The sequence below is a fragment of the Ruminococcus sp. 1001713B170207_170306_F1 genome (assembly GCF_015668065.1).
Taxonomy (GTDB): domain Bacteria; phylum Bacillota; class Clostridia; order Lachnospirales; family Lachnospiraceae; genus Blautia_A; species Blautia_A faecis.
Genome location: NZ_JADPEX010000010.1, coordinates 1 through 57,671, shown reverse-complemented (window position 1 = coordinate 57,671; position 57,671 = coordinate 1). Strand labels below are relative to the sequence as shown.

Sequence of the window (57,671 nt, the reverse complement as noted above, 5' to 3'; positions counted from 1 at the left end):
AGCATTTTTGTGATAATCCTGAGATGTCTTTGTGAGGGATTCTATTTTCTTCTTTTCTTTTCTCTGCAGATCTACTTTTTCTTTCATTTTGCCAATAACTTCTCTGAGCTCCATAGCAGTTACCGGCTTCAGCATGTATTCGCTTACATTATACTGAATTGCTTTCTTTGCATATTCAAATTCCCCGAAGCCACTGAAGATCACAATTACGATCTCCGGGTAATTATCATGCAGAAAATGGCTCAGTTCCATTCCATCCATATACGGCATCAAAATATCTGTGAGAACAATATCTACCGGATGGCTCTTCACAAAATCTGCTGCCTGCTTTCCGTTTTCGCAGTCTCCTACAAGCTGGCAATCCATGGACTTCCAGTCAATATTCTCCTTTATGGCGTCACGTACCAGGATCTCATCATCTACAAGTAAAATTCGATACATAGTTTTCGCTTTCCCTTTCTATACACAGCATGTACCTCATCGGCTCCCCCCCCGATGCCTGTTTGCACATGGTATTCTATTAATTTCAGCTAAATATTATATTATCACATACCATAAAATCATGCAAACTAAACAAACAATTCCAGAGTTTGTTTGGTGTGTGTTACTATTACTGTTTACTGGTAACAAAAAAGCTGCAAAGTTATAAGAATTATAAACCCTGCAGCTTTTCTGCTGTGTAAGATATTTAAAGAAGCTTTGAAATTATAACCATTATTTTACAATCACTCCATCCTCATCCCAGAGATCGTGCCAGTCCTTTGCACCTTCCCACAGGAATACATGGCCTTTGATCAGACGGTTATTCTTATCAAGGGAACGGATGGTTTCCATCTCTTCTTCTGTCAGAGGATCTTCCGTGACACATTTCAGGTTCATGGTGTAATTCTTCTCTTTCAAAGAGAATGGAATTGGGGAAGCACCTCTCTGTACAGCCCATTTAATGCAGATAACTGCTGGATGTACACCATGTGCCGCTGCAATTGCTTTCAGCTCTGGCAGTTCAATATCCGCAATATCTTCTGGCATTTTATCACGTTCCGGACGTTCAGGAGAACCAATTGGGCAGAATCCTACCACTTCAATACCATGCGCTCTGCAATAATCAAACAGCTCCGGCTGCTGGAAGCATGGATGAAGCTCCATCTCGATCGCAGCTGGTTTAATTCTGCAAAGTGGAAGTACTGCCTCCAGTTTCGGGATTGTCATATTAGACATACCGATATGTTTCGTCAGACCCATATCTACCAGGCGCTCCATCTGGCGCCAGGTTTTCATAAAGCGCTCTACTGTAAACGGTTTGGAATCAGGATTTCTGGAATCCACATCACAATGTGGTGCATGATAGTTCGGGAATGGCCAGTGAACATAATACATATCCAGATAGTCAAGCTTCAGATCCTTTAAGGTCTTCGCACAGGCAATCAGTACATCTCCGTCACCATGCATATCGTTCCATACTTTGGAGGCAATAAAAAGTTCTTCTCTTTTTACAATACCTTCTGCAAATGCATCTGCGAAAATCTTTCCGATCATATCTTCATTTCCGTAACATGCAGCACAATCAAAAGAACGGTAACCTACGCGAAGTGCACCTGCAACAGAAGCAGAAACTGCGTCTGCATCTGCATGGTCACTTCCAAAAGTACCCATTCCAACAGCTGGCATCTTAGCGCCAGTATAAAGTGTTCTCTGCGGAACAATTGCCGGATCAATCATTGTCATTTTCTTATCCTCCTTAACATTTCTTTTGCACTATGGCTTTCAATTACAACGCAATTTACTTTCGCTTAATATCTTTTACTACATTTTCTTATAATTTAGTAACCTCAATCTGTGGAAGCAGTTTTTCCATATCTTCCATCACAAAAAATCCAGTCTCCTCGCGCATGGCTGCTGCCGCTGAAATAGCACTTGCCAGTTTCATTGTCTCAGGAAGTGAAAGTCTCCTGGATAAACCCAGTGCGAATCCTGCGATCATAGAATCTCCACACCCAACTGTGTTCACTGCATTTATTCTCGGAACCAGTGCACGGAAAATTCCTTCATTACCTACTGCAAGAGAACCGTCAGCTCCCAGGGAAACAGCTACGATTTCCACACCTTTTGCATGAATCTCTTTCGCCGCATCTATAATATCCTGAATATTATCACATTTCTTGCCTGTGAGCATACGGATTTCATCAATATTGGGCTTGATCATAGTAGGTGCTGCTTCAATTCCCATTTCAAGAAGTTTGCCACTGGTATCCAGAATAACCGGAATTCCTGCCTCTTTTACAATCTTTATAAGTCGCTGATAAGCAGTTCCATCAAGTCCTTTCGGAACACTTCCTGACATTGCAACTACTTTCGCTTCTTTTACAAGATTACAGAATTTTTCCTCAAATCCGGCAAAATCCTCTTCTGTAAGGGTAAACCCAGGTTCCAGAAATTCTGTCTGAACTTTATTAACTTCATCCCAGATATTAATACAGGATCTGCTTTCTGCAGCTACATGATAAAAAGCACTTTTAATACCAAACGGTTTCAATGCATTCTCAATATAAGCTCCTGCATAACCACCTACAAAACCTGTGGCAGTCACCTCTGCTCCGTAAATTGAAGCCGGCTTGGATACATTCAGACCTTTTCCACCAGGAACATAAGTACATTCCTTTACACGATTCACTTCTCCAGTCTTAAAGTTATTTACCACATACCGCTTATCAATGGCTGCATTTAATGTTACTGTCAGTATCATATGCTCAATCCTCATTCATCAGAAGAATCTTCCCCTTTACAAGACCAGGTGTCTTATAGAGCTGGAATGCTTCCTGAGCCTGACTCATTGGCATTTTGCGATAAATAAATCCCGGATCAAATTTCAGCTGACCGGTTGCAAAATAATGAGCTGTAAGATCCCACTCTTTGCCTGGGAACGGGGAACTATAGGACATCCAGGAGCCTGTAAGTTTAAATTCTTTACGATTCATATTCTCCCACTGCTTTGGTGTAAATGTAAGATCTGCATGAGGTGTTCCAATGAAGCATACGTGTGCCTTATTCGCAGCAAGTTCAAATGCCATATGCATAGTGGGAACCTGTCCGGCTGTTTCAAACACATATTCATAGCCCTTACCACCGGTAATTGCCATAGCCTCTTCCATATAATTCTCTTTGGTTGTATTGATAACTGCATCTGCGCCCATTCTCATGGCAAGATCCAGGCGTTCCTCACTAATATCAAATACGACAACCTTCTTGGAACCAAAGATCTTTGCCCACTGCATTGTGAATATGCCAATTGTTCCACATCCTAAAATTGCTACGCAGCGACCGCCCTGATAATCATTCTGAAGGAGTCCATGAAGAGCAACTGTGGATGGCTCGAACATTGCACCCTGTTCATAGGAAATAGACGGATCAAAAGGAATCGCATTCTGCTCTGGAATTACTACATAATCCGCATTACTTCCCTGCTGCCTGGAACCGATAAAACTGTAATGCTTACATAAGGAGAAGTTTCCATTCTGACAATCATCACACTTCATGCACGGAAGAAGCGGAGCCCCGGAAACGCGGTCGCCAACTTTCACCTTAGTGACCCCTTCGCCAACTTCTACTACATCACCAGAAAACTCATGTCCAAGAACGATAGGATAAAAATGAACACCATGATTCAATACTCGCGGAACATCAGAGCCACAAATGCCGGAAGCTTTTACTTTAATCTTTACCCAGCCTGGTTTTGCCTGCGGTTCTTCGATTTCCTGGTACTGTACATCCTCGTTTGCAACTACAACTGCTGCTTTCATCTTGAAATACCTCCTTACTTCCGTACCATCATAGCTTTCAGAGATTCATATAAATCCCTATATGTACGGTATGTCTTATTATAAACTTCTTTATTCTCAGGATTGGGCTCATGGCGTCTTGTCTCTTTCACTGTCATGGAAACCGCTTCCTCGTAATCTTTATAAAATCCAACTCCTACGCCAGCCAGGATTGCAGCACCTAATGTGGTTGCTGTATCGGAAGCAGGGACCACCACTGCCTTGCCTGTCACATCAGCCTTAATCTGAGTCCAGAGAAGGGAATTGGCTGAACCTCCCATAGCACGAAGAACTTCTGCTTTAGCACCTGCTGCTTCAGCCACCTCCAGATTATGGCGCAGGGAAAATGCTACGCCCTCCATACAGGCTCTTACTATGTGTCCCTTGGTCTTAGCAAAATCAAGTCCATAGAAAACGCCTTTGGCGTATGGATTCCAGACAGGGGATCTCTCCCCGGACATATATGGAAGGAACACAACGCCTTCACTTCCGGCTGGTACTGCCTCGGCAATTTCATTCAGTTGTTCCAGAGAGGATTTCCCGGTATCCGCCTTGCGGCTCCTCTCATAAGCTGCAAATTCTCTCTCAAACCAGCGCATGACACCGCCGCCTCCGGTAGTTCCTCCCTGAAGAAGCCACTTGCCTGGCACTACGTGATATCCTAAGATCAGACTTGGATCTGCTTTGTATGTATCTGTGCAGATGCTCATGCCACCAGCCTGTCCACCCTGCTCCTGGGTCTCCCCCGGATGGATCACACCTGCACCAAGTGTCCCACAGGCTGCATCCAGACCGCCGGCCACTACAGGAGTTCCGACAGTCAGTCCACTCTGGGCTGCCGCCTCTTCCGTCACAGTTCCCACTACCTTATCGCACGCAACAATCTCCGGAAGAAAATCCACAGGAATTCCCAGTTTCTCACACATCACTTCATCCCAGGTACCAGTACGCATATCAAAGCAATGCAGGCCATATCCCTGTGAAAGATCCTGTGTGATGGCACCAGTCAGTCTGTAAGCAATAAAGCTGTTTGATTGAAGGATCTTGTAAATCTTATTATATACTTCAGGCATATTCTCCTTATACCAGAGAATCTTCGCTGTGGTATAAGAAGGCTGAAGAGAATTACCTGCAACATTGAAAATATTCTCACTGCCGATTTCATTATTGAGTCTGTCGCAGATTTCCTGGGCTCTTGTATCCATCCAGATAGGTGTATCTGTCAGAACATTTCCCTCATGGTCAATGGCAATAGCCGACCAGCTCTGCCCATCAATTCCCACTCCGGCAATCTGCTCTCCTGAAATATTACCTGTCTCCAGGCATTCGCAAATAGCGCCGCAAACCGCATGCCACCATTCATCCGGCTTCTGCTGCGCCCATCCCTCATGAGGATAATAAACAGGGTAATCCCCATTGGCGGAAGCCATCACCTTTCCGTTCTTGTTAAATATGGCAACCTTGCACGCGCTGGTTCCAATATCAATTCCTAATAAATAGTCTTTGCTCATCCTTGTCTCCTTATGGATTTCCCCATAAAAATATCAGTCTGAAGTTTCCGTACAATATGGTCAGGAAGCTCATCTCTTCCTTCAAGCCGTTCCAGCATGATCTGTGCTGTTTCCCTTGCAATTTTCTCTGTGGGCTGTGAAACAATGGTAAGTGCAGGTCTGCATGCACGGGCAAAAGGCAGATTGTCAAATCCCACCAGGGAAATCTCCTCTGGCATGGATACCCCCATCTCGTTAAGCCCGATCACTGCCCCCATAGTCATCTCATAGTTCGTCACAAAAACAGCTGTCATATCCGGATTCTCTTTCACCAGCTCTTCTACTGCCTGAACCCCTCCCTGGATCGTGTAATCACCATGACAGATCAGCTTTTCATCAACCGCAATTCCATGAGCCTTAAGTGCTTTCATATATCCTAACATACGCTGTCTGGCAGTGAATACCTCATCCGGTCCACCGATCAGACCAATCTTCTGATGCTGTTCTTCTACCAGCATGCCAACAGCCTTCTCAGCTGCATTTACATTATCCACCAGCACACAGTCGCAGGATATTCCCTGGATCATACGGTCGATAAGCACAATGGGTTTACCTGTTTTCTGAAATTCATTCAGATGGGCTCCAGTCATATCTACCGGCATATTGATAATTCCATCCACACGTTTCCGGGTAAGGAAATCCACTGCTTCTTTTTCAAGCTTCTTATCTGTTCTGCAGTCACAGACAATCGCTGCATATCCATGGCTTCGGAGGATATCCTCCATTCCACTGATGATTTCTGCGCAGAAAACATTGTTCAGCTCTGGAATCACAACCCCCACTGTCTTGGTCGCATTGGTCTTCAGACCGCGGGCAACTTCATTTACTTCGTAATGTAATTCTTCGATGGCTTCTTCGATCTTGATACGGTTCTTCTCTCTTACATTCCCCCCATTGAAATAAGAGGAAATCGTTGCCAGACCAAGTCCTGTCCGTCTGGCAATATCTTTCATCGTCGCTGCCATAAATCAGCCTCTTACTCAGCCTTTCCGTCACAGCCGCAAACTTTCATACGGGCCATTACAAGCTCTTTCACAGCTGCAATTCCAGCCTTGCCATATGCCTTAGGATCAAATACCTTCTCATCCTCAAGTGTCTCTCTGACAGCCTTGGAGTATGCTGCACGAAGCTCGGTGGCAAAATTAACCTTACAGATTCCTCTCTTTACGCAATCCATAACATCCTCATCGCTAAGGCCGGAAGCGCCATGAAGAACCAGAGGAATATCTACAACTTCACGAATTTCACTTAAACGCTCCTTATCAAGAACAGGAGTTCCCACATAGAAGCCATGTGCTGTGCCGATTGCTACCGCAAGAGAAGTAACGCCGGTGCGCTCTACAAATTCTCTGGCTTCCTGTGGATCGGTATTGGTATCTGCAACTGCAACCAGGTCGTCTTCCTTACCACCTACCTTACCAAGTTCTGCCTCGCATGGGATTCCCATAGAAGCTGCTACGTCAGCCACCTTCTTGCTCACCTCAATGTTTCCTTCATAATCCAGCTTAGAACCGTCAATCATCACGGAAGTATATCCAGCCTTCAGAGCCTTCATGGCGAGATCAAAGCTACTGCCGTGGTCAAGGTGCAGGCAAACCGGAACGGAAGCCTTTGCAGCTTCTGCTGCAACGATTGCCTGATAGGTCTCAAGAGTGCCATATTTAATAGTAGATGGAGTAGTCTGGATCATAACAGGTGCTTTCAACTCCTCAGCTGCCTGAATGATCGCTTTCACCATCTCCATATTCTCTGCATTAAATGCACCCACTGCGTAACCGCCCTGCTGAGCTTTCAACAACATTTCCTTAGATGTAACAAGTGGCATATTCTCCTCCTTCTGCCTGCTGATACAGGCCGTGAATCTTCTGTTTTCAAGAAACCGAAACGTTTCTGTTTTAGTTCATATTAACTCTTTTCCAAATTTCTGTCAACAGTAAATATTTCATCTTTTTGCGTAAAATTTTACCTTGAAAAATCCAGCAAAGAAAGGTAACTTATAGAGTAGAATACTTTCGGAACCGGTATCAGTTTTTATAGATTACTGTGCCAGATTTCTGAGAAAGAACGAAGGGAGAATATATTATGTTAAAAGGAATTCCAGAAATACTTTCACCACAGCTTTTAAAAGTTTTATGCGAGATGGGACACAGCGACCGCATCGTTATCGCGGACGGCAACTTCCCAGTAGAATCAATGGGTAAAGATGCAATTGTTGTTCGCTGCGACGGACATGGAGTTCCAGAACTTCTGGACGCTATCCTTACTGTTATCCCTCTTGATTCTTATGTAGAGAAACCAGTTACCCTGATGGAAGTTATGCCTGGCGATCCGGTAAAAACTCCAATCTGGGATACATACAAAGAGATTGTTTCCAAACATGATGAACGTGGCGCCGAGGCAGTTGGAAATATCGAGCGTTTCGCATTTTATGAAGAGGCAAAGAAAGCATATTGTATTATCGCTACAGGTGAGAAAGCTGTTTACGCAAACGTTATGCTTCAGAAAGGTGTTGTTATCAACAAATAATTTTTTATTTCAGCTAAAAAGCTCCGTCGGATTCCCGGCGGAGCTTTTATTATTCATGTTTATTATGATTCACTATTTTTTCCTTTTTTCTTAAGGAGCCAGATTACCACTGCGATGCCAATGATAATAACTACAACCAGAATCCAGATAACAGAATTCATTCCTTTATCTGTGCTCTCCACATTTTCGCTGGACGCTTCCTGTTCTGCACTTTCTGAAGGAGCAGTTGTTACTGCTGCCTCTTCTGTAGGCGCAATAGTCTCACTTGGCTCCGGGATAGGCGTACTTGTCTCAGTCGGCTCCGGGGCAGGCGTGCTTGTCTCAGTCGGCTCCGGGGCAGGCGTGCTCGTCTCAGTCGGCTCCGGGGTAGGCGTACTTGTCTCAGTTGGCTCCGGGGCAGGCGTACTTGTCTCAGTCGGTTCTGAAGCTGCAGTTGCTTTCTTAGTAGGTTCTGGTACAGGAGTACTCGTCTCGGTTGGCTTCGGAGTAGGAGTACTTGTCTTCTCAGGCTTCGGGGTAGGAGTGCCTGTTAGCTCTGCCTCCGCATCACCGATATCTTTGCCTTCGGTACCTGCTTTTCCAACTTCAGAAGTATTCTCTCCAGCCTGAACAGATTGGGAACCGTCTTCCGCTTCTTTCTCAGTTTCAGGAACAAGTTCTACTGTACTCTCTTCCGTATTGGTGGCTTCTGCAATATTTACCCAGCCAGAAACATCACCAGCCTCTGTGTGTCCCCAGATACCATCTTTACCAGTATCTACTTCTGTATCAATATATAACTTCTCACCATTCGCTATATTACAGCCTCCGGAAACTGTGCCGTACTTTTTTCCAGGTCCTTTATACAGGCAAACGGAACCGTCTTCCTTAGCATTGACTGTAATACTGTAATTCGCATCCTTGCTTCCGTATAAAACAAGCTCTGATGCCACTGCCTCGGCAAGAGTAGCCGGCTTCAGATAATTCTCTTCCAGGAAACCAAACATGCCATGAAGCTGAGCATATACCCATACCTTTCCAGCTTCATCTGTGGTCTCTCCTTCTACATGGATCGCAGTTCCATTAGGAATCAGCTCATCATTCAGCTTCGGGCTGGAAGCATCTGCCTCTGAATACATGTCAACACCGCCATCAGGCGATTCTACAATCATATAGTAATCTGTTTTATAATCAACCTGCTGTGTCTTTCCTGCATCTGCAAAAACTCCCACAGTCATGCAAAAAGTAAGAAGCACAGCCAGCAACATTCCCAGCTTTTTCTTCATATATATCCTCTTTTCCCTCTTGTATACATTTTTCGTTACTGTTTACTGATAACATTCCGCGAGGTATTTTGTGAACGGAATGAGCAGTAACCATTTTTCTGCTTTTCATTGTAACACACCAGGAAAAACTTGCAACCATTTTTCTCATATTTTCCCATTATTTTACAGCAACAGTTACTATTCACCGGTAATGTTCCGCGAGGTGTTTTTATAAACAATTTCACAGAAAAATCGGGAATCCGGGCGTGAAATCATGCGAATGTATGTCCGATAAAGAGCCCCAGACAATAAAAGAGCGAGACAAAAGTCCCGCTCTCTCAGCTTTCCTTCATTGTCCTGGGGGAGTGAAAGAAAGCAGTTAAATTATAAAAAGCTAATTATTTATAAAGAGGTCCATAGTTCTTGCAAGCTCTGAAATCTGCACCTTCTTTATCCATTCCAAATGCATTCCAAGCTGCCGGACGATAGATATCTTTCTCCGGAACGTTATGCATGGATACCGGGATACGAAGCATAGAGCACATTGTGATCAGGTCAGCTCCGATATGTCCGTAGGAGATAGCACCGTGGTTAGCTCCCCAGTTGTTCATTACATCATAAGCTGTCTTGAACGGTCCCTCTTTGCCATCGCATCTTGGAGCAAACCATGTACATGGCCATGTGTAGTCTGTACGTTTCCAAAGTTTGTCAGATACTTCTGCTGGAAGAGCAACTGTCCATCCTTCAGCAATCTGCAGAACCGGTCCAAGTCCTTTAACAAGGTTCAAACGGATCATTGTTGCAGGCATCTGAGCTTTTGTTTCATAACGGCTGGAGTATCCGCCTCCACGGAAGTATCCGTTGTCAGCCATACACCATTCAGTGTTTTCCATGATAGCTTTCTGGTCTTCTTCTGTGATATCCCACCACTGTTTCATAACAGCATTGCCGTTTTCATCTTTAGCTTCGCCGTTAGCGTCAAGGCAAGCAGCACCGGAGTTGATCAGGTGAAGGAATCCGCCAGCTTCTTTAGCTACGCCTTCAAGGTCATATCCTGTAGCTTTCTTAACAGCCTCTGGGCTCCAGTATGTACGAACATCAGCGAAGATCTGAGCTCTGTTTGTAAGAAGTTTCATGAACATCATTCCAAGTCCGTTGAGAACGTCATTCTCTGTAGCGAGGATGTATGGCTCACGAGCTCCGTTCCAGTCGAAGGATGTGTTCAGCATAGCTTCTGCAAAGTCACCGTTTGGATAGAAATCTGTCCACTGTCTCTGTCCCTGGAAACCAGCTGCCAGAGCGTTGTGTCCGATTGCTTCCTCGGAGAATGCAGGATCAAGGTTATCGCAGCCGTTCATCAGCTCTTTGATGATAACTGCCATTTTAACTACGAACTCAAACTGCTCTTCTTTCTTCTCTGGGGAGAACTGCAGTTCTTCAGGGTTCTTGTCCCAACCAATCTTACAGGTCTCTTTCGCCCATTTGAGAGCTTTCTCAAATTCTGCGTGATCGTAGATGCCTTCTGTCATACGACGGATGATTTCTACCTCATCAACGGATTCAACACGCATTCCAAGATAGGATTCGATGAAATCGGAATCAATGATAGATCCGCCGATACCCATTGTAACGGAACCGATCTGCAGATAGGATTTGCCTCTCATGGAAGCAGCTGCAACTGCTGCACGTCCGAATCTGAGTAATTTCTCTTCAACGTCTGCCGGGATAGATGTGTCATCAGCTTCCTGAACATCATGTCCATAGATACCGAATGCCGGAAGACCTTTCTGTGCATGTGTAGCAAGAACGGATGCAAGGTAAACTGCTCCTGGTCTTTCTGTTCCGTTGAAGCCCCATACAGCTTTGATTGTCTGAGGATCCATATCCATTGTCTCTGCGCCATAGCACCAGCACGGTGTAACAGTAAGTGTGATGTCTACGCCTTCTTTACGGAATTTGTCAGCACATGCAGCACTTTCACCTACACGTCCGATTGTTGTATCAGCGATAACAACTTTAACAGGCTCACCGTTGGAATATCTCAGGTTTTCTTCAAAAAGTTTCGCAGCGGATTTAGCCATATTCATTGTCTGCTCTTCAAGAGATCCTCTGACATCGAGTGCTCCTCTACGTCCGTCGATTGTTGGTCTGATACCGATAACCGGATAGCTGCCTACTAATCTGCTCTTTGCCATGATTCATTACCTCCATAATAAATATATTCTTTTTTAAGAGGTTTCACTAAAAAACCTCCCTGTTTCCTATAGTTCATAGTATACAATTGCCAAACCGTAATTACTTGTGATATAATGGCAAAAAATAGTACAATATTCACTTTTTTGATCATTTTGTAAAAAATCCATCAAATTAACTTAAGGAGGAATTTATTTTGCAGGATCTGGACCATAATGAAGACCGTTTAAGGGGAACATATGATTTTCCTTTTGAATTTCATCATATTGATCAGGCTCATCCGCGCTATGTAATGTCCTATCACTGGCATGTAGAATATGAAATCATTCGTATTCTTGAGGGCTCTCTCACTGTCACTTTAGACGAAAAAAGTTTCATTGCAACAGCTGGAGACATCATTTTTGTACATAGTGGAATTCTTCACAGTGGAATTCCTGATAATTGTCTTTATCAGTGCATTGTTTTCGACGGAAATGTTTTCCTCAAAAATAATTCTGTTTGTGCAGGATATATGCAGAAGATTATTCATCAGGAAATTCTGATCTATCATCATTTTACACCAAAGCATATAGAAATCTGCAATACAATAAACAGTCTTTTTGATTCTCTTTGGAAAAGAGAACCTGGCTACGAGCTCACTGTAATTGGACAATTTTACCACTTTTTCGGCATTATTTTTAGTAATCATTACTATCTTGAAAGTATAACACGCGCAAGACGTGATTATAAGAGAATTTTACAGCTGAAACAGGTACTTGATTTCATTGAGCACAACTATACGGGGGCTCTGACACTAAAACAGCTTTCGGCCTCCGTATCCATGTCACCCAAATACTTTTGCCGTTTTTTCTCCGAAATGACCCATCAGACTCCCATGGATTATCTGAACAGGCAGCGCATTGAGAGAGCCTGCTATGAAATCTCCACAACCGATGATTCTATTACAGATATTGCATATCGAAATGGATTTAATGATCTGAGCTATTTTATACGTACATTTAAAAAATACAAAGGAACTACACCAGGAAAATATAAGAAAAGCTGATTAGGAGGGCGAGCATTGGCCGGATGCCCGCCCACAAAAAAAGAATTGACTTCTTTTTCTCTTATTTCTCAGATATGCTAAAGATGTGATTTTTTTCGTCGTAAGAAAAACGACAGAGAATCATTCCTGTATTTTTTACAGGCTACGTTGACGCATTTTATGCGTTTTCTTTTGCTGTTAAGACTCGAAAAAAGCCATAGCTTATTCTTGTTTTCGCTATATATGCCATTTTTCCAGAATGGTCTCTTATTCCAGGACCCTTATGTAGCAGGTTTTCAAGTAACCGGATGATGGAATTGCTGCTGATCAGGCAGATTAGCCCATGGCAGAAAACTGTCCGCACATACTGCTGCAGAACGCCGCAGAAAATCAGAAATTGTTTTTCTCTTTCGTTTCTTTTATTCTAACAAAAGCCGGTTGCCATTACAACGAAATTCGGTCGTAAAATTCTCACATAATTCGACACTTAAATGATAAATTTTATCTGTAACTGAAGTTTTCTTTTTTCTGAAACGTGCTATAATATTTTCAATTAGAAGCAACTAACATAAGTATGACGAAAGGAAGCTGTTGAATCATGGGAAGATGTTATCATTTATCAAAAACTGTTACGGAAGACCTGGCAAATGAAATCATAAAAGAACTGACAGAGCGAGGCGATGTGAAACACGCCAGAATCTCCGCTGACGGACGTTATCTTCATGTGGATACTATTGACGGAGAATTTTCCGTGGTAATGTATTCAGCAGTAAATATCTGCAGCCGTATTGCAAACTGCGAGCTGTCCTTTGTGAAATTTGATTACACAGCTTAGAGCGTGTTTGAAAACATACCGCCAGGACATTTATGGCAAATCTATTAAAAAAGGGAGATTAAATTATGCAGCAGATTACATTAAAAATAGACGGAATGATGTGTGGAATGTGTGAATCCCACATTAACGAAAGTATTCGTAATAACTTTTCTGTAAAAAAAGTCACCTCGTCCCATACAAAAGGAGAGACGGTTATCCTTACAGAAAATGATCTTGATGAAGCAAAACTGAAAGAGACTATTGATAAAACGGGTTATAAACTGCTTTCTGTCTCAAAAGCTCCATACGAAAAAAAGAAAGGCTTTTTCTCTTTCCTAAAGAAATAGCCTTTCCCTGTCATAATCCTTGTACTATATTCCAACTACAATATTTCCGGTAATACGGACAATGCATATTCTGCCAGGCTGTGATCTTCCTCTCCTGTGCCTCCGCTTATACCAAGACCTCCGATAATCGTATCTCCGGATTTCAGCGGCACGCCGCCTCCGAAAATCACGATTTTTCCACCATCCATCTTATCTACGCCATAAAAGGTTCCGCCCGGCTGAGCCAGTTTAGATAATTCCATGGTGGACATCTTCACCGCAACAGAAGTATAAGCTTTTTTCAAAGCGACATCAAAGCTTACCAGAAATGCTCCGTCCATTACATGAACGGCAATTGGATTTCCTTCCGGACCACAAACTGCAATCACCGCTTTCTTACCGCGGCGAAGGGCTTCCTGTTCGATTTTCCCGATCAGTTTCTTCGCTCCATCCAGTGTAATCTTATTCTGCATACCCATGCGGCGCAGTACTGCCTGAATTACAGCTTCGTCTACAGAATCAGAGGTACCAGATATGAGAGAATTTTCAACTTTCGTATCCACGCTCACACTTCCTCCTGCCACTTTCTCAGTTCCACTTGCATGTAGTTCCGTATTTTCAGAAGATGCGTCAGTTTCTACAAGCTTTGACGTTCCCGTCTTCTGACCTGCTGCCTCCGCTTCTTCATAGCGTGCAAGCACATACAGATAGTCTGCCAGACGGTTCATATATTTCTTGCTTCCTGTGTCAGAACCAAACTTTACACTTACAGCGGCAAGATCACGCTCCGCTCTTCTGGCCACAGCCCGAGTTACATCAATCTCTGCAGACAGACGGCAGGTACCTGGCAAAGAAGACTCTTTGGGTAAATTAAACAATTCCTCCAGACGATCAATTTCCTCTTCCAGAAGCTCTGTCTTATCATCATTTATCTTATAATCTCTGTTATAGGGATCAGCCACTCCATCAGCGATTTTCATCAGGTTTTCCTGGATTTTTTCCAGAAAACGAAGGATTTCTCCGTCTTCGATCATTGTTTTTAAAACACCGATATGACTGGAAAGTTCATCTATAGTTCCTTCAAGCTGAATTCTGTCATCAGATTTAGAAACATTTTTCGTATGGACAAGATTAGTAGTTCCCTTGTCACCATTTTTCGTATAAATACTCATATGGCTCTCCCCTAACATTTCACCTGTCCGGCAAAATAAAATTTGTTTTGCACTAACACACTGAATATCTGACAATATCATCTTTTATATAAATAATAAACATTGATCCACATTATCTTACATTCACTATATTAGTTATAAACAGACTTTGGACAAATCATCACTGATTCTGTCCAAAGCCTCTTATATTCATTAAAATGACCACAATTTCTTGTAGATCTTCACAATATCTTCCTTTTTAGGAACTCTTGGATTCGCCGTTGTGCAGGCGTCTGCAAGAGCAAGGTCTGCCATCTTGTCAATTGCACCAAAATATTCATCTGGTGAAATTGTTCCGATTTCCTGAATGGTAAGCGGAATATTCATCTCTTTTTGCATAAACTGAATCCAGTTTACAAGAGATCTTACAGACATAACTTTATTATAATTGCTAAGTCCAAGAATATGGGCAATATTTGCATATCTCTTTACAGCTGGAAGATATTCTTTTTGGCTCTTACTGTGCTTATTAATGTTCGCATTAAATTCCACAATGTGTGGAAGCAACATAGCATTGGCACGTCCATGCGGAATATGGAAAATAGCACCAAGCTGATGAGCCATACTATGTGTAATTCCAAGTCCGGCTGTATTAAAAGAAAGTCCGGCAAGACAGGAAGCTACATGCATTTTCTGACGGGCATGCATATCATTACCATCAAGGTACGCTCTTAACAGGAAGACTCCGCAGATTTCAATTGACTTTTCTGCAAGAGCAGATGAAAATTCATTGTGATTGATACTTACATATGACTCAATCGCATGAGTCAGCACATCCATACCTGTATCTGCTGTGATGGAAGGCGGAACACTCTTTACAAGTTCTGCGTCCAGAATTGCCTCATCAGCTGTAAGGCTTTCTGAGATAAGCGGATACTTCACATGATTGTCTGTATCATTTACAACTGCAAAAGAAGTAACTTCAGATCCGGTACCACTGGTAGTAGGAATTGCAATAAGACCTACCTTTCCGTAGTTATTGATTTTCAAGGCAAACTCACGGATTGCCTTGGATGAGTCAATTGCAGAGCCACCTCCGACAGCTACTACAACCTCCGGCTGATACTCCAGGAACTTCTTTACACCTTCTGCGATTTTTCCTACCGGTGCATCCGGCACAACATCACTGAATACTTCAAACTCCTTGCCACCGCGTCTCAATGGGTCTGTGATCAGCTCGATCATTTTCCCTTTTGCGATGAATGGATCTGTGATCACCAGAACTTTTTTGTATGGCAGTTCTGCCAGTCTATCCAGGGCATTGTCACCAAAATGGATGACTGTTTTCATTTCAAAAGTTTTCATAATTCAATGCTCCTTTATTGCAGCTTTCTTTTGTAAGCAGAAAGCTTCTATCGGACAGATTCCGGATATCTGCACTCCACGCCCTCTTCTTTAAAAAGCTTCAGCCATTTTTCAGAAGGCTTCGCATCTGTCACGACGATATCAACATCCCGCAATCTTCCGGCAACGGAAAATGCGGTCTGGTCAAATTTCGTATTATCCACAACCAGGATCTTCCTGCGTCCTGAATCCAGCATTGCTCTCTTTGCTGTTCCAAAAGCTTCCTGTGATTCCATTACTCCCCAGTTCTCATCAAGAGCCTTACAGGAAAAAATAACGGTATCTACAAAATAAGAGCGAATGACTTCTTCTGTCCGGGATCCAAGGAAAGCCAGATAGCCTTCCTTCATCATCCCACCTGTGGAAATAATATTCCATCCTGACACATCTGCCAGTTCCAGAAGGATCTCCATGGAATTGGTGATCACAGTCAGACGCTCCTTCTCTTTTAATGCCTTTGCCACAAACACTGCAGTAGTGCTGGCGTCCAGAAGCAGATGTTCCCCGTCATGCACAAGAGAGGCTACAATTTCCGCCATCTTCTGTTTCCCAACTACATTCTGATTCTTGCGCACATTAAAAGGGAGATCAATGCTCACATCTTCATTGATCACAGCTCCGCCATAGCTTTTAATGGCAAGCCCTTCCTTCTCCAGCTTGTCCAGATCCCGTCGGATGGTTTCCTCAGAGACTCCGTATAACTGGCTCAGTTCACTTACTACTACGCGCTTCTCATTCTGTAATTTCTCAAGGATCAGATTCCGTCTCTCTAACGCAAGCATGTTCAGGTCCCCTCCGCGTTCATTTTATTGGTCAGACCAGAATTACAGAAGGCTGTCGATCATTCTCTTATCCGGATGTGCAATAACAGAGGAATCCAGATACATGCCTTTTTCAGCAACAAGCTCTTTCGCTCTGTCGATTGATGCGGATACAGCAGAAACCTCACCAGTGATCATCATGTAAGATTTTCCGCACATACCTTTTGCAATACGAAGCTCGATAAGATCTACAATTGCAGTCTTTGCAGCCTGATCTGCAGCCTCAATAATGGAAGCTGCATCATATGTTTCAAGAATTCCCAGCGCACTGATCTCCTCAACCTGAGTAGTTCCATAAATAGCCGGGAAAAGAGACTCGTGCGGATTACCCAGTACAAAACTGTCAATGCACTTGTCCTCATATGTTGTTACAGCTGTATCTACGGCAGCTTTTACCGCACTGAGATCACCGGTAATAATTGCAATATATTTACCCGGACACACGGTCTGCGCCTCAACGATTTCTACATCAGATGTCTTAACCATTGCATCTGCTGCAGTAACGCCGGTAGCTGTAGTTTTGAATTCAATCATTCCGATTGCTTTACTCATTTTCTGCACGTCCTTTCTAATTCTTTGCAACTACGATCCAGCGGTCTGTCACCTCGGTAACTTTACCGGAGATGGTTGCATGGATACCAACACTTAAGCCCTGGGCAGGAGAAGCGATCATCTGACCTCTTGTCACCTGATCTCCAACTTTTACAATTGCCTGAGCAGGTGCTCCGATATGCTGGCTAAGAAGAATTTTAACCTTTGGAATATCAACCAGTGTCTCGTCCATCGGTGCATCCTTGTCATATTTTGTAAGACCAAGACGTGCCATCAGGCGTTCTTCCGGAACCTTGCGGTATTCTCGGGATTCCTTAACTGGTACTGGCTGTACTCCCTGAGGAGGACGAATACCTGCCTTACGAAGTCCGCCCTTCATGTCTGCAAGAAGTGTTCTTGGAGCAAGGCTCTGAGGACATGCATACATCTCACAAACGCCACAGGAGCTGCAGAAGCTTGCATTGATGTATGGATTAACATCTCTGAAATCCTGATTGGAAGCTGCACGCATGAAGCGGGCTGGATCAATCGGATGTCCCAGATTGTTACGTGGGCAAAGATCTGTACAAGTATTACACTGGCAGCAAATAGATGCTGCACGTTTTAAATCTATAGCAGAAGTCCGCATCTTCTTCTGTACGATTAAATGGTCTTTTGGCAGAACCAGAATCGCATTTGTTGTCTTCGTCACAGGGTCAGAACCTTTTCCGATTCTTCCCATCATCGGTCCACCAATAAAGTAAACCGGGTCTTTTACAGTAGTTCCGCCTGCCTGGGCAACAACATCATCCATAGTACATCCAAGAGGTACTTTTACAGTTACCGGATGATTTACCTCAGCTACAACAGACACATATTTGGCTGTTACAGGCTCTTTTTTCTCTACTGCCTGGTATATATTATACAATGTCTCTACGTTAAACACAGCAACTCCCTGCTCAATAGGAAGTCCGCCAGGTCTTACAACTCTACCAGTTGCTTCGTAGATCAGTACAACCTCATCTCCCATCGGATACACTTCATCCAGAAGGTGGATGCGCATTCCCGGGAACTCTTCGATATGCTGTTTCAGAGCATTTACTGTCTGAACATAAGATTTTTTGATTCCAATAATGGCCTCAGAAGCTCCAACTGTTTCCTGAACCATATGGAAGGTTTTCATTATTTCGTAAGCGTGCTTCTCTAATAACTGTCTGTGTAATTTCAGTAAAGGTTCGCACTCTGCACAGTTCATAAGAATGGTATTTGCTTTATCTGTCAGCTTCATGTATGTAGGGAATCCTGCACCGCCGGCACCAACTACACCATTCTCCTGTATAATATTCTGTAATTCTTTGATATCCATGGCGTTACTCCAATCCTGCACCGTCATCAACGATACCTACAATGGCGGCATCTACCGGTGCTGTTTCTACGCCGCAGCCAATTCTTGCCGCGCTTCCTTGTGCCACCAATACATATTCTCCGATCCCTGCACCGATAATATCGATCGCAACAATCTGACTGAGGTCACCTTTCATGTGATGAACCGGTTCCACGATCATAAACTTATTGCCGATCAGCTTTTCGTTTTTTCTTGTGGAAACAACGCTTCCTACTACCTTGCCAACTATCATGTGAACCTCCAAATTTTATATCAGTTCAGCCATGCATCTGTCATTTTCAGAACCAGCATGGCTGAACACTTTATTTTAGTAATGAGGAAATGATTTCCAAAACATTACTTTATAATTGTAACTGTATTGCCTGTGGCAATTTTTGCTGCATTTGCTTCATCTGTATCAATGTGCATCTCCAGTGTAAAGCTGTCGTCTACACGGATCTTCACCTGATTGAAAATGGTTCCTCTCTCATTGTCTGCTTTAACAGATACGATATCTCCATCCTTCACACCGGCTGCCTGAGCATCCTTCGGGGACATGTGAATGTGACGCATTGCTACGATACATCCCTCTTTCAGATAAATCGCACCTTTCGGTCCGACAATTGCAATAGGAGCACTTCCCTTAACATCTCCAGACTCACGCACCGGTACTTTCATACCAAGCTTGATTGCGTCTGTAGCTGATACTTCAACCTGTGAAGCCTTGCGGACCGGTCCGAGAATACGTACATTCTCAATTGCACGGAGCTTCAGTCCAACGATAGTTACTGTCTCATTGGAGGCAAACTGTCCGCCCATCAGCTCTTTCTTCTTGGTGAGCTGATATCCTGGTCCAAATAAAGCTTCAACATGTTCCTGCGTCAGGTGGATATGTCTTGCGGAAACTCCGATGGGCACCATGAAGCCATTGCCTTTTTCTTCTTTTTTATTGAGAGCATCCAGTACCATTCTGGTAATCAGCTCAACATTATTGGTTTCCAAAAGTACACCTGCTTTCTTCCTGAAATTCGGTAATGTCTGCCATAGCAGACATTATAAAAGTAAGGAGCATCCATGAATTCGCTCATGCAAGCACAGCTCATTCATGGCTGCTATCTGGGACTTTTATATTATTTCAGAACTGGAAGGATTTTCTCAACATCTGTATGAGGTCTCGGAATTACGTGTGTAGCTACAAGCTCTCCAAGTCTGGATGCTGCTGCGCTTCCGCTCTCTACTGCAGATTTAACTGCTCCAACATCTCCACGAACCATAACAGTTACAAGACCGGATCCGATCTTCTCTGTTCCAACTAATGCAACGTTAGCTGCTTTGCACATCTGGTCAGCTGCCTCGATAGCTGCTGTAAGTCCTCTGGTTTCTACCATTCCTAATGCTTCCTGTGTCATGATTTTTTCCTCCTTATGAATTGCTGGTTTCTCAGCTTCTGTATGTTTGGTTTCTGTAATCTCTTTGTCAGCTGCAGTGGTCTTCGGCTCTTCGGCCTTTACTTCTGCTGCTTTTGCTCTGGTTGTTCTGGCCGTTCTTCTCGGAGCGGCTGCCTTTTTAGGGGCTGTTTTTTTCGCTGTCTCTTTCTTTTCTTCGTCAGCCATTATTCATCCCCCTTTTTCTTTCTCCATCGACTTGCGCTAAGCTCCACCATTTTGACGATTTCCTCATGGGGATTGGCAATTACTGCATAGCTTGCCGGTTTCTTGATGGCATTTGTTGCTGCCGCTTCCACAGCTTCTGTAACAGCTGCCACATCGCCTTGTACAATAATGGTCACCAGTCGTCCGCCCAGCTTACGCTCCCATGACGCCAGCTCAACGTCTGCCGTTTTACACATAATGTCCAGGGCATCCATGGCCGCTACAACACCTGTGATTTCAATAAAACCATATGATTTACTCATGAGCGAACTCCTTATAGTTCATTAGATGCTTGGAAGGATTTTCTCCACATCTGTATGAGGTCTTGGGATTACGTGTGTAGCTACAAGCTCTCCAAGTCTGGATGCTGCTGCGCTTCCACTCTCAACTGCTGCCTTAACAGCTCCAACATCACCGCGAACCATAACAGTTACAAGACCGGATCCGATTTTCTCTGTACCAACCAGTGTAACCTCTGCTGCTTTTGTCATTGCATCTGCTGCCTCAATTGCAGCTGTAAGTCCTCTGGTTTCTACCATTCCTAAAGCTTCCTGTGCCATGATGAATTCCTCCTGATATATCTCGACTTTTCAAGTACGCTCCAGCGTACTTGCTGTGAGGTACCTGCCATGCTCCGCATGACTTTGTTCATTTTTATTATAGACTTAAATTCACTGGTTAGCAATCATTAATCCTTATCCAGTGCGCTGATTTTCAGCATTTTTTGTGTACCGGGTTCCGGATTTGGTATTACGTAGTGCTGTACCACACCGGTCATACTCTCTGCTACTCTGATTCCAGCTTCCACAGCCTCTGTTACATCAGAAACGCTTCCGCGGAACTTGATGCAGACAAGGAGCGGTACCGGCAGACTGTCCGCATTTGCAGGTTTATTTTTATCAAAAACCTCCAGATGGACATTTGCTGCCTTGCAGCCGGCGTCGGCCGCCACAAACGCTGTTGCCAGTCCGAACACCTCCAAGATTCCTACAGCTTCTGCCATCTTGATTCTCCTTTATCCGGCAATTATTTATTTACAACTGCGATCTTAAGACCGGTCATTGCAAGGTTCTTCTTTAATGCTTCATTGATCTCCTCAAGCGGATACTTGTCTGTGATCAGCTCAGACATTGGAAGTCCGATTGCATTTGCTCTCTTAAGGAAATCAAATGTTGTAACGTAATCTCTTAAGGTGTATACCCAGGAGCCTACGATTGTGATCTCTTTGGAGCAGATGTCAAAGTGCGGGTTGATTGTAGCATCTCCACCATTGATGAAGAAACCAAGCTCGCAAAGGCCACCGCCGTTACGGATGAATTTGTAGATGTTTGCATGAGCAACAGGTGATCCTGTACACTGGAATGCAAAGTCTGCAAGATGTCCGCCAAACTGATCTTTAACAGCTTCAGAAAGTGCTTCGATTCCTTTGTGCTCCATGAAGTTTACACTCATGGTAGCGCCCATTCTCTTAGCGAAATCAAGACGCTGCTGATTTCCATCTACAGCACAGATGTTCTCGATACCCATGGTACGAAGAACTGCAATACAGATCAGACCGATTGGTCCGCATCCCTGTACAACAACTCTGCTGTTGAAACGAAGGATACCAGTTGTTTTTGCTCTCTCAACTGCATGTACAAGAACTGCACATGGCTCGATCAGGATACGGGAGTCCAGATCAAGATCACTTACGTTGAAGAATGTGCTTCCAAACTCTCCACCTCTGATAAAGATGTAATCAGAGAACCATCCGTTAAGATGAATGTCATCATCTGGAAGAAGTCCGTATACGTCAGCTCCTCCAACGTTTTTCTTGTTTAAGTCGAACATTGTGATTTCAGGATCATCCTTGAAGATCATACAGGTAACGACTTTGTCACCGATCTTAACCGGCTTTCCAGCTGTATCAGTCTTAACATTTTTACCCATGGCAACGATCTCACCAGTTCCCTCATGTCCAAGTGCAACCGGGATCAGGTTGAATGGGTCTCTCTTGAATTCGTGAGCATCAGTACCGCAAACGCCGCAGCCTTCTACTTTAACAAGGATGTCGTCATCGCCAATTGCCGGAATCGGGTACTCTTTAATATCAAAATGCTCTTTTTCAGTAAGTACTGCAACGTGTGCAGTTTTCGGAATTGCGCCTGCCGGTGCTGCAGCTGGTGCTGCCGGTGCTGCTGATGCAGAAGCTGCCGGTGCTGTTCCAGCCATTCCAGCAAGAACCTGTTTTACGATTTCTTCGATATTTACGTTATTCATATCCATTTTTATGTTTCCTCCTGTCAGCGAATGCAAAGGCTGTCTGCCATTACGCAGCGTCTTCTCTTGGTGAATGTACTTGCACTTGTAAGTCCTTCACCAGTACGGCTTGCGATTGTGAATGTACAGTAACCTTCTCCGCCGAATCCAAGTGCTGCATAGGAAGGTGCATTCTTAACAAGGATTGCGGTGTCGATTGCTTTCGCATATTTGGTGATATTGTCAATGTTCTTGGAATGAATGTGTGCAGAGTGGCGGTTGCCATGCTCAAGCCATACAGCCTGCTCTACTGCATCATCAAAATCTTTTGCCCTTACAACGCCAAGGATCGGCATCATAAGCTCTGTAGCGATAAGTGGATGTTCCTTCGGTCCTTCAAATACGATGCAGCGGATATTTGCAGGAGCATTTACTCCGATCATGGAAAGTAATGTTCTTGCGTCACGTCCAACGCATTTACGGTTCAGCTTGCCGCCTGCAAGAACAACTGCTGTAAGTTTATCCTGTTCTTCTTTGGAAGCAAGGTAACAGTCATTCTCACTTACCAGATAATGCATAAGCTCATCTGTAATAGAAGCAACTGCTACGATTTCCTTCTCTGCGATACACGGAAGGTTGTTATCGAATGTACATCCGTTTACGATATCCTGAGCAGCTTTTCTTACATCTGCTGTCTCATCTACAACTGCCGGAGGATTTCCTGCGCCAGCGCCGATTCCACGTTTTCCAGAGGAAAGGACTGCTGTTACAACGCCAGGACCGCCTGTTGCTGCGATAAGCGGGATATCTTTATGTTTCATCATAATATTGCTTGTCTCTAATGTAGGTTTCTCTACTGTTACTGCGATATTGTCCGGGCCACCTGCTTCCAGGGATGCCTCATTTAAAAGATTAATCGCATAAATAGAGGTTTTGATTGCTGCCGGATGCGGATTAAATACAACTGTATTTCCACCTGCCAGCATACCCATTGTGTTGCACAGAATGGTTTCACTTGGGTTCGTACACGGAGTGATTGCTCCGATTACGCCAAACGGTCCCATCTCGATCAGAGTAAGTCCTCTGTCGCCTGACCATGCTGTAGTGCTGAGATCTTCTGTACCAGGGGTCTTATCTGCTACCAGATGATGTTTCAGGATCTTATCTCCTACATTTCCCATTCCGGTCTCATCAACACCCATACGTGCAAGGATTTCTGCATTTTCTTTTGTTTTTCTTCGAATGCAGGTAATAATTTTTTCTCTCTGGTCCAAGGACATTTTCCGAACGATCTTCTGGGAAGCTTTCGCAGCCTCAATGGCCTCGTTCATATCTGTGAAAATTCCATGTTTACCGGCCGGAGCGTCTGCAATCTGCATTTTCGCCATAACTTCCTGTACAATATCCTGTACCATGCTCTCGCTGATTGGCATGAGATTGTTCCTCCTTAACAATTGCCTGCAGCTGCCTGATTCTCTCACAGCTGCGGCCTTTATATTTTCTGATTATTTCAGTCCTAACTGAGCCATAACCTGTTTGGTGATCTTAGCTACTAACTCTGCATCTGCATTAGCTGTATCTGCTGCCGGAGCATCGCAGTTGCCGCCAACGAAATCATACTGATATCCTGGGAACTGTTTATAGTCTTCGTTGTGACATGCACCACCGCAGTTATGGCAGTTCATGCCATCTTTGTTCTGGCAAAGGCTTGCCGGATGTTTTCCAGGCATACCGAATTTACGACGGATCTCATAAAGTTTCTTAATGTTCTCTTTATCAAATTCCTTCGGGCCTCCAAGAAGTTTGCTCTGATACAGAAGCTGTGCATAGAATTCTACGGACTCCATCTTCATGTATGCAGCGTTCAGGTCTGTGCTCCAGGTAAGAGCTCCGTGGTTCTCAAGAAGAACTGCATCGAAATATGGAAGATATTTCTCAAGGTTATCCGGAATCTCCATTGTAGAAGGTGTACCATACTCAGCGATCGGAACACATCCAAGAGCGATAACTGCCTCTGGCATGATTGGCTGTGTAAGCGGAATACCGGCAATAGCAAAAGATGTTGCATAAATTGGATGAGCATGTACAACAGATCCTACATCAGGTCTCTTCTCATATACTCTCATATGCATCTTGATCTCAGATGATGGTTTGAATCCCGGGTTAGCCTGAAGAACATTTCCTTTTGCATCTACTTTACAGATGAACTCTGGAGTCATAAAGCCTTTGGATACACCAGTAGGTGTGCAAAGGAACTCATTGTCATTCAGTTTTACAGAGATGTTTCCATCATTTGCAGCAACCATGTTGCGGTTATAGATTCTTCTTCCGATGTCGCAAATCTGTTTTTTGATTTCGTATTCGTTTACCATGCTTTTTTCCTCCTTAAGCACATTCAGGTGCGGTGGATTATGTATGTTATAGTACCGCACCGGGTAACTTATCATGGCTAGGCATAGCTAGCCTGTTACTTTTTTTGGTTATGTTGTAAGTTTACACCATTCCACATTATAAGTCAAGGTTTTTCCGTTGTTTTATGTTGTTTTATGTGGATTTTTTTCTAGATTGCTATGTTGTTTTTCGTGGTTTTACTGTTTTTCCCCATTTGGCAGCTATTTTCTAATTCACAGGATCAGAGGCATCTTTTTCCCACGGCATTACATCGCCATCTTCCCTGAGATATTCCAAAATCTCCGGAATGCCCTCCTGCTGCCTGGAGTCTACATAAAAGATTTTTTTACAGCCGGCAAGCTCCAGCCAGGACGTGGCAAGTTTTACATTTGCATCCGGATTGTGGATTTTGGTAACAATTCCAATTACTTCACGGTTGGCCATACAGGTAATGCAAGGTGGAAAAAGGCAATACGGTTCCGTGGCAGATACCAGCAGCCCTACCACATCTGATTCATATGTATACAACGCCAGGGCGTGTCCCAGACCTTTCGTCTGGGCATACTCTCCTGGCGTATCTACGATCACATCAAAATTATTTACATATTGTGTTTTATGATAATGTATTTTTTCACCATGCAGGGCCTGGGTCAAAGTAGTTTTTCCAGCCTCGCTGCGACCGATCAGAACAAGTTTCTTCATATTCTGTCAAGTCCTTGTAATGGGGCATAAAGTAAAGCCCAGTTTATTTCCCACATAGTCCAGAATTGCGCTGGTAGAAGCTTCTACTTCCGACACAGTACCTGTGATGATCAGGCTTCCGCTGAAACGATCAACAAACCCCAGTTCAACGCCAGATGATTTCATCGCAATATCTGCCATAATGATAGCAGTTTCTGCCGGACTTACAGTCATGATCCCAATGGCCGCTCTTGAGTAATCCAGAGATGGATCAAGACCCAGCTTGGTGTAAAGAATCTTATCCGGATTGGCAATGATATGTGCCAGGGAAATCTGCTTGCCTGGCACAAGCTCCTGTACGATTCTCTGTTTCATTTCCGGAGACATATTATCTGTGTATCCCATTTTCTCCTCCTGAATAAAGAGTTTTTATAATCTGATTTGATTATACCTTTCTGATTTCCAAGTGTCAACAAAAAGCAACATTTCCTGGCATGTTATATGTGGTTTTTCTTGTAGTACAATGTTGTTTTTATTTGTTTTCTCTGTTTTTTCTTATTTATGATTGACATGTTTTTTTCCCTCTGGCATACTAAAGTTAACTGTAAATGGCTTTTCAAAACACTTTTATAGTGAAATTACCAGCTGCATATATTCACGTAATCTTGACTAGGAGATGATTTTATGTATCTTTCTGATATACACACACATTCCATTGCCAGCGGACACGGCACAACCTGCACCATCAGCGACATGGCAAAGGCTGCTTCTCAAAAAGGGCTGAAGCTTCTTGGAATCACAGACCACGGACCAGCCACTCTGGCTGCCGGAACTTCTTCTTATTTCCGAAGCCTGATCTATTCGCCCAGGAAGCGTTTCGATGTGGAATTATTATATGGAATTGAACTGAACATTCTGGATACCGATGGAAAAACAGATCTGCCACAGGAGCTTCTTGATAAGCTGGACTACGCAATCGCCAGCATGCATTATCAGAATTTCCGGCCAAAGACCAGGGAAGAAAATACTGCTGCTTTTCTGAACGTAATGAAGAATCCGGTTATAAAGATCCTGGGACACATTGATAATCCCCAGTATGACATAGATTACGACGCAGTTGTAAAGGCTGCCGGTGAAAACGGTGTTCTCCTTGAGATCAACGAAGCTTCCCTGGCACCTTACGGATATCGGGGCGATACCCATGCCAACTGCGCGCAGATCCTGTCCTGCTGCCGGAAGTATCTGGTTCCAATCGTGCTTTCCAGTGACAGTCATGGAACAGAGCATATTGGAGACTTCACTTATGCCGCTGATTTCGTTCATAATGCTATGTTTCCAGAGGGTCTGATTCTCAACAACCAGATTCCGAAATTAAAGATGCTGTTAAGCATACGATAAAAAGGATCCAGCTTGCAGAATTCCAATGGAATTTTGCGTTGCGCAAAAACTCTCCGAGAAATATAAATACGTAAGCTTAACTTCGTATATATTCCGGAGAGTTTTTTATACTTATTTCTTTGATTACTCATTTTCATTTTTATGATCTGCTTCTCTTACTTTCTGCATCATCGCAGCAAGTTCCTGATATTTTCCTGTCACATAACCGTAGTTTTTCTTCTTATGAGGTAGCTGACAATTCGTACAATCTTTAAATCCCTTCTCATTATATTTGAAATTTCCGCCGCATTTTTCTCCAAGGGCATAAAGCGGGCAATAGCAGAACAGACAGTTAAAGTTCTCTGGATCAGCTCCTTTATGGCATGGAAAATACTCACATTTCTTATGGCTGAAATAAGCGTATTCTTTGTCTTCCCAATATTTTTTCTCCATATTTCTCTCCTTATCTCATACAACTCAAAACAAAATATTCTTTATATTCTATTTCGTAATGCACAAAAATCAAATGATAAAAATGACTCCCGCTTACAGGAATAGAATATTGCCAGAGCGTGTTTAAAAAAGGCTTTCTGTAAGATGTGCGTCACACCCTGCAGGAGATTACGAGAATAATTCTACAAACAGGCTCAGGAAAAGTGTAAAAAAAATACCGCATATGCGGCTTCTGAATCATCATTATTTAAGAGGGAGCGATGCTACTCCGGGGTAGAATATGATCCGTTCATATATACGCGGAGGGAACGGTTTCATCCGAAGTAGTATCGCCTGCCATTTAATCTGTATAATTCTTCTGAACAGGCGATCATTCCATAAAAAATGTCCACTCACAAAAGCGGACAACATCTCAGGGCTGCGGATTCCCCAAAACTGGTTGTTACACTTTCATCGGAAGTTTAACCTCGCCATACCAAGCAGGTTTCCTGGCTCCAGAATCATCACTTCCTCTCTCCTTCTCATGCGTAAGCACAATGGACTATGAGATTCGCTCCTCTGTTACAGTGACCGGATCGCTCAGGTTTCTCACCTGATTCCCTCTTTCTGCCAGCTTATAGCTGTCAGCACTTAATATGTTCACTATGGAATTATACTGACATCATATTACCACCGGTCACTGTCTTTGTCAACCATTTGAAAGGATTTTTTGTTATTTTTTTATCAACCTGATGGTGCTGTCACGGCGTGAACAGCAGCGTCAGCTTCTCCAGAATCTTCTCCATCAGGATTTTCGCTGTTTTTTCATGAGATCTGTGCCCAGGGTGCTGCCTTGATCCAAATTCTCCTTCCTGTGTATCCGGAAGCTTCACAAATTCCACGCGCTCATCCCCTGTTTTTCTTTTATAATTCCCCACTGCTTTCTCAAGCGTAGGCAAAATCTCAGCTCCAAGCATTCCATAACACCACAGAATATAGCTTTCTGGATTACATACGCGCAGTTTTCTCAAAAAGTCTTCCACAGCCTTTCCAACTCTGTCCATATTCTTCGTGCCGCTGCTGTCGTTTGTCCCCAGATTCACTACGATCACATCAGGCTGAAACTTCTGGAAATCCCATTTTTCCATAGCACCCAGTTGTTTGTTTCTTTCTCCATTTAAAAGACCGCACACCTGCTCATAATATAGCGGGATTGCCTGCTGCTCATTGCCTTCCCAGGAACAGAAAACGCCCCAGCCGCTCTGACTGATGCAATTGTACACCGCGCCCAGTTCTTTTGCTGCCATATATGCATAATTATCCACGGCATTGAAGCAAAAGGAATTCCATGTCATTTCTTCTCCTGCACCGCTGCCGCCCTCACCAGAGGTAATGCTGTCCCCTATTACCTCCAATCTGAGCTTTGGTGTTTCAAGAGGTAAAAACTCACCGTCAGTTTCAACCTCCAGAAGCTGAAGCAATGTTTTTTCATCTGTGGGAAACGCAGGGGTATCACGAAGAAGCTTTACATTTCTTACCTTATCCCTTTCCATATTACGGAAAAGACAGATTTCCTGTTCTCCCTTATTTACTATAAGCCGTTGGGACAATACGCCGTCTACGATCACATCCACCCATGGCTCAAAAACATCATAATCGGAGCGGATTTTCACCCATATTTCTGTTGCTTTTACATTCAGTTCAATTCCGGAAGCGGTCCAAAATAGTGTTACCGGTTCCAGACTGCCATTCGTTCTTCCTAATATTCTTAAATATGGAATTTCCTTCATCTGATAATGGCTAAGCATTTTTCTCCACCTCTCATCTGGCTATACGAAATATTTATGTTACGATTTTCAGACAATACTTTTATTCTTACTATACTTCTTTTTTCTTTGCTTTTCCACATTATTTTCAGTAAAAAGCCCCTTCCGGATTTTCATCTCCGGAAAGGGCTCACAAATTCATTTATTCAGATTACACAAGACGTCTTACAGAAGTAATCGTTCTGTATGCAGCATTATCGCTGACCTTGATGCCATCTCTGGCATTGGATGCATGGACAATCTGTCCATTTCCCATATAAATTGCAACATGTCCGCCATAGCAGATCAGGTCGCCTGGCTGAGCATCCGCATAGGATACTTCATATCCGGCATTCTGCTGCTCATAAGATGTTCTTGGAAGACTTACGCCAAAGTTTGCATATACACTCTGCACGAAGCCGGAGCAGTCAGCACCACTGGTAAGGCTTGTTCCTCCCCATACATATGGGTTTCCAACAAACTGTGTTGCATAGGATACAACAGAAGAGCCAGAACCTGAAGAACTGCTGGCTAATGAACTGTCAGAAGAACTATCTGAGGAACTGCCGGAGCTGCTTGCATCGGAATTATAATCAACTGTATTGTCAGTATCAATTACATTACCATACTCATCATATTCATAATCAGAAGATCCATCAGAAGAACCACTTACAACATTTCCATCTTCATCATACTGAACATCTTCTGAAGAATTATCTCCATTCTGAGCTGCTTCCTGGGCTGCTGCAGCTGCTGCGGCCTCTGCCTCTGCCTGACGTCTTGCCTCTTCTTCTGCTGCAATACGTTCTGCCTCAAGCTGCTCAATTTCTGCCTGCTGCTGTTCCAGAAGGTTCGCATACTCAGTAGCCTGCTGCTGTGCATATGCGATCTCGTTCTCGCAATCAGCACTGTTCGCACGGGTTACATCCAACTGATACTGAAGGTTAGACTGCTGAGCCTCATATTCTTCCTTCATGGTCTCAAAATCAGCCTTCTCCTGCTCATACTGTTCTTCTAACTTCTGAACCTCTTCAATTGTTCTTGCATATTTCTGAAGGCTCTCTCTGTCCTGCTCATACATCTGCTGTGTATACTCAGCTCTGGTAAGAAGGTCTGCAAGGTTATCTGCATTTAACATCATCTGGAACCATGCATTATTTCCACCTTTTTCATAAAGATACTGGATACGTTTCTTCATGGCGCTGTACTGTTTATCCTTGGCATTCTGTGCCTTGGTCAGGTCGCCCTGTGTTTTTTCAATTTCTGCTTCCTTGGAAGCGATATCATTCTCAAGAGTCTGAATGGAAACCATCACATTTACAAGATCAGAATTCAAAGATTCGATCTGACTCTCAAGCTGCTGCTTCTGATCCCACAGAGCACTCATACGTGCATATGTAGCATCCAGCTGCTGACTTGTCCAAGCCTGCTCTTCTCTTAAGTCACTCTCACGGTCAGCCATTACGCTTACAGCCTGTGAGCCGCACATTAAAATTGCCAGTGTCAGACATACAATTCTTTTCTTCATGTTTCATCACCCTCGTTAATCATTTTGATAATCTAAAATAACTTAATTTGTAATATGTTTGCAATATTTCATTCAATCTTGCTACATATTAACACACCCTTGCAAAGATTTCAACCCTAATTTGCAATAAATTTTAAATTTCTGTAACATTTCGTAATATATTCGTTTGAATTAAGCTTTTTTCCACAAGAAAGAATCCTGCTTTGCAGGATTCTCCGCCTGCGGCGGGTCGCTATAAGCGACATCTACCTTTCCGCCGCTTCTGGATCCTGCCCGGCAGGGCTTTTTTATGCTATAGGGAATTCCAACGTAATTTCCTATAGCATAAAAAAAGAGAACCGGCGTTTCCACTGGTTCTCTTCCATATAATTATTATTTTCCAAACAGGTCATACAGAATCTGATCTGCTGTCATATTATAATAACCATCCGGATCAGAAAGTGTATTTCCATTCCATCTCAGATAGTTACCATTTCGAATATAGTTTCCAACAGATGGATGATAATTAAAAATACTGTATCCGGAATACAAGGACATATACTTCTTCGCAAGGGCTACAGCCTCACTGGAATAGCTTCCTGTAGGTGTGGTAGTTCCGGAAATCTGGACACCTGCCTGCGGAGTAGAGTGGATGATAACAACACTCTTATCACTGCACTGACCAAGAACGATCCATGTATGACCATCATTGTATCCGATATCGCCAGGCTTCAGCTCCCAGCCATTCTGTGACAGGTAGGACTGGTTTACAATTGTACCCCATCCTTTGCCCTTGTAATAGCTTCCGATCTCACCAGATACCACTGTGTATCCATAACCTACGCCTGACTGAGTCTGCATTACCTGGTAAGCGGACCAGCCTACAAAGCCCGAACAGTCAAAGCCCTTCGCACGGTTCGAGGTGGAAAGATCACGATAATTATTGTAGTCATATCCAGAGGGATTAGCTGACCATTTATTGTACCAGTTGGTCATGGTATCGCTCAGACCTTTTCTGGTAGAATCATTCCAGCCGCCGCCCCATACATAAAGAGCCTTTCCTACTGGCATCAATGCTCCTGCCAGATAGTTCTTGATCGTTTTGCTTCCTGTATTTCCATCTGGTGTAGGGTCATTCTGCTTCTCACCCTGGCATACACCAGTGTCAGAGAACACATAAGTAACACCGTCAATTGTCTGTGTACCTGTATACATAGCTCCTGTAGTAGGGTCAAAATAGTACTTGGTACCTTTATCTGTATTCTCTACCCAGCCGGTTGCCATAGCACCGGAGCCACTGTAGAAATAATATGTAACATTGTTAATGGTCTTAAATCCAACTGCCATAATTCCATTGGTCGAAGTGGAAGAAGTGCTGGCAAAATACCGCTTCACTCCGGAGGAACTTGTCAACCAGCCTGTAGCCATAATTCCTGTCTTGGAAAAATAGCGGATATTTCCTTTGCTGTCCTTTACAAAACCAGTAGCTGCAACGCCTGACTTAGCGTAAAGGTAATAGGTCTTTCCGCCAAGCTTCAGCCACTTTGTCTTCATGTATCCGGTTGATGGTGCAAAGTAACGACGCTGTCTCTTGGAATTGGAAAGCCATCCAGTTACCATAACACCTGCTTTGCTTGTGAAATAACGCTTTCTGCCCTTTTTATCTTTCACCCAGCCTTTCGCCTGAACACCGGTAGATTTATTAAAATAATATTTCTTACCGTTCAGGGTAAGCCATCCTTTGACTTTCTTGCCGTTTTTATAGTAGTATGTTTTCCCTTTTACTGTACGGAATCCATTCTTCGTGGCAGCCTGTACATCTCTTGATGTACTATGGCATGTAAAACCGGCTGCCATAAGCATTACCAGCAGCAGGATACTCCAAAGTCTGAATTTTTTACATTTGTTTTGCATACTTACCTTCCTTTTTAATTAATCTGTTGCTGTCCACAGGTAATACTGCTGTCCAGCAAACACAACCCCTGTTATTATCATCTTCAAGTTTTTACAAAGTTGTTACAGCTTTATGTAGCTCATTATATTACAGTTTCCATCTATCGTCAACCCGAAAGTAAAACTCTGTAAAGTTTTCACAATATTTTCGTATTATTTTCTCTTTAAAAGCAATGTTTTCAAAGGTATTTTCCATAAAAAAAGAACAGTCCCACACAATGTGAAAGAACTGTCCTTTTATAAATTCTGTAATATTTCTGTTATAAAGTAATTATAACAGATGTTTTCTTAATTCTTCTCCGCTCAGAGCGCTTAAGTAAGCAGGTGCTACATCAAATACCGTCTTGCAGCCATTCTGTCCTTCCTGGTTCATGCGGTATGCAGCTCTTGCATATGCAATGATTACAGAAGAAGTAAATTCCGGATTGGAATCCAGTTTCAGGCTATATTCGATCACATGGCTGTTCTCATCGTTCCAGCCAGTCTTGCCTGTGCGGATTACAAATCCACCGTGCGGAATTCCGCTGTGGTCACGTTTCAGTTTCTCTTCGGAAATAAAATGTACTGTGGTATCGTATTCATCAAAGTAGTTCGGCATAGTCTTGATCTCATTCTCAATTCTTGCAAGATCAGCGCCTTCTTCAGCTACTACGAAACACTCTCTGGTATGTTTCTCCCTTGTAGTAAGCTCCGGATTCTTTCCGCTTCTTACTGCTTCCAGTGCAGCCTCAACCGGGATAGTGTACTGTTTGCCATCCTTTACCCCTTTGATACGGCGGATTGCATCAGAATGTCCCTGGCTTACGCCTTTTCCCCAGAATGTGTAATCCTTGCCGTTTGTCAGGATTGCATTTGCATACATGCGGTTCAGGGAAAACATTCCCGGATCCCAGCCTACAGAAATAATTCCAACATGACCGTTCTCAGAAGCTGCTTTGTCCACATTTGCAAAATGTTCCGGGATTCTCTTATGGGTATCAAAGCTGTCTACCACATTGAACCACTGGGCATACTTAGGTGTCTGCTCCGGCAGATCAGTAGCACTTCCGCCGCAAAGAATCATAACATCAATCTGGTCTTTCATCTTCTCAGCATCATCTACAGAATATACCTTCGCTGTCTCTGTCAGAATTTTAACACTTTCAGGAGCACGACGGGTAAAAACTCCCACCAGTTCCATATCAGGATTGTGTTTGATCGCACATTCTACGCCACGTCCCAGGTTACCATATCCCAGGATACCAATACGAATACTCATTATCTGATTCCTCCTATACTACCGCACGCCAGATGCACAACCCCCACAAATGGTCATGCAGCCCCCAAAAGCTGTATTATCCCATACGAACGTCAGATGCTTCACGTCTGCGGTATCTATATCTATTTCACGCTTTAACAGTTTAATACGTGCGAGTTTTCTTGTCAATTGATTTTTAACAAAATCTGTCATTCAAAGGTTACTGTTCTCTGGTAACATCAAAACACCTCAAAAAAGAATACTGTACAATGGCATCCTTCTCCACGGTACAGTATCATAAACTTCTACTTTATCAACAGCACAGCACTCCGCTTCCCGGACAGCACATTCCGCAAAGCGCATTCGCCAGACAAAGCTTCAGGCACATATCATCCCCTGCCACTGGCATTCCTCCAAACGGTCCCTGCTGTGTCTCATACCAGCTTCCGCCACCTTCCATCCGGTTCAGGAGCATACGGTACTGCTGATTATTCGGCTCCTGGCGCACAGCTTCACGAATATGCTCCAGCGCTTTTACATTATTCCCCATTCCCATGTTCGCCATGGAGGAAATATAATACCACTCTCCATTCTTCTGGGAAAGGGAATTCAACACATTCATAGCCTCCTGATAATGTCCGCTCTGAACAAAATTAGCTGCTGCACGTCTGCGCACACTTTCCTCATCTTCATAAGTGCTCTGGCGCTGCTGTCCTCCAAAGCCGCCAAATCCTCCATATCCATAACCACCGTATCCGCCGGAAGATCCACCACTGCTTCCATACTCGCGTTCTCTCATGATCTGCTCATATGCCTGCTGTACTTCCTTAAACTTCTCTTCTGCCTGATCCTTGTTCGGATTGTTAATATTCGCATCCGGATGGTACTTCCGGCTTAACTTTCTGTATGCCTTCTTTATTTCTTCATCTGTTGCATTTCTGGAAACTCCCAGTACGCTATATGGATCCAACATGTTCTTTCTCCCGTTCTTCCCTGCGTTTCCTGCTCACTTCCTCGAAGCGGCACCACACACCGGAATATAAAATGTTCCGAAGAATATCCCCATATTTAATAATAGGAAGCTTCTCGAATTCTCTGCAGGTTTCTGCCATCATCATCATAAGGATCTGGCGTACTTCCCCTTCAAACCCTTCCATTGTATATTTTTCTGCGAAAGGATTGTAATCTTTATTTTTCACATCTTCTTCCACATCATCATATGCATCCAGAAGATAGATGAATTTGCCAAGATAAAAGCCAATTCTTCGAAGGCTTTTCTCCCACTCATCCTGCCTGTAAGCAAGAATCTCCTCCATAATATGCCCAAAAATCCCGGACATTCTGTCTATATCTGTCTCTCCCTGTTTCTCCAAAGCGGAAAGCTCATCCAGAAGTTCGACGATCCGCTTCGCCTTATCTGGATAAAGTTTTAACAGACGGTTATTTTTCCCCTCGAGAAGCCTGGCGTAACCAAGCTTCACATATTTTCTGTCATCGTTCCAGTCATCCAGACATTTATAATAAGTTAAAAGTATATTCATGTCTGCACAGTATTCTGTCATCACATTCTTTCGAACTGGCTGTTTTCTCACAGGATGAAGAATGCATCTGGTAGTGCCCTTGTACGTCTTTGGCTCATAAAGGCCGGAAAGAAGCATGATCACAAAAGTCATATCATAGCTTAATGTAATCTGGCCGGATATCCCGTATTTCTCACGCAGTTCCCTGCAGAGTCCGCAGTAAAAAGTTCTGTACATGTCAAAATCCTTCATCTTGATCTCCGGCTTGTTCATTACAATATATCCAAACATATCAGCGCCTCTTTATAAATTTGGTATGACACTTAGGACATTCAATCTCCACTTTCTTAAATCCGCCTCTGGGAATACGGATTTTCTGACCGCAGCCAGGACAGCTGTAAATATGATAGTCCTTGCGCTGGCTCATCATTCGCTTCTCTTTCTGGAAACGGGCTCTTAACTTATCTGTCATCTGAAGATACTTCTGATTCTCCTGATAACGTTTGGAAATATTTTTGGAAAAAATCCTGAAATAAGTATAAACAATGGCAGCCATTCCAAACAGATCCAAAAATGCGCCAATTCCACTTCTGGTCCCAGTAAATAAGGTGAGCACAATAGCAGCCAGTGCCACTCCCATAGTGAATCTTGCAAACTGATCCACTCCGTTGCGTCCCTGCATAAATCTCATAAATTTTTCTTTCAATAAAATACCTTCTTTCTTGTGAACTTATCTTCCTGGAATAAGTTTCTGTCGCTCTTTTGTTATTATATTATTTCCCTATCCCTGATTCTGTACATTCACTATTATGGTTCACAAAACAACCAGCAATCATTCCGTCTTTTCCTATCTGTCGCTGCAGACTTGAAAAATGTAAAATTTCAGATAATAAGATTCATCAGCAGACCATAAGATCGGATGATCTGGTGCCTGGGTGCGATATTCTACCTGACGGAGACGTTTATGCACATTTCTGGCAGCCTGCCCGATGGTCTGGGTAAAAAGCTGGTAATCCATAAAATGTGAACAGGAACAGGTTGCAAGGAAACCGCCGTCTTTCACCAGCTTCATGGCACGAAGATTGATCTCACGATAGCCTTTCACTGCATTCTTAACAGAGCTTCTTGACTTGGTAAATGCAGGTGGATCCAGAATCACCACGTCATATTTCTCGCCTTTCTCTTCCAGTTTCGGAAGAAGATCGAAGACGTCCTCACAGATAAATTTTACAGAATCAGAAAGTCCGTTTAAAGCTGCATTGGCTGTAGCCTGATCAACTGCAAGCTGTGAAGCATCCACACCAGTTACTTCTTTCGCTCCTGCATATCCTGCATTTAAAGCAAAAGAACCAGTATGGGTAAAACAGTCCAGAACTCTGGCATTCCTGCAAAGCTTCTGGATTGCCAGACGATTGTATTTCTGATCCAGGAAAAATCCTGTCTTCTGACCGTCTTTTACATCCACCTGATATTTTACACCATTTTCCACAATTTCAACCAAAGTAGGGAACTCTTCACCAATAAAGCCCTTATATGGCTCCATTCCCTCCTGCTTACGTACTTTCACGTCACTTCTCTCGTAAACGCCGCAGATCCGGATACCATCCTCTGCCAGAACTTTCTTCAGAAGTTCCACCAGCATCTCTTTATAACGGTCGATTCCAAGTGCAAGGGACTGTACCACCAGCACATCAGAAAACTTGTCCACAATAAAACCCGGCAGAAAATCTGCCTCTCCGAAGATCACGCGACAGCTTGAAGTATCCGTTACTTTCTTACGATACTCCCATGCATCCCGCACTCTTTTCTCAAAAAATTCCTCATCGATCACAGTATTCTCATCTCTTGAAAGAAGACGTACCACAATCCTGGAATTCGTATTGATAAATCCTCTTCCCAGAGGATATCCGTCAAAATCATGAACCAGTACAATATCTCCATTTACAAAGCTTCCCATAATAGAAGCTACTTCATTATCAAAAATCCACATTCCGCCGGATTTCAAAAGACGTCCTTCTCCCTTTTTCAGGGTTACTACTGCCAGACTCATAGCACTACTCCTTTGCTTTTGCGATTTAGGTAACATTGTAGCACACAATTTCTCAATTTGCCAGTGTTTCCAGGGGTTCTGAGAAAAAGTCATAAAAATTTCACTAATCTTAAAATTTTATAAACTGCCAGCCATTCATCTTCTTTTTTTAACAGACATCTCAGTCTCATTAACAACACAAAAAAACTCCGGACTGCCTGAACTCGCTTCCTATCGTCAGATTCTAAATCTGACTTTCAATGGCGGTACACGGTTCAGACATTCCAGAGCTTTCACTTATCTTATATTCTGACTTTTCCAGATGGTTATTTTCTTCTTATTTCGCATTCGCTGCAGTTACATATACATGAATCAGATTTGCCTTAATAAGGGCTGGACGAACTGCATTGTAAATAATCACAACCAGGATTGTAGATACAATTGCATTTACAAATGTAGCACCGGCGCTTAATTTTGCAAGGATGCTCGCTACTTCCTGGGGCTGACCAAGAATGTACTGTTTGTAGAAATAGCCAACGATGGGATCTGCGATCACATTAAAAGCAAGACCTGCAATGGAAGCGATCAGACTCCATTTGAATACGTATTTCTTGTCGTTCGTCTCATTGATCTTTGCAATCTTGTGGGCTACAAGACCTGTTATAAGACCGATGCAAAGCTTCAGGACAAAAGTCTTGGGTGCTCCTGTAATGTAAACCGGATCCATAAGGTCTGCAATAGTCATTCCAATAGAACCAGCAAGACCGCCGTACCAACCGCCAAGAAGCAGAGCTCCAAGCACGCAGAAGGTATTTCCGATGTGAAGAGAAGTAGCATCTCCACCCGGTACCGGAATCTTAATCTGCAAAAATGTAAAAGATACATAGCAAAGTGCTGCAAGAAGTGCAGTCTCTGCAAGTTTCATAATGGTAGAATTCTGTTTGTTCATAGGTTTCTCTCTCTTTCCCGGAAACCTGGTACATATTGAAAAACATTCTGCAAGATGTGCCTCACAAGTTGCAGGAATGATTTCTCAAACAAGCTCCAATGTTTCCTGTTTAATCACTGCTTTTTATACTGCAGTATCTAATTAGCACTTATCATAGCGAGATACTGGTATGTCTTCAATAGACAGTTTTGATTATTTTTAAGAGGACAGTTATTTTCTGCAAAAAAAGGTACAGTCCCCAATATCCCACTGGATATCAGTTTCTGTACCTTTTCCACCAGCAGACATGTCATCTCCTGGAGCATCAACACATACTATTCAACAGTATTCTTCCGAATTCAGGTCTGTTATTCTTCGTAGGACTCTTCATCAATAGTCTCGTCATAAGACTCATCGCCTACTTCATCTGTAGCACTTTCATCTGTTGTCACATTTTCAGAGCCGTCAGCTGAATCACTGGATTCTGAACTCTCACCATAAAGTTTCTCAAAGAACTTCATAGTATCTTTATACAGGGTATCTTTATCATCAGAAGATACTGCATCGCCAAGAACATCAATATCCTCAGAAGACTCACCATCATCGATCACATCAATGCCGAAAAGTTTCTTCATCTCTTTATCCAGCATATTCAGTTCTGGTGTAATGTATTTCTCAGTTCCATCCTCCTGATAGGAAACAGCACCATTTCCAAGGATACCAAGGTATTTCTGAAGAACCTTGATGGAAAGCTTGTTGGCTGTGTCGGAATCAAGTGTTACAGTAACTGCAGCATCATCTCCCATTACTTCGTAAAGAGCATCCTCATCACCGCTGTACTCTCCCTGACAGAAGGTCTTCGCTTTTTCAAATTTCGCTTTCGCATCATCGCCAAGGAAATCTGTATTCAGCTGGGATATATCTGTGATCTCTGCGGAAGAATCACTGCCATCACCAGTATCTGTTCCGCCAACTTCACTGATGTCGCCATCAGCTGACTCATCTGTACTTCCATCTGTGTTCTCGCTGGAATCATCAGAAGCCGGAAATTCTTCCCAGGATTCTTCACCGGATTCGTCTGCAGCTCCAGTCTCCTCAGCAAGTCCCGGATCCTCTGTAGAACTCTCGATAACATTGTCACCAAGAGCACTCTGGTCTACATTATCCACAATACTGTCCTCATCATCTGATGAATCACTGCTCTCCTCTGCCTTTCCTGTTACATTGTCATTTACACGCTCCAGAGTTTCCTGCATCTCAGAGTAATCATAGTCCTGCTGGGAAATCTGCTGAAGCAGGTTTACGATGGTATTAATCTCATCATCTGTAAGAGTTACATTGTTATTATTGGAGATATTTACAACAATATTGTAAATATCGTCTGCATTCTGAACATTGTCTGCAATAACCTGCATTTTCGCCTGGTTGATAACAGTGGTAGCGTCATTCTTTCCTACAGAATCAGCAAGATTACCTGTAACTACCATCTCCTCAGTAGCAAGCTTCTTCTTGGTCTCATCAAGTTTCTGTCCACTGGCAGTCTCATATGCCATCTGGATACCGGTCAGTGCTCCTGTACCGGATACTTCAAACGGGCAGGCAGCAACAACCTCACAGTTGGTAACACCAGATGTGGAAAGGGAACTTGCGATCATATTGCAGGTAACCCAGTTCAAATTGGCGGTACGAACCTTGATACCACCGGATGTGGTAGGCTTCACATAAGCACAGCTCACTGTTCTTGTACCAATCTGCTCCAGCGGAACATAGGAACTTAAGTGATCCCTCTCATCCTGATTGGTAACGTAGATAATCTGTGCCTGGCTGGAATCTACTTTAAAATATTTCAGCATGGTGTTCTTCTGCTCATCTGAAAGATCTGCGCCAAGTGTAACAACCTTCATAGCATCTGCCATAGCCGGTACCGTGGGAACCAAGCTTCCCATAACCATTGATGCGCTGCAGAGCAGCGTAGCTAATAATTTGCCTTTCTTCATAACTTTTCCTCCAACTTTCTGTCTGGGTTATAATCTGATCTTTAATGAAAGCCTCATACTCTGTAACGGCTTCCATGCACTGCACTTCTGTCTTTGCAGTTGTTTCATTTAGTACACTTATTATAACATACTTCTTATAGTTTTTGTAATTTTAATTGTTAATTCTCTCTTTGAACCTGAAAATATGTTTTGGTAAAAAAATTATTATATCAGCAGCTTTTCCAGAGCCTGTTACCGTGCAGGCTGTAAACAGTAATCCAGAACCTCCTGCACGGTCTTAACTGGTGTAATCTCAAGCTTCTCTTTTACCTCATCGGCCACATCATCAAGATCATCCATATTCTCATATGGAATAAACACATGCTTTACGCCAGCTCTCTGGGCAGCCATCAGCTTCTCCGGCAGTCCGCCAATAGGCATAACACCGCCGCGAAGGGAAACTTCTCCTGTCATTGCAATTTCTGCAGGTACAGGCCTTCCTGTCACCAGAGAGGATAAAGCAGTTACCAGCGTGATGCCTGCTGATGGGCCATCCTTAGGAACTGCTCCTGCCGGCACATGGATGTGAAGATCATTTTCCTTGAATTTATCCGCGAATTCCGGATAGAGGGACTTCACAAGAGTAATGGCAATCTGGGCGGACTCTTTCATCACATCTCCAAGCTGTCCGGTAATGATCACCTTTCCATCGCCTTTTGTAAAAGAAGTTTCGATAAAAAGGATTTCTCCACCAGCACTGGTCCAGGCAAGACCGGTTACAACTCCAGGCACTGGGTTTTCCAGAATCTTCTCATGATGAATTCCATGTCCCAAAAATTCTGCTACACGCTTCTCACTTACCGTAATGCTCTTCTGCTCACCCTTTACCAGCTTCACAGCTGCATATCTGCATAACACATCCATCTGCTTCTTCAGTCCGCGGACACCAGCCTCCGCTGTATACTCTTCAATAATGCGGCGGATTGCCTCATCTGTCACCTTCAGATTCTGGGCTTTGATTCCCATGCTCTTCATTGCTTTCGGCAAAAGATGACGTCTCGCGATCTGAAACTTCTCTACTGCAGTATATCCAGGAAACTGGATTACTTCCATACGATTGAGCAATGGCTCAGGAATGGTATCGGTGGAATTGGCTGTACACACAAAAAGCACATTGGAAAGATCATAAGGAACATTCATATAATGGTCTGTAAAGCTTCCGTTCTGCTCCGGATCCAGCACTTCCAGAAGAGCACTTGCCGGATCACCGCCGTAATCTTTGGCGAGCTTGTCCACCTCATCCAGTACCATAACCGGATTTGCAGCTCCGCTTCTCTTCATTCCTTCCATAATCCTGCCTGGCATAGCACCTATGTAGGTTCTTCTGTGTCCTCGAATTTCCGCTTCATCACGGATTCCACCAAGACTGATACGCACGTATTTACGGTGAAGCGCACGGGCAATACTCTGTCCGATACTGGTTTTTCCAGTTCCAGGCGCACCTACAAACAATAAAATGGAACCAGACTGTTTCTTATTAAGAGCCATAACAGCAAGCTGCTGGATAATTCGCTCTTTTACTTTTTTCAACCCATAATGGTCTTCATTCAGGATTTCTTCTGCCTCGTTCAAATCAATTTCAGCAGGTTCCTCTGTCTTCCAGGAAAGACTTGTAGCAAAGTCCAGATAATCATACAGCATACCATACTCATGGCTGTCTTTTCCTTCCTGCTTCATGCGGTTCAGCACCTTTTCAGCTTCTTTGCGTGCTTCCTCATTCATGCCGGATTCCTGGATTTTCTTCTGGAAACGGCGCACATCAGAAATATTCTCCGGATGCATTTCGTCCAGCTGCTGCTGAAGAAATTCGATCTGCTTCCGGATAGCGGACTCCCGGTAAACTTTCTCATTGGAGTTCTTCTGCGCAGTCTCAGCTTCCTCACTGACACGGAAAATCTCCATCAGCTCATAGACAGCCTCTTCCATCAGATGCATGCGTTCTTTCCTGGAATCCACCTCGATCATATGGTATTTTTCTTCCCAGGAAAGGCTCATGTAACCAGCCAGGGCACTGACGGCTTCCGGATAGCTTTTCCAATGGTAGATCATGCTGCGTACCCAGACGCCCAACTGAAAGCCTTTTGCAAAATCCATCAGTTCTTTCTTGATCTTATCAAATTTCTCCTTTTCTTCTTCCGGGGAGATATCCTGGATATCCGGAAGATCTACCGCTTCTGCCTGAACCATGCTGTCAGTATATTCTACATGAGTCACCTGCACTCTTCTTCTGGTAGTAATCTTGACGCTGCCTTCCTCGTCTATATTCTCAATGATTCCCATCACGCCCACTGGAAAAATATTTTCCATGGAAATTTCCTCTGGGGCTATTTCTTTCTTCTGTAAAACGAAGAGAATTTCTTCTCCGATATTCTGTTCTTTAATTCTGCCTTCCGGAAACATATCTTTTTTAAAGAAAAATGTAACTTCCGGTAAAAGAAGAAGTTCATAAACTGGTATTGTAATCATACATGTTTCCTCCTTGTATTGTTAGCACTCCTTTAATATGAGTGCCAGATTTATTCTATAGAAAATGGCGAACTCATATGAATTCGCCATCTGAATCTATGATAGTTCATTATAGCACTAAATTAAAATTTTGCAATAAGAATCGAACATTCTTTCTGGAACATGGTAGTTTTTTGAAACATTTATTTCGAAACGAAAGCTAATTTTGCATTCTGATCTGTTCCCCTTTTATGGGCGCATAGGTATAAAGCTTCTCACCATCCAAATCCGCCTTGTACATATCCACAGCACTGATCTGGTGATTGTCGTAAGTATTATAATAATAGATTCCCTTATCTGTATTACAGCAGGAAGTATATAGCGTAATCTCATACTTGTCTTCTCCCAGCTTGCAGCAGCCTCTCTGCTGGTCTACGCTGCCAAGAATGTGGAAAAACTGGCTTACACTTTCTTCTTCTGAATCCCCGGACAGAGAGTTCATTTTTACAAAGGCCACCCGCACAAATCTTGACTGGGAGGAGAGATCTCCCGGCAGTCCCATGCCACCCATTCCCCGGCTGTACTGATTCAGTTCCAGATTTTCTGAAAACGTGTTACTGCGGTTTTCCACAGCCAGCTGCATATAATTGTTCAGATTAAACATCTGATAGTTAAAGGGCGGATTGTTTGTGAGGACACCTACTGGATTATCATATATTTTCATTCCCTCTTCCAACGACTCCAGGGTAATACATTCCTCTTTGTCCGCAATAATCCAGTGCAGCTGCGCAACTGGCAGATCAGGAAGAAATGGGGTGTCAATCAGGTTCATATTCTTAAGAAGCTGGCGTGCTTCTTTCACTGTAGCACATTTTCCCAGAATCCATGGGATCAGTTCGAACTGAGTGATATTGTCTTTCCCCTCTACAGGCTTCTTGTAGCTGGCATTTCCAACGAAATTAAGGCCGGCGATTCCAAGACCTTTCTCATTGACCGCATCATAATACAGAGGATAGTTCTCCATAACACATGCCATTCCGATCATGGCATAATGATTTTTCAGCTGACCGCCTTCTCTTAAGTCAAATACATAATTTCTAGGCGTGATCACTACCTGGTCTCCATAGGAAATCTCATAATCCAGAGTTCTTCCAAAATAGAAATCCTTTGTTTTATAGGTTGCTGCTGTACACATATTCTGTTCCTCCATTCATCAGAGACTGTTTAAAAGTCAGTTCTGTATTACTGTTCACTGGTAACGTTCTGTAATCTGCATATTCCAAAAAGTTCCCAAGGCGTTGTATTTTCCAGTCTGTCATGTTATTATTTATAAAAATTGTGCATGAACGGTTCATCATTAGTGTTATATATTGTAGCACAAACTGTGAAAATTTAAACTCTTTTTTCCCGATTTCACACTTTTTTAAGAAAGGAACTTACCATGAATAAATCTATTGCAGTCGCAGGTACCGGATATGTAGGGCTTTCTATTTCTGTACTGCTGGCTCAGCATAATCATGTTGTTGCAGTTGACATAATTCCGGAGAAGATTGCTTTGATAAACCAGAAGAAATCTCCAATCCAAGATGAATATATCGAAAAATACCTGTCGGAAAAGGAACTGGATCTTACGGCCACCTCAGACGGAGAATCCGCCTACGCAGAGGCTGATTTTGTGGTAGTGGCCACCCCCACCAACTATGACAGCAGGAAAAATCATTTCGACACTTCCGCTGTTGAAGCTGTACTAAGCCTGGTCACAAGGGTGAATCCTGCTGCCACAATTGTGATCAAATCTACGATTCCTGTAGGCTACACAGAATCTATCCGAAAGAAGCTTCACAATAACAATATTATTTTCAGCCCGGAATTTCTCCGAGAGTCCAAGGCCCTGTACGACAATCTTTACCCAAGCAGGATCATTGTCTCCTGTGATGAACACACCAGAGAAGCAGCTCATACTTTTGCAGCACTCCTTCAGGAGGGTGCTCTTAAAGAAAATATCGACACCTTGTTCATGGGATATACGGAAGCAGAAGCTGTAAAACTTTTTGCCAACACCTATCTGGCACTTCGTGTTTCCTATTTTAATGAGCTGGATACTTACGCGGAAATGAAGGGGCTGAACACCCGCGATATTATCAATGGAGTCTGTCTGGATCCCCGGATCGGAACTCATTACAATAATCCTTCCTTTGGCTACGGCGGCTACTGCCTGCCTAAGGACACCAAACAGCTTCTTGCCAATTACAACGACGTTCCTCAGAATATGATGTCCGCAATCGTGGAAAGCAACCGTACCCGAAAGGATTTTATTGCTGATCAGGTACTGCAAAAAGCCGGCTATTACAACTACAATGAGGACAACCTTTATCAGTCAAGCCTGGAAAAAGAAGTGGTTATCGGCGTCTACCGCCTCACTATGAAGAGTAATTCCGATAATTTCCGGCAAAGCAGCATTCAGGGTGTTATGAAACGGATCAAGGCAAAAGGCGCCACTGTCATCATCTATGAGCCCAATTTGGAAAACGGTTCCACATTTTTTGGCAGCAAGGTTGTAAATAATCTGGAAGAGTTTAAAGAAAAAAGCCTGTGTATTCTGGCGAACCGTTATGACAAGGTCCTGGACGATGTGAAGAAAAAGGTTTATACAAGGGATCTGTTTTCCAGGGATTAAGAAACGAAAGCGTGTCTAAAAAAGGCTTTCCGCAAGATTTACATCACAATTTGTGGGAGATTTTGCCCGGATGAGGGCGCCGCAGCGGGCTGCGTAGGTCGAATTCGAGCAAAATATACCGCAATCTGCACCATACAAAAACAGGCAGGAAACATAGCGATCAAGAGAGCAATAGCTCCGTTTAATCACTGTGTTTCCTGCCTGTTGTCTATGAAATCCGTTTTTTATTCACCATACTGGCAATTGCTCTCTTTCAATTGCCGGATGACTTTATCCTGAAATAGTGATTATAAGCATCCAGCACATCCTTACGTCCTCTCACGCGAATGGGAACCCGTTCTCCATTTCGGAGTAAAAACTCCTCTTCTACATCTGTAATGTGATCCATATTTACCAGAAAGCTTTGGTGGCAACGCAAAAAACGGGGATCCTCTATCTTTTTCTCAAGATTCCCAAGTTTTTCCGCAGTTTCAAGCACCGAACCATCCAGCATATGTAAGGTTACTGTATGGCGGTCACTTTCCAGGTATAAAATTTCATCCACGAAAGGATAACGATACTGTCTTCTGCATTTCACGGAAATCCGCCTGCGAAGCTCAGACTTCAGCAGTCTGTTTAAAATTGCTGTGGTCTGCTTCTCTTCTGCAGGTTTCAGAAGATAGCCGGATGCTTCTACCTCATAACTTTCAAGCGCAAAATCAGGTGAAGCAGTCAGAAATACAATAGGCGCTTTTACTCCCAGGTCACGCAGCTTCCGTGCCGTGTCCATTCCATTCAGATCGCCCATATAAATATCAAGAAAAATCAGATCTGGCCATATATAGCCCTCTTCAATGTCTGCAAGGAGGCTCTCTCCAGATTCATATTCCTGGATCTGCGCCTCCCTGCCATTTGTCTGAAAGTACACCATCAACTGACGCTTCAGCACAAAACGCTCAACTTCCACGTCGTCACATATGGCAATTCTGTTTACCAAAGCTCTCCCAAAGCCTCCTTGTACTTGACTAGTTTATTATAACACAACGTTCCCTCTCGGGGAGAAATCTGCATAATCGTCACGTTTCAGAGCATAATCCTCAATTACCTGCACTCCCCACTTTGTGGGATCTTTCAAGGCTTGCAAAGATCCTTCACAACCTCTCCGGCAATGATCAGTCCTGCAACAGACGGCACAAATGCTACGCTTCCCGGAATATCACGACGCTCTGTACATTTGTGCTTGGCACCTGGCGGGCAGATACAGTGGGTTCTGCAGCTGATGGACATATCCTCTATCGGTCTTGTAGGGATTTCCTCGGAATAAACCACTTTCAGCTTACGGACGCCACGTTTCTTCAGTTCGCGGCGCATAACCTTGGCAAGAGGGCAGACCTTAGTCTTATAAATGTCCGCAACTTTAAACTGGCTTGCATCCAGTTTGTTTCCGGCACCCATAGAACTGATGATCGGAACCCCTTTCTCCTTCGCCTTCATGACAAGGGAGATTTTTGCAGTAACGGTATCTACTGCATCTACAATATAATCATATTCTTCAAATGGAAAATCGTCTGCATTCTCCGGCAGAAAAAAACACTTATGTGTCTCCACCCTCACGTCCGGATTGATTTCCAGCATACGCTCTTTCATAACATCCGTCTTGTATTTTCCCACTGTTTTTCGCGTTGCTATGATCTGGCGGTTCAGATTCGTAAGGCATACCTTGTCGTCATCGATCAGGTCAAAAGCACCTACCCCGCTTCTCACCAACGCCTCACACACATATCCGCCAACACCGCCGATTCCAAATACTGCCACTCTGGCACCGGCAAGCTTCTTCATCCCCTCTTCTCCAAGAAGAAGCTGGGTTCTTGAAAACTGATTTAACATAAATTTTTCTCTCCTCAATGAAAGACAGGCAACAGACTTTCAAACAGACATTTCTCTTTCAATAAGAAAACTGCGGTCTGTTCTATCTTCACATAAAAAGCCTGGGAAGCTTATCCACCCAGACTTTTGTCCACATTACCTTTCGGAAATATTTTATAATGACTGTGTTTTTCTGTCAATTATTTTTTCGCCTACACATAAATAAATTACAGCGTTCCTGTTCACTCCGTTCGCAGTATCATTACAGCCATTTTTTCAAAACATCACTCAGCTTATTCATATCCAGTGGCTTTGCGATATGTCCGTTCATACCTGTATTTTTTGCCAGCTGTACATCTTCTGCAAAAGCATTGGCAGTCATGGCAACAATTGGCAGTTCTCCTTTTTCACCGGGGAGGCTTCTAATTGCTGCGGTTGCCTGATAACCATTCAGAACAGGCATTTGGATATCCATAAAAATAAGGTCATACCGGTCTTTTGGAGAAACCTCCACTTTTTCAACTGCAATTTTTCCATTTTCGGCTGTCTCAACTTCTGCCCCTGTCATCTGCAGGATTTCCACTGCAATTTCTCTGTTTAACTCATTATCCTCGACCAGCAGAATCCTTTTTCCTGTGTAATCTGCTTCTGACAGATTCTCCAGATAATTCCTTGCTGTTTTTTCTTTTTTGTCAGAAACAAACTGCCGCAGTGTAGCGGTCAGCCTGGAACGGAATAACGGTTTTGCAATAAAAGCATCTACACCTGCTGCCTTTGCATCTTCTTCAATCTCGCTGAACTCATAAGATGTCAGTACAATGATGGTAATCTCCTTCCCTATCCGTTTCCGAATCTGTCTGGCAGTTTCTATGCCATCCATATCCGGCATCTTCCAGTCCAAAATAACAGCAAAGTAATCATTTTTTAGCTCATGACGTGCATAGCAGCGCTCAACGGCTTCTCTGCCGGAGATGACCCATTCGCCTGTAATTCCAATCTCCTTCAATGTCGCAACTGTACTTTCACAGCATGTCTTATCATCATCCACAACCAGAACCGGCAAATTCATCAGATTTTCATCCTTTTCTTTCTCTTTTTCCTGAAGTTCAAGATAAATTGTTACCGTAATTTTAGTTCCCTTGTGTAAGGTGCTGTCCACTTTAATATTACCATTCATCAGATTTACAATATTTCTGCTGATTGCCATTCCCAGACCAGTTCCCTGAACTCTGGTTGTCCGATGGTCATCTGCGCGGCTGAAGGGATCAAACATGATTTTCTGGAATTCCGGCGACATACCGATTCCATTATCCTCAATCGTGAATTCATAGCATCCAAGCTCCGAAAATCCATTTGGCTTTTCCTCTATGGAAAAAGTAATATTCCCGCCATCCGGTGTATACTTGATCGCATTACTCATCAGATTCACAAATACCTGCTGAATCCTCAGACTGTCACCGCAGACATCCTCATGTTCAATATGATTAATGTGTATATCAAAATTATGTTTATGTTCATCAAGCACCGGTCGCGTAAGTGTAATAAGATTATCCACCAACTCTGACAGATTGAAATCTTCCTGTGCCAGTGTCATTTTTCCACTTTCAATACGTGCCATATCCAGCACTTCATTGATCAACCCAAGCAGATGACGGCTTGATTCTGTAATCTTGCTGAGACATTCAATAACTCTGTCCTGACTCTCAATATTTGCTCCGGCGATTGCTGTCAGACCCACAATGGCATTCATCGGTGTTCGGATATCATGGGACATATTGGAAAGGAATTCTGTTTTTGCACGATTTGCATTTTCTGCGGACCGGTAAGCCTCTTTCAGTGCCTGACGGGATTCAATCTCTGCTTTCTTCTCCTGTGTCACATCCATGGATGCCAGCAATACCTTTTCCAGCTTTCCATTCTTCCATTCCAAGGGAATATAAGAAGCGATTTTATAAGTCTTTTCATCCAGGCTGCAATACTCAAACTTATAAATATCATTTTCGCTTTTCAGATTTTCCCGGATATTTTCCGGGGCTATCAGAATATCTATAGCTTCCAACGGTTCCAGTGTCTTATACTTTTCAAGAACCTGCATCTGAAAATCATGATAGAAGCCCAGAGGTTTATATATCATCTGTCCATTCAGATTGTAGAATTCATATCTGTCATTTTCCAGATCACAGACAACAAAACGGTCAACCAGACGCACTATGCTCTGAATCAGCTGCTCCATGGAAGCATTATCCGCTGCCATCTGCAGATGCCGTGCGCTCTCTACCTTTGCCTCCGTAATATCCCGCAGAAAAATCATGGCATATTCTGAATCCTCTATCTCGCCACGTATGATCACATTACGGACCCATCGTTCTTCTCCCTTCAGAGTGATTCGGCACTCCAAAGACAATTCGGTTTCCAGACCCTTCAGTTTTTCCGCAATATAGCCACGATCATAAAAAGCAGATACTGCCTTCTTATCTGTTTCCACAACATAGAAATCCACAAAATGCCGGATCAGTTCATCCCATGTATGACTCTGTTCAAAAACAGTCATCAGGGACGGTTCAACCTTAAAGGTATCAAATGTGTTTGCTTCCAGGTTAACATAATATTCGCACAGATCTGTTTTCGTAAAGGCACGGTGGAAAGCTGCTGACTTTTGTGCCTGCATAATTTCTTTTTTTTCCGCATCAATATTAATAAAAATCCCGGCAATCCTGCTGGCAGAACCATCCAGCCGGCGTATTACTTCTGCTGATGCCCGAAACCACTGGTACTGATGATCCTTCATTCTCATACGGTACTCTACCTGGTATTTTACCTGATTCGTCTTATCCGCAATTGCCGCCTGAAGCTGCATCATTACTCTTTCTTTATCCTGTGGATGCAGAAGATCTGACCAGGATTCCAGTTTATTCGGAAAATCCAGAGTATCATGATAGCCAAGCATTTTTCGGAACTCATGGCTCCAGTTTGCATTCACAATCTCACTGTTTTCGTCACAGTCAAAATACCAGAAGCCGGAACAGATAGCCTCATTGATCAGTGCCAGATTTACATGATCCCAGTTGACCTGTACGGACATAATCCAGATCTGTCTGCCTGCTTCATCTGTCGCATCCTCTTTATAAAGCCGTACATTATTCACTGTACCGTCCGCTGTAAGGATCTGCGCTTCCCCGGCTCCGTGGATCTGCAAAAAACGGTCTCGATCCAATATACTTATATCCTTGCCGTAAAAAAAATTCTTCAATGAGCCTTTTGTCTGCTTCATAAAAGAATCGAACGTATGTCCTATACTATGTAGCAGCAGATTACTCACAGACAGAATAGACAGATTTTGGTCATAATATCCGGTCAACATACCTACCCCGCCATTATTTTCCAGTGTTTTCTGTATTGCCTGTGATAAATCCTGTGTTTGTCCAGGTACCGTCTTGTTTAAAGAATATATTTTATCCTCATAATTTTCCTTATATAACATTTTATAAAAACCCTCACTCTGTTTGATGCGTGTTTGAAAAAGGCTTTCTGCAAAATGTGGCGCGCAGATTGTAGGAATGCTTTTTCAACCACGCTCCAGAACATGCTCCGGCAAGTTCTCGTACATATTTTGGCATATAAAAAGGACACCTGACAAACATCCTGCCAGTGTCCCTGCTACATCTTTTTAAACTCACACATCCATATACATATAGTATAAAAGGTATCGGAATCGCTTCCGTTCTCACGTCTTTTCTATATATGGAAACAGCAGCAACCGGCTGACATGGTCAGACTTTCTGACTTTAGCCCCTTCTGGCTTTGCGTCCCTGCCTTTCAGCAAGTTTGCCTTTAAATAATTCCCATTTTTCATCAAAAATAAAATACCATGAAGTTTCCGATGCGTCAATAATATTTTGATAGAAAATCTGTGTTTATGAACCCTTCGCAAAGTCGAAGATGTCTCGCACAATCGTTACTCTGTCTTTGTCATATTCCCCGAAGTTCTGAATCATGCAGCAGCCACCACCAACAACTACATATAAACGCATCAGCTCCGGATTTTATTCCCGTTCTCTCAGCTTATGAAAGATTTCTCTTGTGTAATCACTGGCAGCCTTACGGATTACAGCCAAATACTTTTCTCCGATGTCTGCTGTCCCGGTACGGATCACCTGTTCAATCTATAGAATGTCCAGACGGATGTGGAGTCTAAAAAAACTTCACGCAACTGACCGCCCGATGACCACACCCTTGTTTCTGCTTCGCTGCGTACAGCTCGGAATCTCCATCCGGGATCTGGATCTTCTTACGATTGGGATGGTGAACGACATGTACGCAGAAAGCAGCAATGATGAGTACAAAGGCTATGCGCAGATCGCTACGCAGAGGGATTTTGATGCATTTTAGCAAATTTATGTGCCTTATATAATGACAGTGTGTTGACATTAGACACGCATTTGAGTATACTATACTTGAATGGAGGTGTTCTGTATGGCAACAACTAATTTAAATATTCGTACAGAGAAGGCAATCAAGGATCAGGCGGAGGAAATCTTCAATGAGCTTGGTCTGAATATGACAACTGCTGTAAATATGTTCCTGAGAACCGCTATCCGTGAGCATGGTATTCCTTTTGAATTAAAACTGGAAGTACCGAATGATACGACAGCCGCTGCCATTGAGGATGGCAGAAAAATGATGAAGGATCCTTCTGCTCCGCGTTATTCCAGTATGGATGCGCTTAAGGCAGCTCTCGACGTATGAAATACGACATTCAGTTTACCAATCAGTTTAAAAAGGATTTGAAGCTTGCCAAAAAGCAAAATAAAAATCTTGATAAGCTGTTTGAGGTAATCGATATTCTGGCGAATGGCGGTACGCTGGATGCAAAATACAGGGATCATGACCTTACAGGAAACTATAAAGGCACGCGTGAGTGTCACATCGAACCGGACTGGTTGCTCATTTATGAGATTCAGAACAACGTTTTAGTACTCATGCTTTACAGGCTTGGTACGCACTCAGAACTATTCAAAAAATAGATTTAAAAAACAGAATAGCAATTCAGAAAGCATCTATCAGAAATGGTAGGTGCTTTTCTTATGCCCAAATCCAGGAAAGGAGGTGCGCTATGGCGGGAAGTAGAATCAAGGGTATCACGGTCGAGATCGGTGGCGATACCACCAAACTTCAGACAGCCTTAAAGGGTGTCAATTCAGAAATCAAGAATACGCAGTCACAACTTAAGGATGTCGAAAAGCTCCTGAAATATGATGCTCTTCAGAGGGAGATCATCGAAACGGAAGAATATCTCAAAAAGCTGTAAGCGCAGGCCAATCAGTCTGCCACTGCTGTGCAGAAGATTGCTACTGCTGGTGAAAACCTGAAGTCTGCAGGCGATAAGGTTTCCTCCACCGGCGAAAAGCTCCTTCCTGCCTCTGCTGCAGTTACAGCTCTTGGCGTTGCTGCTGTAAAAACAGACTCCGATTTTGATTCTTCTATGAGCCAGGTAGCCGCCGTGTCTGGTGCAACCGGAGATGATTTCGATAAGCTCCGTGCAAAGGCTCATGAGATGGGTGCGAAAACCAAGTTCTCAGCATCCGAGGCTGCGGATGCTATGAACTACATGGCGATGGCTGGATGGAAAACCTCCGACATGCTGGATGGTATCGAAGGTATCATGAACCTTGCTGCGGCATCTGGTGAGGACCTCGCCACCACATCGGATATCGTAACCGATGCACTGACTGCATTTGGTCTGACAGCCAAAGATTCTGGGCATTTCGCAGATATCCTTGCAGCGGCAAGCTCTAACGCAAATACAAAGGCAATGGATGATTGACGACTGCGAAGCCGAAAACATCGACATGATTATCACCAAGTCCATCAGCCGATTTGCCAGAAACACGCTGGACTGCCTGAAATACATCCGCCAGCTGAAAGATAAGAACATTCCCGTCTTCTTTGAAAAGGAAGCCATCAATACAATGGATGCCAAGGGTGAGGTTCTGATTACGATTATGGCTTTCCTTGCGCAGTAGGAATCATAATCCCTCAGCCAGAATGTGAAGCTGGGACTCCAGTTTCGCTACCAGAATGGCCAGGTACAGGTAAATCACAATCACTTCCTCGGCTACACCAAGGATGCAGATGGGAATCTCATCATCGATCCGGAACAGGCAGAGGTGGTAAAGCGCATCTACCGGGAATACCTGGAGGGTATTTTCTACATCCACAAACCAGAATTGTCTTAACACTGTGCTGTTTCTCTTTTCTTCCAACATATGAATCCATACATGTCATTAAGAAAAAATATCAAGAAATTTACAACCACTGGAATATACCCCGGGTCCTTAATTGATGCCAGTATCCATAAGATAATCAGCACGATGTCATTCGATGCATATCCCAAAGCATAATAGGAAGACCGTAACATAGTGAGTGATGCAGCAAAAAAACTTGTTACTACCGAAATGGTACTAAATATCAGATTCGGCGTGTTAAGTTTTTTTAGTAATATATAAAATGCAATTGTCACTGCCACATTGCAAAGAACAAGAACTCCTGCTCCTTTTCTTGTAATTTTTCGTATTTCTACTGTTCCATCACTACTGTTTCTCGCATTTTTCAGCCATGTCACAATCGACCAAACAGACATCGGAAGTGACATAAATAAGTAAGTAAACATCTCTCCCCAGTAGCGAAAACGGTATGATATTATCGCATACTGGATGCAGAAAATCGTCATCAATATCGGTGCCCATACATTTCCCTGTGCGGCAAATATCAGTGAAGTTACACCAATACAAGTTGCAGTAAGTGTCAAAGCATCTACTCTTCCTGCCATAATATTGGACATAACAACAATAGCAATAGACACGAACCAAAGTGCCCATTCTCTTTTGGTCATTCTTTTAAATGGATTATTCATTTTTCTAATTCCCTTCATACGTTGATTTGAGACAACAGGAAATTAGATATATTTTATACCTGTTGTCTCTTAAAATTGGATACCCTTTATATGCTTCTCTTGCGAAGCAATGGCACCCTTCTGCATATGAAGGATTGCATAATTACTTTCGTGAAATTGATAATATCCAAAAAACATAATTTTATCCTCTATAACGCTCTGACAAATCGCGATTCACCGAATTTTCCCTTGCCATCTAATCCACTGCCTCAAATCGTGACATCTAATCCGAGGTTACAACCTGACACACATTTTGCAGTAGATATGTTTCCATATAAAACAACCGAGCTTTTTCAGGAGTTAGGCTTCTATTCCCAACTTCCGAAAAAGCCCGGAAATACGCCGCTTTCTGGCACTTGATTTTATTTTCTTGACATCAAGACTACCGTCTCAACATGCGTTGAGACGTCTGAACTGCTCTCTTTTTTACTCGTTGGTTTGCGAAAATATGTCCAACGTCTCATCAGTTTGTGGAAACATATCAATGGATTACAGCTTCTCCATTGTATGTTTTTGGTACAGTTAACTTCTAGAATAACCTACTTACTTCAACGTATCATTTCAATGATAAATTGTTCTGTTCCCTCTTCCAATTGCCTTACTCCACTTGGAGTAAAACCGTGTCGCAAATAAAAGTGCTGCGCTTTTGTATTCTTCTCAAGAACCCATAGTGAATTACAATTCCTACTTACGGCAAAATCTAATAATTTACCTCCGATTCCCTGATCCACGAAAAACGTATCTACATACAATTCCAAGACTTGCGTTCCCTGAATATGAATGAACCCCTTAACAAAATCATCTTCATATACATAAAATTCCTTAAGTATCTCTGGGTGCTCGATGTATTCTTTTGCCAACGGATAAACTTGTATTTCACCAAATGAAACCATATCATCGTGAAAAATTTCTCTATAGTTCATCCGCTTGGAGAATACTGATATCTCAGCAATTCTCGATGCATCTCTATCTATTGCTCGTCTTATCATGACTAATTCTCCTTTTTGTAATAAACTGAAATTCATCAGCATCTCTGCCTTGTTTTTCTGCGCCACAGAGATTATTTCAACCGCCCGGATTCATCTCTATCTTGCTTTTCTGCACCACAGGGATTATTTCAGCCGGCCAGATTCATCTCTATCTTGCTTTTCTGTTCCACAGGGATTATTTCAACCGCCCGGATTCATCTCTATATTACCCTTTTGTTCCACAGGGATTATTTCGACCGGCAAGATGCATCCCTGCCTTCCTCTTTTATTCCGCAGGGATTATTTCGCCTCGGTTAGATACGTCCCCCATCGCTGAAACCATCTCTACCAGGCCATTCCATCAACTTCCGATTGAACAAAATCGCTGCGCGATGGCCTGCCAAGGCTGTGGCGCAGTTTTATTTTTATTAAAAAAGCAGTGGAATTACTTTCCATAATCCGTTATTGTTAAGTTACCACACGAAACAACTGAACTAAGAAAGCTCCACTGCCTATGATAAGAATAACATTTTCCAGTCTCTTCCGCAATCGGAATTATGACGCTAACGCACCTCCGAATAGGTAGATGTAATTATTAACACTACTTATTCTGGAGGTTTTATTATGTATAAAGATATTTTTGAATCCATCCGCAATGAAGCGGAAAAACGTAACCTGCGTGAAAGAACTATTCAACTGTATTGCTCTGATGTCAGTTACTTCCTTCGTTGGATTGGAAAAAATGTTTCTGATCTTACACTTGAAGATGCGGAAAGTTTTCTTACTGCCAAACGTCTGGAAGGAAGGTCTCCTGAAACTCACAATCACTATCGGTCTGCAATCAAGTTCTTATATAAAAAGGTGCTGAAGATTCTCTGGGATGATGACACTGTTCCGGCTATGAAAAGAGAGCGAAATCTTCCTGCTGTTCTATCCCGCGATGAAATAAATGCAATCATTGACGCCACTCCGAATCTAAAGCATAAAGCGATTATTGCAACTATGTATTCTTCCGGATTACGTGTATCAGAGGTTGTTCATCTTCATTATGATGACATTTCACGTACCAACATGACAATTCATGTTCGTGAAACCAAAGGCAGAATTGACAGGTATACAATTCTGTCTCAAAAAAATTTAGACCTTCTCACAGAGTATTGGTACAAATGTGGTCGCCCTAAAGATATCCTTTTCCCAAGTTCCTGGTCCGGTGGATATCTTGATATAGCCAGTGTTAACCAGTTCTTTAAGAAAAGTGCTAAACTCGCCGGCATTAACCGTCATGTTTCCTCTCATGCGTGCCGTCATAGTTTTGCCAGCCACCTATTCGAAAGTGGCACAGATATAAAATATATCCAGTCACTTCTGGGACATGTTGATCCTCGCTCTACAGATGTTTACCTTCATGTGAGCAACAAGACACTTCTTGGAATCCGCAGCCCGTTCGACAACCCGGAAGGTGGTGAATCATGAGTAAGGATTGTACGATTCAGGATGTTTTTCATCGTTTTTATCCATCTTTTAAATCCACACATAGTATTTCTCCCGCTCAGCGAAAGGCCGCTTATCACATCATGAATTGCAAAACCGGTGCCTTTGGTGTGAATGTAAGCGTATGCGAGGACTGCGGCTGCATGTCAGTCCACTATAACTCCTGCCGTGACAGATGCTGTCCTATGTGTCAGGAGTTTTCAAAAGAAAAATGGGTAGATGCACGGCGTGAGGATATCTTAGATGCTCCTTATTTCCATGTAGTTTTTACAGTTCCAGAAGAACTTAATCCCATTATCTACAGCAACCAGAAATTCTTATACACTGCTCTTTATCATGCGGCTTCAGATACTCTCAGTGAACTTGCTGCTGATAGTAAATATCTTGGGACTGATATCGGCTATATTTGTATCCTCCATACATGGGGAAGCACCATGAATTTTCATCCTCATATCCATGCGATTGTTCTTGGTGGAGGTCTGGATGTGAAAAATCATTGGAAAGACAACGGGAAAGAGTTTTTTCTTCCGATTAAGGTGATCTCCAAAATATTTCGTGGAAAATATATGGCTGAACTTAAGCAGCTCTGGGAAAATGACAGGCTTGAATTTCATGGATCGGCTGCACCTTACAAAAACTACTATACTTTCAAGGAATTGTTAGATACCTGCTATACAAAGGAATGGATTCCTTATTGCAAGAAACCATTTGACGGTGCCGAATC

The 57,671-nt window shown here is 43.1% G+C and carries 55 protein-coding genes, 3 pseudogenes and 2 riboswitches (1 of these 60 running past the window's edge); of the genes and pseudogenes, 14 read left to right on the top strand and 44 right to left on the bottom strand.

Features of this window, described 5'->3' with window-relative positions; all coding sequences use genetic code 11:
- From I4V84_RS08210 to I4V84_RS08180, 7 genes are all read right to left on the bottom strand, one after another.
- On the bottom strand, positions 1-441 hold the beginning of the coding sequence (locus tag I4V84_RS08210; protein ID WP_148461183.1) for a response regulator. Its footprint begins 1,182 nt before the window's first position; the window shows 441 of its 1,623 coding nt (coding positions 1-441); the start codon lies at positions 439-441; its stop codon lies off the left edge, out of view.
- 273 nt (positions 442-714) lie between these two features.
- Positions 715-1,725 carry an aldo/keto reductase gene (locus I4V84_RS08205; RefSeq protein WP_118577756.1) on the bottom strand — a complete coding sequence of 337 codons (1,011 nt, stop codon included), beginning with the start codon at positions 1,723-1,725 and terminating at the stop codon, positions 715-717.
- 88 nt (positions 1,726-1,813) lie between these two features.
- A complete protein-coding gene (pfkB, locus tag I4V84_RS08200; RefSeq protein WP_118577757.1) occupies positions 1,814-2,743 on the bottom strand; it encodes a 1-phosphofructokinase in 930 nt (309 codons plus the stop codon).
- 4 nt (positions 2,744-2,747) lie between these two features.
- Positions 2,748-3,797, bottom strand: a complete 1,050-nt coding sequence (locus I4V84_RS08195) for a galactitol-1-phosphate 5-dehydrogenase (protein WP_118577758.1) — start codon at positions 3,795-3,797, stop codon at positions 2,748-2,750.
- Between the two features lie 14 nt (positions 3,798-3,811).
- Entirely contained in the window at positions 3,812-5,326 is a 1,515-nt protein-coding gene (gene xylB, locus I4V84_RS08190) for a xylulokinase (protein ID WP_195991572.1), read from the bottom strand.
- Positions 5,323-6,330 carry a LacI family DNA-binding transcriptional regulator gene (locus I4V84_RS08185; RefSeq protein ID WP_173734870.1) on the bottom strand — a complete coding sequence of 336 codons (1,008 nt, stop codon included), beginning with the start codon at positions 6,328-6,330 and terminating at the stop codon, positions 5,323-5,325. The genes xylB and I4V84_RS08185 overlap by 4 nt, the downstream gene beginning before the upstream one ends.
- A gap of 11 nt (positions 6,331-6,341) precedes the next feature.
- Complete coding sequence (locus tag I4V84_RS08180) at positions 6,342-7,190, bottom strand: class II fructose-bisphosphate aldolase (RefSeq protein ID WP_173717930.1); 849 nt, start codon at positions 7,188-7,190, stop codon at positions 6,342-6,344.
- A 257-nt stretch (positions 7,191-7,447) separates the two neighbouring features.
- On the opposite strand from I4V84_RS08180, the gene I4V84_RS08175 reads away from it, so the two are divergent.
- Positions 7,448-7,891, top strand: coding sequence for an RbsD/FucU domain-containing protein (locus I4V84_RS08175; protein WP_118577760.1), 444 nt, complete (start codon positions 7,448-7,450; stop codon positions 7,889-7,891).
- Between the two features lie 62 nt (positions 7,892-7,953).
- Here I4V84_RS08175 and I4V84_RS19895 read toward each other — a convergent pair whose 3' ends face one another.
- Entirely contained in the window at positions 7,954-9,156 is a 1,203-nt protein-coding gene (locus I4V84_RS19895) for a hypothetical protein (protein WP_243243583.1), read from the bottom strand.
- Between the two features lie 377 nt (positions 9,157-9,533).
- Entirely contained in the window at positions 9,534-11,330 is a 1,797-nt protein-coding gene (locus I4V84_RS08165) for an L-fucose isomerase (RefSeq protein ID WP_118577763.1), read from the bottom strand.
- Between the two features lie 194 nt (positions 11,331-11,524).
- On the opposite strand from I4V84_RS08165, the gene I4V84_RS08160 reads away from it, so the two are divergent.
- The 3 genes from I4V84_RS08160 (at position 11,525) to I4V84_RS08150 (ending at position 13,513) form a co-directional block, all read left to right on the top strand.
- Positions 11,525-12,373 (top strand): AraC family transcriptional regulator, encoded by an 849-nt coding sequence (locus tag I4V84_RS08160; RefSeq protein WP_173734868.1) that lies wholly within the window; start codon positions 11,525-11,527, stop codon positions 12,371-12,373.
- 577 nt (positions 12,374-12,950) lie between these two features.
- On the top strand, positions 12,951-13,187 hold the full coding sequence (locus I4V84_RS08155; protein ID WP_118577765.1) for a hypothetical protein: 237 nt from the start codon (positions 12,951-12,953) through the stop codon (positions 13,185-13,187).
- 65 nt (positions 13,188-13,252) lie between these two features.
- Positions 13,253-13,513, top strand: a complete 261-nt coding sequence (locus I4V84_RS08150; RefSeq protein WP_148461172.1) for a heavy-metal-associated domain-containing protein — start codon at positions 13,253-13,255, stop codon at positions 13,511-13,513.
- A 35-nt stretch (positions 13,514-13,548) separates the two neighbouring features.
- Here the strand turns inward: I4V84_RS08150 and I4V84_RS08145 are convergent, their stop codons facing one another.
- The 16 genes from I4V84_RS08145 to I4V84_RS08070 all read right to left on the bottom strand — a co-directional run bounded on the left by I4V84_RS08145 (position 13,549) and on the right by I4V84_RS08070 (position 26,150).
- Positions 13,549-14,664, bottom strand: a complete 1,116-nt coding sequence (locus I4V84_RS08145; RefSeq protein ID WP_195991571.1) for a cob(I)yrinic acid a,c-diamide adenosyltransferase — start codon at positions 14,662-14,664, stop codon at positions 13,549-13,551.
- Between the two features lie 192 nt (positions 14,665-14,856).
- Complete coding sequence (locus I4V84_RS08140) at positions 14,857-16,008, bottom strand: 1-propanol dehydrogenase PduQ (protein ID WP_195991570.1); 1,152 nt, start codon at positions 16,006-16,008, stop codon at positions 14,857-14,859.
- Between the two features lie 47 nt (positions 16,009-16,055).
- Positions 16,056-16,829 carry a DeoR/GlpR family DNA-binding transcription regulator gene (locus I4V84_RS08135; RefSeq protein WP_195590371.1) on the bottom strand — a complete coding sequence of 258 codons (774 nt, stop codon included), beginning with the start codon at positions 16,827-16,829 and terminating at the stop codon, positions 16,056-16,058.
- A gap of 42 nt (positions 16,830-16,871) precedes the next feature.
- Positions 16,872-17,420 (bottom strand): BMC domain-containing protein, encoded by a 549-nt coding sequence (locus I4V84_RS08130; RefSeq protein WP_118577770.1) that lies wholly within the window; start codon positions 17,418-17,420, stop codon positions 16,872-16,874.
- A 16-nt stretch (positions 17,421-17,436) separates the two neighbouring features.
- Positions 17,437-18,765 carry a 4Fe-4S dicluster domain-containing protein gene (locus tag I4V84_RS08125; protein ID WP_118577771.1) on the bottom strand — a complete coding sequence of 443 codons (1,329 nt, stop codon included), beginning with the start codon at positions 18,763-18,765 and terminating at the stop codon, positions 17,437-17,439.
- 4 nt (positions 18,766-18,769) lie between these two features.
- Positions 18,770-19,036 (bottom strand): EutN/CcmL family microcompartment protein, encoded by a 267-nt coding sequence (locus I4V84_RS08120; protein ID WP_117850917.1) that lies wholly within the window; start codon positions 19,034-19,036, stop codon positions 18,770-18,772.
- 104 nt (positions 19,037-19,140) lie between these two features.
- Positions 19,141-19,785 carry a phosphate propanoyltransferase gene (locus I4V84_RS08115; protein WP_117850748.1) on the bottom strand — a complete coding sequence of 215 codons (645 nt, stop codon included), beginning with the start codon at positions 19,783-19,785 and terminating at the stop codon, positions 19,141-19,143.
- A gap of 128 nt (positions 19,786-19,913) precedes the next feature.
- The gene (locus I4V84_RS08110; protein ID WP_005427721.1) at positions 19,914-20,192 is read right to left on the bottom strand and encodes a BMC domain-containing protein; all 279 of its coding nucleotides are present in this window, start codon (positions 20,190-20,192) and stop codon (positions 19,914-19,916) included.
- Between the two features lie 203 nt (positions 20,193-20,395).
- A complete protein-coding gene (locus I4V84_RS08105) occupies positions 20,396-20,698 on the bottom strand; it encodes a BMC domain-containing protein (protein ID WP_118577772.1) in 303 nt (100 codons plus the stop codon).
- Between the two features lie 21 nt (positions 20,699-20,719).
- Positions 20,720-20,995: a BMC domain-containing protein gene (locus I4V84_RS08100; protein ID WP_118577773.1), complete on the bottom strand. Its 276-nt coding sequence runs from the start codon at positions 20,993-20,995 to the stop codon at positions 20,720-20,722.
- 128 nt (positions 20,996-21,123) lie between these two features.
- A complete protein-coding gene (locus I4V84_RS08095; protein WP_118577774.1) occupies positions 21,124-21,438 on the bottom strand; it encodes a BMC domain-containing protein in 315 nt (104 codons plus the stop codon).
- A gap of 23 nt (positions 21,439-21,461) precedes the next feature.
- Positions 21,462-22,700 (bottom strand): zinc-binding dehydrogenase, encoded by a 1,239-nt coding sequence (locus I4V84_RS08090; protein ID WP_173717926.1) that lies wholly within the window; start codon positions 22,698-22,700, stop codon positions 21,462-21,464.
- A 17-nt stretch (positions 22,701-22,717) separates the two neighbouring features.
- The gene (locus I4V84_RS08085; RefSeq protein WP_118577776.1) at positions 22,718-24,106 is read right to left on the bottom strand and encodes an aldehyde dehydrogenase family protein; all 1,389 of its coding nucleotides are present in this window, start codon (positions 24,104-24,106) and stop codon (positions 22,718-22,720) included.
- 72 nt (positions 24,107-24,178) lie between these two features.
- On the bottom strand, positions 24,179-25,045 hold the full coding sequence (locus I4V84_RS08080; RefSeq protein WP_118577777.1) for a class II aldolase/adducin family protein: 867 nt from the start codon (positions 25,043-25,045) through the stop codon (positions 24,179-24,181).
- Positions 25,046-25,292: 247 nt separating this feature from the next.
- Complete coding sequence (locus I4V84_RS08075; protein WP_195991568.1) at positions 25,293-25,766, bottom strand: EutP/PduV family microcompartment system protein; 474 nt, start codon at positions 25,764-25,766, stop codon at positions 25,293-25,295.
- Positions 25,767-25,772: 6 nt separating this feature from the next.
- The gene (locus tag I4V84_RS08070; protein WP_173773174.1) at positions 25,773-26,150 is read right to left on the bottom strand and encodes a BMC domain-containing protein; all 378 of its coding nucleotides are present in this window, start codon (positions 26,148-26,150) and stop codon (positions 25,773-25,775) included.
- Positions 26,151-26,429: 279 nt separating this feature from the next.
- Here I4V84_RS08070 and I4V84_RS08065 point away from each other — a divergent pair, with 279 nt between their 5' ends.
- The gene (locus I4V84_RS08065; protein ID WP_118577779.1) at positions 26,430-27,143 is read left to right on the top strand and encodes a phosphatase; all 714 of its coding nucleotides are present in this window, start codon (positions 26,430-26,432) and stop codon (positions 27,141-27,143) included.
- 123 nt (positions 27,144-27,266) lie between these two features.
- On the opposite strand, the gene I4V84_RS08060 is transcribed toward I4V84_RS08065, so the two are convergent.
- The 13 genes from I4V84_RS08060 to bsh form a co-directional block, all read right to left on the bottom strand.
- Positions 27,267-27,575 (bottom strand): cysteine-rich small domain-containing protein, encoded by a 309-nt coding sequence (locus tag I4V84_RS08060; protein ID WP_195991561.1) that lies wholly within the window; start codon positions 27,573-27,575, stop codon positions 27,267-27,269.
- A gap of 460 nt (positions 27,576-28,035) precedes the next feature.
- Positions 28,036-28,224: riboswitch (cobalamin riboswitch) on the bottom strand.
- A 91-nt stretch (positions 28,225-28,315) separates the two neighbouring features.
- Positions 28,316-29,362, bottom strand: coding sequence for a GDSL-type esterase/lipase family protein (locus tag I4V84_RS08055; protein WP_195991559.1), 1,047 nt, complete (start codon positions 29,360-29,362; stop codon positions 28,316-28,318).
- 169 nt (positions 29,363-29,531) lie between these two features.
- Complete coding sequence (locus I4V84_RS08050) at positions 29,532-30,887, bottom strand: C40 family peptidase (protein WP_195991557.1); 1,356 nt, start codon at positions 30,885-30,887, stop codon at positions 29,532-29,534.
- A 372-nt stretch (positions 30,888-31,259) separates the two neighbouring features.
- Positions 31,260-32,780, bottom strand: coding sequence for an N-acetylmuramoyl-L-alanine amidase family protein (locus I4V84_RS08045; RefSeq protein WP_195991549.1), 1,521 nt, complete (start codon positions 32,778-32,780; stop codon positions 31,260-31,262).
- Positions 32,781-33,090: 310 nt separating this feature from the next.
- Complete coding sequence (locus I4V84_RS08040; protein WP_195991541.1) at positions 33,091-34,077, bottom strand: diaminopimelate dehydrogenase; 987 nt, start codon at positions 34,075-34,077, stop codon at positions 33,091-33,093.
- Between the two features lie 292 nt (positions 34,078-34,369).
- Positions 34,370-35,029, bottom strand: coding sequence for a J domain-containing protein (locus I4V84_RS08035; protein ID WP_118577784.1), 660 nt, complete (start codon positions 35,027-35,029; stop codon positions 34,370-34,372).
- Positions 35,013-35,867 (bottom strand): DUF5685 family protein, encoded by an 855-nt coding sequence (locus I4V84_RS08030; RefSeq protein WP_118577785.1) that lies wholly within the window; start codon positions 35,865-35,867, stop codon positions 35,013-35,015. The genes I4V84_RS08035 and I4V84_RS08030 overlap by 17 nt, the downstream gene beginning before the upstream one ends.
- 1 nt (position 35,868) lies before the next feature.
- Positions 35,869-36,267, bottom strand: a complete 399-nt coding sequence (locus I4V84_RS08025; protein ID WP_331479166.1) for a hypothetical protein — start codon at positions 36,265-36,267, stop codon at positions 35,869-35,871.
- A gap of 156 nt (positions 36,268-36,423) precedes the next feature.
- Positions 36,424-37,626 carry a class I SAM-dependent rRNA methyltransferase gene (locus I4V84_RS08020; protein WP_148461162.1) on the bottom strand — a complete coding sequence of 401 codons (1,203 nt, stop codon included), beginning with the start codon at positions 37,624-37,626 and terminating at the stop codon, positions 36,424-36,426.
- Between the two features lie 316 nt (positions 37,627-37,942).
- Entirely contained in the window at positions 37,943-38,554 is a 612-nt protein-coding gene (locus I4V84_RS08015) for an ECF transporter S component (RefSeq protein WP_118577788.1), read from the bottom strand.
- 347 nt (positions 38,555-38,901) lie between these two features.
- Positions 38,902-40,530 (bottom strand): DUF1002 domain-containing protein, encoded by a 1,629-nt coding sequence (locus I4V84_RS08010; protein ID WP_195991539.1) that lies wholly within the window; start codon positions 40,528-40,530, stop codon positions 38,902-38,904.
- 231 nt (positions 40,531-40,761) lie between these two features.
- Complete coding sequence (lon, locus tag I4V84_RS08005) at positions 40,762-43,035, bottom strand: endopeptidase La (RefSeq protein ID WP_195991538.1); 2,274 nt, start codon at positions 43,033-43,035, stop codon at positions 40,762-40,764.
- A gap of 199 nt (positions 43,036-43,234) precedes the next feature.
- Entirely contained in the window at positions 43,235-44,209 is a 975-nt protein-coding gene (bsh, locus tag I4V84_RS08000) for a choloylglycine hydrolase (protein WP_195991537.1), read from the bottom strand.
- 246 nt (positions 44,210-44,455) lie between these two features.
- Here bsh and I4V84_RS07995 point away from each other — a divergent pair, with 246 nt between their 5' ends.
- Complete coding sequence (locus I4V84_RS07995) at positions 44,456-45,691, top strand: nucleotide sugar dehydrogenase (protein WP_148461157.1); 1,236 nt, start codon at positions 44,456-44,458, stop codon at positions 45,689-45,691.
- A gap of 15 nt (positions 45,692-45,706) precedes the next feature.
- Here I4V84_RS07995 and I4V84_RS20460 read toward each other — a convergent pair.
- Positions 45,707-45,764, bottom strand: a pseudogene (locus I4V84_RS20460) (DUF6783 domain-containing protein); the annotation flags it as partial.
- On the opposite strand from I4V84_RS20460, the gene I4V84_RS20455 reads away from it, so the two are divergent.
- Positions 45,740-45,970, top strand: coding sequence for a DUF6783 domain-containing protein (locus I4V84_RS20455; RefSeq protein ID WP_308768438.1), 231 nt, complete (start codon positions 45,740-45,742; stop codon positions 45,968-45,970). The pseudogene I4V84_RS20460 and the gene I4V84_RS20455 overlap by 25 nt on opposite strands.
- Here I4V84_RS20455 and I4V84_RS07990 read toward each other — a convergent pair.
- From I4V84_RS07990 to I4V84_RS07980, 3 genes are all read right to left on the bottom strand, one after another.
- The gene (locus I4V84_RS07990; RefSeq protein WP_226815623.1) at positions 45,945-46,667 is read right to left on the bottom strand and encodes a LytTR family DNA-binding domain-containing protein; all 723 of its coding nucleotides are present in this window, start codon (positions 46,665-46,667) and stop codon (positions 45,945-45,947) included. The two genes, I4V84_RS20455 and I4V84_RS07990, sit on opposite strands and share 26 nt — an antisense overlap.
- A gap of 134 nt (positions 46,668-46,801) precedes the next feature.
- Positions 46,802-47,557 carry a tRNA threonylcarbamoyladenosine dehydratase gene (locus tag I4V84_RS07985; RefSeq protein WP_195991536.1) on the bottom strand — a complete coding sequence of 252 codons (756 nt, stop codon included), beginning with the start codon at positions 47,555-47,557 and terminating at the stop codon, positions 46,802-46,804.
- A 241-nt stretch (positions 47,558-47,798) separates the two neighbouring features.
- The gene (locus tag I4V84_RS07980; protein ID WP_195991535.1) at positions 47,799-51,017 is read right to left on the bottom strand and encodes a response regulator; all 3,219 of its coding nucleotides are present in this window, start codon (positions 51,015-51,017) and stop codon (positions 47,799-47,801) included.
- Positions 51,018-51,285: 268 nt separating this feature from the next.
- Positions 51,286-51,376, bottom strand: a riboswitch (cyclic di-GMP riboswitch).
- 342 nt (positions 51,377-51,718) lie between these two features.
- Between I4V84_RS07980 and I4V84_RS07975 the strand changes: the two genes are divergently transcribed.
- From I4V84_RS07975 to I4V84_RS07955, 5 genes and pseudogenes are all read left to right on the top strand, one after another.
- Entirely contained in the window at positions 51,719-51,925 is a 207-nt protein-coding gene (locus I4V84_RS07975) for a hypothetical protein (protein WP_195991589.1), read from the top strand.
- An 84-nt stretch (positions 51,926-52,009) separates the two neighbouring features.
- The gene (locus I4V84_RS07970) at positions 52,010-52,282 is read left to right on the top strand and encodes a type II toxin-antitoxin system RelB/DinJ family antitoxin (protein ID WP_118578232.1); all 273 of its coding nucleotides are present in this window, start codon (positions 52,010-52,012) and stop codon (positions 52,280-52,282) included.
- On the top strand, positions 52,279-52,560 hold the full coding sequence (locus tag I4V84_RS07965; protein WP_148461153.1) for a type II toxin-antitoxin system YafQ family toxin: 282 nt from the start codon (positions 52,279-52,281) through the stop codon (positions 52,558-52,560). Before I4V84_RS07970 ends, I4V84_RS07965 begins: the two co-directional genes overlap by 4 nt.
- A gap of 89 nt (positions 52,561-52,649) precedes the next feature.
- Positions 52,650-53,342 (top strand): annotated as a pseudogene (locus tag I4V84_RS07960) (phage tail tape measure protein); the annotation flags it as partial.
- A gap of 34 nt (positions 53,343-53,376) precedes the next feature.
- A pseudogene (locus tag I4V84_RS07955) lies at positions 53,377-53,739 on the top strand (recombinase family protein); the annotation flags it as partial.
- 29 nt (positions 53,740-53,768) lie between these two features.
- Here the strand turns inward: I4V84_RS07955 and pnuC are convergent.
- Positions 53,769-54,467, bottom strand: coding sequence for a nicotinamide riboside transporter PnuC (gene pnuC, locus I4V84_RS07950; RefSeq protein ID WP_243284053.1), 699 nt, complete (start codon positions 54,465-54,467; stop codon positions 53,769-53,771).
- A gap of 569 nt (positions 54,468-55,036) precedes the next feature.
- Complete coding sequence (locus I4V84_RS07945; RefSeq protein ID WP_272113164.1) at positions 55,037-55,543, bottom strand: GNAT family N-acetyltransferase; 507 nt, start codon at positions 55,541-55,543, stop codon at positions 55,037-55,039.
- 537 nt (positions 55,544-56,080) lie between these two features.
- On the opposite strand from I4V84_RS07945, the gene I4V84_RS07940 reads away from it, so the two are divergent.
- Both I4V84_RS07940 and I4V84_RS07935 read left to right on the top strand, forming a co-directional pair.
- Positions 56,081-56,929, top strand: coding sequence for a site-specific integrase (locus I4V84_RS07940; RefSeq protein ID WP_118085135.1), 849 nt, complete (start codon positions 56,081-56,083; stop codon positions 56,927-56,929).
- Positions 56,926-57,671 (top strand): transposase zinc-binding domain-containing protein (locus I4V84_RS07935; protein WP_195991534.1); only part of this gene is annotated, 746 nt, incomplete at its 3' end. The genes I4V84_RS07940 and I4V84_RS07935, both read left to right, overlap by 4 nt.

Coding starts and splice junctions, on each gene's coding strand:
- I4V84_RS08205 (WP_118577756.1), bottom strand. CDS start 1,725: ATGACAATGATTGATCCGGCAATTGTTCCGCAGAGAACACTTTATACT.
- pfkB (WP_118577757.1), bottom strand. CDS start 2,743: ATGATACTGACAGTAACATTAAATGCAGCCATTGATAAGCGGTATGTG.
- I4V84_RS08195 (WP_118577758.1), bottom strand. CDS start 3,797: ATGAAAGCAGCAGTTGTAGTTGCAAACGAGGATGTACAGTACCAGGAA.
- xylB (WP_195991572.1), bottom strand. CDS start 5,326: ATGAGCAAAGACTATTTATTAGGAATTGATATTGGAACCAGCGCGTGC.
- I4V84_RS08185 (WP_173734870.1), bottom strand. CDS start 6,330: ATGGCAGCGACGATGAAAGATATTGCCAGACGGACAGGACTTGGTCTG.
- I4V84_RS08180 (WP_173717930.1), bottom strand. CDS start 7,190: ATGCCACTTGTTACATCTAAGGAAATGTTGTTGAAAGCTCAGCAGGGC.
- I4V84_RS08175 (WP_118577760.1), top strand. CDS start 7,448: ATGTTAAAAGGAATTCCAGAAATACTTTCACCACAGCTTTTAAAAGTT.
- I4V84_RS19895 (WP_243243583.1), bottom strand. CDS start 9,156: ATGAAGAAAAAGCTGGGAATGTTGCTGGCTGTGCTTCTTACTTTTTGC.
- I4V84_RS08165 (WP_118577763.1), bottom strand. CDS start 11,330: ATGGCAAAGAGCAGATTAGTAGGCAGCTATCCGGTTATCGGTATCAGA.
- I4V84_RS08155 (WP_118577765.1), top strand. CDS start 12,951: ATGGGAAGATGTTATCATTTATCAAAAACTGTTACGGAAGACCTGGCA.
- I4V84_RS08150 (WP_148461172.1), top strand. CDS start 13,253: ATGCAGCAGATTACATTAAAAATAGACGGAATGATGTGTGGAATGTGT.
- I4V84_RS08145 (WP_195991571.1), bottom strand. CDS start 14,664: ATGAGTATTTATACGAAAAATGGTGACAAGGGAACTACTAATCTTGTC.
- I4V84_RS08140 (WP_195991570.1), bottom strand. CDS start 16,008: ATGAAAACTTTTGAAATGAAAACAGTCATCCATTTTGGTGACAATGCC.
- I4V84_RS08135 (WP_195590371.1), bottom strand. CDS start 16,829: ATGCTTGCGTTAGAGAGACGGAATCTGATCCTTGAGAAATTACAGAAT.
- I4V84_RS08130 (WP_118577770.1), bottom strand. CDS start 17,420: ATGAGTAAAGCAATCGGAATGATTGAATTCAAAACTACAGCTACCGGC.
- I4V84_RS08125 (WP_118577771.1), bottom strand. CDS start 18,765: ATGGATATCAAAGAATTACAGAATATTATACAGGAGAATGGTGTAGTT.
- I4V84_RS08120 (WP_117850917.1), bottom strand. CDS start 19,036: ATGATAGTTGGCAAGGTAGTAGGAAGCGTTGTTTCCACAAGAAAAAAC.
- I4V84_RS08110 (WP_005427721.1), bottom strand. CDS start 20,192: ATGACACAGGAAGCATTAGGAATGGTAGAAACCAGAGGACTTACAGCA.
- I4V84_RS08105 (WP_118577772.1), bottom strand. CDS start 20,698: ATGAGTAAATCATATGGTTTTATTGAAATCACAGGTGTTGTAGCGGCC.
- I4V84_RS08100 (WP_118577773.1), bottom strand. CDS start 20,995: ATGGCACAGGAAGCTTTAGGAATGGTAGAAACCAGAGGACTTACAGCT.
- I4V84_RS08095 (WP_118577774.1), bottom strand. CDS start 21,438: ATGGCAGAAGCTGTAGGAATCTTGGAGGTGTTCGGACTGGCAACAGCG.
- I4V84_RS08090 (WP_173717926.1), bottom strand. CDS start 22,700: ATGGATATGAATAACGTAAATATCGAAGAAATCGTAAAACAGGTTCTT.
- I4V84_RS08085 (WP_118577776.1), bottom strand. CDS start 24,106: ATGCCAATCAGCGAGAGCATGGTACAGGATATTGTACAGGAAGTTATG.
- I4V84_RS08080 (WP_118577777.1), bottom strand. CDS start 25,045: ATGGTAAACGAATACGAAATCAAAAAACAGATTTGCGACATCGGAAGA.
- I4V84_RS08075 (WP_195991568.1), bottom strand. CDS start 25,766: ATGAAGAAACTTGTTCTGATCGGTCGCAGCGAGGCTGGAAAAACTACT.
- I4V84_RS08070 (WP_173773174.1), bottom strand. CDS start 26,150: ATGGGATACACAGATAATATGTCTCCGGAAATGAAACAGAGAATCGTA.
- I4V84_RS08065 (WP_118577779.1), top strand. CDS start 26,430: ATGTATCTTTCTGATATACACACACATTCCATTGCCAGCGGACACGGC.
- I4V84_RS08060 (WP_195991561.1), bottom strand. CDS start 27,575: ATGGAGAAAAAATATTGGGAAGACAAAGAATACGCTTATTTCAGCCAT.
- I4V84_RS08055 (WP_195991559.1), bottom strand. CDS start 29,362: ATGCTTAGCCATTATCAGATGAAGGAAATTCCATATTTAAGAATATTA.
- I4V84_RS08050 (WP_195991557.1), bottom strand. CDS start 30,887: ATGAAGAAAAGAATTGTATGTCTGACACTGGCAATTTTAATGTGCGGC.
- I4V84_RS08045 (WP_195991549.1), bottom strand. CDS start 32,780: ATGCAAAACAAATGTAAAAAATTCAGACTTTGGAGTATCCTGCTGCTG.
- I4V84_RS08040 (WP_195991541.1), bottom strand. CDS start 34,077: ATGAGTATTCGTATTGGTATCCTGGGATATGGTAACCTGGGACGTGGC.
- I4V84_RS08035 (WP_118577784.1), bottom strand. CDS start 35,029: ATGTTGGATCCATATAGCGTACTGGGAGTTTCCAGAAATGCAACAGAT.
- I4V84_RS08030 (WP_118577785.1), bottom strand. CDS start 35,867: ATGTTTGGATATATTGTAATGAACAAGCCGGAGATCAAGATGAAGGAT.
- I4V84_RS08025 (WP_331479166.1), bottom strand. CDS start 36,267: ATGAGATTTATGCAGGGACGCAACGGAGTGGATCAGTTTGCAAGATTC.
- I4V84_RS08020 (WP_148461162.1), bottom strand. CDS start 37,626: ATGAGTCTGGCAGTAGTAACCCTGAAAAAGGGAGAAGGACGTCTTTTG.
- I4V84_RS08015 (WP_118577788.1), bottom strand. CDS start 38,554: ATGAACAAACAGAATTCTACCATTATGAAACTTGCAGAGACTGCACTT.
- I4V84_RS08010 (WP_195991539.1), bottom strand. CDS start 40,530: ATGAAGAAAGGCAAATTATTAGCTACGCTGCTCTGCAGCGCATCAATG.
- lon (WP_195991538.1), bottom strand. CDS start 43,035: ATGATTACAATACCAGTTTATGAACTTCTTCTTTTACCGGAAGTTACA.
- bsh (WP_195991537.1), bottom strand. CDS start 44,209: ATGTGTACAGCAGCAACCTATAAAACAAAGGATTTCTATTTTGGAAGA.
- I4V84_RS07995 (WP_148461157.1), top strand. CDS start 44,456: ATGAATAAATCTATTGCAGTCGCAGGTACCGGATATGTAGGGCTTTCT.
- I4V84_RS07985 (WP_195991536.1), bottom strand. CDS start 47,557: ATGTTAAATCAGTTTTCAAGAACCCAGCTTCTTCTTGGAGAAGAGGGG.
- I4V84_RS07980 (WP_195991535.1), bottom strand. CDS start 51,017: ATGTTATATAAGGAAAATTATGAGGATAAAATATATTCTTTAAACAAG.
- I4V84_RS07975 (WP_195991589.1), top strand. CDS start 51,719: ATGTGGAGTCTAAAAAAACTTCACGCAACTGACCGCCCGATGACCACA.
- I4V84_RS07970 (WP_118578232.1), top strand. CDS start 52,010: ATGGCAACAACTAATTTAAATATTCGTACAGAGAAGGCAATCAAGGAT.
- I4V84_RS07965 (WP_148461153.1), top strand. CDS start 52,279: ATGAAATACGACATTCAGTTTACCAATCAGTTTAAAAAGGATTTGAAG.
- pnuC (WP_243284053.1), bottom strand. CDS start 54,467: ATGAAGGGAATTAGAAAAATGAATAATCCATTTAAAAGAATGACCAAA.
- I4V84_RS07940 (WP_118085135.1), top strand. CDS start 56,081: ATGTATAAAGATATTTTTGAATCCATCCGCAATGAAGCGGAAAAACGT.